This window comes from Pseudomonas sp. NPDC089407 (assembly GCF_044900445.1).
Taxonomy (GTDB): Bacteria; Pseudomonadota; Gammaproteobacteria; order Pseudomonadales; family Pseudomonadaceae; genus Aquipseudomonas.
The window spans coordinates 229,499-284,697 of record NZ_JBJDNB010000003.1 but is presented as its reverse complement, the minus strand read 5'-3'; the positions used below and the strand labels follow the sequence as shown (position 1 = coordinate 284,697).

38 protein-coding genes (1 of these 38 cut by a window edge) are annotated in these 55,199 nt (G+C 64.0%); 13 read left to right on the top strand and 25 right to left on the bottom strand.

Annotation, left to right across the window (positions count from 1 at the left end):
* Positions 1 to 125: 125 nt before the first annotated feature.
* Genes ACI2KG_RS04515 through ACI2KG_RS04500 form a run of 4 tightly spaced genes read right to left on the bottom strand, consistent with a single transcriptional unit; the run spans position 126 to position 5,685 of the window.
* On the bottom strand, positions 126 to 2,078 hold the full coding sequence (locus ACI2KG_RS04515; RefSeq protein ID WP_404660956.1) for an acetyl/propionyl/methylcrotonyl-CoA carboxylase subunit alpha: 1,953 nt from the start codon (positions 2,076 to 2,078) through the stop codon (positions 126 to 128).
* A complete protein-coding gene (locus ACI2KG_RS04510; RefSeq protein WP_404660954.1) occupies positions 2,075 to 2,890 on the bottom strand; it encodes a gamma-carboxygeranoyl-CoA hydratase in 816 nt (271 codons plus the stop codon). Before ACI2KG_RS04510 ends, ACI2KG_RS04515 begins: the two co-directional genes overlap by 4 nt.
* A 3-nt stretch (positions 2,891 to 2,893) precedes the next feature.
* Complete coding sequence (locus ACI2KG_RS04505) at positions 2,894 to 4,501, bottom strand: carboxyl transferase domain-containing protein (RefSeq protein ID WP_404660953.1); 1,608 nt, start codon at positions 4,499 to 4,501, stop codon at positions 2,894 to 2,896.
* 20 nt (positions 4,502 to 4,521) lie between these two features.
* Positions 4,522 to 5,685, bottom strand: a complete 1,164-nt coding sequence (locus ACI2KG_RS04500) for an isovaleryl-CoA dehydrogenase (protein ID WP_404660952.1) — start codon at positions 5,683 to 5,685, stop codon at positions 4,522 to 4,524.
* Between the two features lie 347 nt (positions 5,686 to 6,032).
* Between ACI2KG_RS04500 and ACI2KG_RS04495 the strand changes: the two genes are divergently transcribed.
* A complete protein-coding gene (locus tag ACI2KG_RS04495; protein WP_404660951.1) occupies positions 6,033 to 7,715 on the top strand; it encodes an AMP-binding protein in 1,683 nt (560 codons plus the stop codon).
* A gap of 94 nt (positions 7,716 to 7,809) precedes the next feature.
* On the opposite strand, the gene ACI2KG_RS04490 is transcribed toward ACI2KG_RS04495, so the two are convergent.
* The gene (locus ACI2KG_RS04490) at positions 7,810 to 7,971 is read right to left on the bottom strand and encodes a hypothetical protein (RefSeq protein ID WP_400620347.1); all 162 of its coding nucleotides are present in this window, start codon (positions 7,969 to 7,971) and stop codon (positions 7,810 to 7,812) included.
* A 141-nt stretch (positions 7,972 to 8,112) separates the two neighbouring features.
* On the opposite strand from ACI2KG_RS04490, the gene ACI2KG_RS04485 reads away from it, so the two are divergent.
* The 3 genes from ACI2KG_RS04485 (at position 8,113) to glgB (ending at position 15,838) form a co-directional block, all read left to right on the top strand.
* Positions 8,113 to 10,131 (top strand): alpha-1,4-glucan--maltose-1-phosphate maltosyltransferase, encoded by a 2,019-nt coding sequence (locus tag ACI2KG_RS04485; protein ID WP_404660950.1) that lies wholly within the window; start codon positions 8,113 to 8,115, stop codon positions 10,129 to 10,131.
* Between the two features lie 179 nt (positions 10,132 to 10,310).
* Positions 10,311 to 13,631, top strand: coding sequence for a maltose alpha-D-glucosyltransferase (treS, locus tag ACI2KG_RS04480; protein ID WP_404660949.1), 3,321 nt, complete (start codon positions 10,311 to 10,313; stop codon positions 13,629 to 13,631).
* On the top strand, positions 13,628 to 15,838 hold the full coding sequence (gene glgB / locus ACI2KG_RS04475; protein WP_404660948.1) for a 1,4-alpha-glucan branching protein GlgB: 2,211 nt from the start codon (positions 13,628 to 13,630) through the stop codon (positions 15,836 to 15,838). The genes treS and glgB overlap by 4 nt, the downstream gene beginning before the upstream one ends.
* Before the next feature lie 117 nt (positions 15,839 to 15,955).
* On the opposite strand, the gene ACI2KG_RS04470 is transcribed toward glgB, so the two are convergent.
* The 9 genes from ACI2KG_RS04470 to ACI2KG_RS04430 all read right to left on the bottom strand — a co-directional run bounded on the left by ACI2KG_RS04470 (position 15,956) and on the right by ACI2KG_RS04430 (position 30,101).
* Positions 15,956 to 17,032, bottom strand: coding sequence for an autotransporter domain-containing protein (locus ACI2KG_RS04470; protein ID WP_404660947.1), 1,077 nt, complete (start codon positions 17,030 to 17,032; stop codon positions 15,956 to 15,958).
* A gap of 316 nt (positions 17,033 to 17,348) precedes the next feature.
* The gene (locus ACI2KG_RS04465; protein WP_404660946.1) at positions 17,349 to 18,143 is read right to left on the bottom strand and encodes an endonuclease/exonuclease/phosphatase family protein; all 795 of its coding nucleotides are present in this window, start codon (positions 18,141 to 18,143) and stop codon (positions 17,349 to 17,351) included.
* A 183-nt stretch (positions 18,144 to 18,326) separates the two neighbouring features.
* The gene (glgX, locus tag ACI2KG_RS04460) at positions 18,327 to 20,480 is read right to left on the bottom strand and encodes a glycogen debranching protein GlgX (protein WP_404660945.1); all 2,154 of its coding nucleotides are present in this window, start codon (positions 20,478 to 20,480) and stop codon (positions 18,327 to 18,329) included.
* Between the two features lie 154 nt (positions 20,481 to 20,634).
* On the bottom strand, positions 20,635 to 20,949 hold the full coding sequence (locus tag ACI2KG_RS04455; protein ID WP_400620365.1) for a DUF2934 domain-containing protein: 315 nt from the start codon (positions 20,947 to 20,949) through the stop codon (positions 20,635 to 20,637).
* Between the two features lie 14 nt (positions 20,950 to 20,963).
* A complete protein-coding gene (locus ACI2KG_RS04450; RefSeq protein ID WP_404660944.1) occupies positions 20,964 to 23,738 on the bottom strand; it encodes a malto-oligosyltrehalose synthase in 2,775 nt (924 codons plus the stop codon).
* The gene (malQ, locus tag ACI2KG_RS04445; RefSeq protein ID WP_404660943.1) at positions 23,735 to 25,804 is read right to left on the bottom strand and encodes a 4-alpha-glucanotransferase; all 2,070 of its coding nucleotides are present in this window, start codon (positions 25,802 to 25,804) and stop codon (positions 23,735 to 23,737) included. The genes ACI2KG_RS04450 and malQ overlap by 4 nt, the downstream gene beginning before the upstream one ends.
* Complete coding sequence (gene treZ / locus ACI2KG_RS04440; protein WP_404660942.1) at positions 25,801 to 27,543, bottom strand: malto-oligosyltrehalose trehalohydrolase; 1,743 nt, start codon at positions 27,541 to 27,543, stop codon at positions 25,801 to 25,803. The genes malQ and treZ overlap by 4 nt, the downstream gene beginning before the upstream one ends.
* Positions 27,544 to 27,557: 14 nt before the next feature.
* Positions 27,558 to 29,117, bottom strand: coding sequence for a glycogen synthase GlgA (gene glgA / locus ACI2KG_RS04435; RefSeq protein ID WP_404660941.1), 1,560 nt, complete (start codon positions 29,115 to 29,117; stop codon positions 27,558 to 27,560).
* Between the two features lie 816 nt (positions 29,118 to 29,933).
* Positions 29,934 to 30,101 (bottom strand): DUF6026 family protein, encoded by a 168-nt coding sequence (locus ACI2KG_RS04430; protein WP_404660940.1) that lies wholly within the window; start codon positions 30,099 to 30,101, stop codon positions 29,934 to 29,936.
* Between the two features lie 204 nt (positions 30,102 to 30,305).
* Here ACI2KG_RS04430 and gnd point away from each other — a divergent pair, with 204 nt between their 5' ends.
* The 5 genes from gnd to ACI2KG_RS04405 all read left to right on the top strand — a co-directional run bounded on the left by gnd (position 30,306) and on the right by ACI2KG_RS04405 (position 35,887).
* A complete protein-coding gene (gnd, locus tag ACI2KG_RS04425) occupies positions 30,306 to 31,289 on the top strand; it encodes a phosphogluconate dehydrogenase (NAD(+)-dependent, decarboxylating) (protein ID WP_404660939.1) in 984 nt (327 codons plus the stop codon).
* Complete coding sequence (gene zwf / locus ACI2KG_RS04420; RefSeq protein WP_404660938.1) at positions 31,286 to 32,791, top strand: glucose-6-phosphate dehydrogenase; 1,506 nt, start codon at positions 31,286 to 31,288, stop codon at positions 32,789 to 32,791. Before gnd ends, zwf begins: the two co-directional genes overlap by 4 nt.
* A gap of 124 nt (positions 32,792 to 32,915) precedes the next feature.
* Positions 32,916 to 34,712: a glycoside hydrolase family 15 protein gene (locus ACI2KG_RS04415; RefSeq protein ID WP_404660937.1), complete on the top strand. Its 1,797-nt coding sequence runs from the start codon at positions 32,916 to 32,918 to the stop codon at positions 34,710 to 34,712.
* Between the two features lie 198 nt (positions 34,713 to 34,910).
* Positions 34,911 to 35,267 (top strand): VOC family protein, encoded by a 357-nt coding sequence (locus ACI2KG_RS04410; RefSeq protein ID WP_404660936.1) that lies wholly within the window; start codon positions 34,911 to 34,913, stop codon positions 35,265 to 35,267.
* Positions 35,267 to 35,887 carry a TetR/AcrR family transcriptional regulator gene (locus ACI2KG_RS04405; RefSeq protein WP_404660935.1) on the top strand — a complete coding sequence of 207 codons (621 nt, stop codon included), beginning with the start codon at positions 35,267 to 35,269 and terminating at the stop codon, positions 35,885 to 35,887. The genes ACI2KG_RS04410 and ACI2KG_RS04405 overlap by 1 nt, the downstream gene beginning before the upstream one ends.
* A gap of 164 nt (positions 35,888 to 36,051) precedes the next feature.
* Here ACI2KG_RS04405 and preA read toward each other — a convergent pair whose 3' ends face one another.
* The 3 genes from preA to hydA all read right to left on the bottom strand — a co-directional run bounded on the left by preA (position 36,052) and on the right by hydA (position 40,297).
* Positions 36,052 to 37,326, bottom strand: coding sequence for an NAD-dependent dihydropyrimidine dehydrogenase subunit PreA (preA, locus tag ACI2KG_RS04400; protein WP_404660934.1), 1,275 nt, complete (start codon positions 37,324 to 37,326; stop codon positions 36,052 to 36,054).
* Positions 37,327 to 38,694, bottom strand: a complete 1,368-nt coding sequence (locus ACI2KG_RS04395) for an NAD(P)-dependent oxidoreductase (RefSeq protein WP_404660933.1) — start codon at positions 38,692 to 38,694, stop codon at positions 37,327 to 37,329.
* A gap of 163 nt (positions 38,695 to 38,857) precedes the next feature.
* Positions 38,858 to 40,297, bottom strand: coding sequence for a dihydropyrimidinase (gene hydA / locus ACI2KG_RS04390; RefSeq protein WP_404660932.1), 1,440 nt, complete (start codon positions 40,295 to 40,297; stop codon positions 38,858 to 38,860).
* Positions 40,298 to 40,642: 345 nt separating this feature from the next.
* Between hydA and ACI2KG_RS04385 the strand changes: the two genes are divergently transcribed.
* Complete coding sequence (locus tag ACI2KG_RS04385; RefSeq protein WP_400620396.1) at positions 40,643 to 42,133, top strand: NCS1 family nucleobase:cation symporter-1; 1,491 nt, start codon at positions 40,643 to 40,645, stop codon at positions 42,131 to 42,133.
* A 128-nt stretch (positions 42,134 to 42,261) separates the two neighbouring features.
* Positions 42,262 to 43,545 (top strand): Zn-dependent hydrolase, encoded by a 1,284-nt coding sequence (locus tag ACI2KG_RS04380; protein WP_404660931.1) that lies wholly within the window; start codon positions 42,262 to 42,264, stop codon positions 43,543 to 43,545.
* A gap of 372 nt (positions 43,546 to 43,917) precedes the next feature.
* Here ACI2KG_RS04380 and ACI2KG_RS04375 read toward each other — a convergent pair whose 3' ends face one another.
* The 3 genes from ACI2KG_RS04375 to nhaB form a co-directional block, all read right to left on the bottom strand.
* Positions 43,918 to 44,877, bottom strand: a complete 960-nt coding sequence (locus ACI2KG_RS04375; RefSeq protein WP_404660930.1) for a ribonuclease Z — start codon at positions 44,875 to 44,877, stop codon at positions 43,918 to 43,920.
* Positions 44,878 to 45,080: 203 nt separating this feature from the next.
* Positions 45,081 to 45,626 (bottom strand): lipocalin family protein, encoded by a 546-nt coding sequence (locus ACI2KG_RS04370; RefSeq protein WP_404660929.1) that lies wholly within the window; start codon positions 45,624 to 45,626, stop codon positions 45,081 to 45,083.
* Between the two features lie 284 nt (positions 45,627 to 45,910).
* Positions 45,911 to 47,413, bottom strand: a complete 1,503-nt coding sequence (nhaB, locus tag ACI2KG_RS04365) for a sodium/proton antiporter NhaB (RefSeq protein WP_404660927.1) — start codon at positions 47,411 to 47,413, stop codon at positions 45,911 to 45,913.
* 150 nt (positions 47,414 to 47,563) lie between these two features.
* Between nhaB and ACI2KG_RS04360 the strand changes: the two genes are divergently transcribed.
* Positions 47,564 to 48,376, top strand: a complete 813-nt coding sequence (locus tag ACI2KG_RS04360) for a crotonase/enoyl-CoA hydratase family protein (protein WP_400620409.1) — start codon at positions 47,564 to 47,566, stop codon at positions 48,374 to 48,376.
* A 36-nt stretch (positions 48,377 to 48,412) separates the two neighbouring features.
* The gene (nudC, locus tag ACI2KG_RS04355; protein ID WP_404660926.1) at positions 48,413 to 49,243 is read left to right on the top strand and encodes an NAD(+) diphosphatase; all 831 of its coding nucleotides are present in this window, start codon (positions 48,413 to 48,415) and stop codon (positions 49,241 to 49,243) included.
* Here the strand turns inward: nudC and ACI2KG_RS04350 are convergent.
* The 5 genes from ACI2KG_RS04350 to ACI2KG_RS04330 form a co-directional block, all read right to left on the bottom strand.
* On the bottom strand, positions 49,211 to 49,990 hold the full coding sequence (locus tag ACI2KG_RS04350; protein ID WP_404660925.1) for a TSUP family transporter: 780 nt from the start codon (positions 49,988 to 49,990) through the stop codon (positions 49,211 to 49,213). The genes nudC and ACI2KG_RS04350 overlap by 33 nt on opposite strands.
* A 182-nt stretch (positions 49,991 to 50,172) precedes the next feature.
* Entirely contained in the window at positions 50,173 to 51,003 is an 831-nt protein-coding gene (locus tag ACI2KG_RS04345; protein WP_404660924.1) for an alpha/beta fold hydrolase, read from the bottom strand.
* Positions 51,004 to 51,239: 236 nt separating this feature from the next.
* Positions 51,240 to 52,529: an NAD(P)/FAD-dependent oxidoreductase gene (locus ACI2KG_RS04340; protein ID WP_404660923.1), complete on the bottom strand. Its 1,290-nt coding sequence runs from the start codon at positions 52,527 to 52,529 to the stop codon at positions 51,240 to 51,242.
* Positions 52,530 to 52,825: 296 nt separating this feature from the next.
* Positions 52,826 to 54,781 (bottom strand): DNA topoisomerase III, encoded by a 1,956-nt coding sequence (locus ACI2KG_RS04335; RefSeq protein ID WP_404660922.1) that lies wholly within the window; start codon positions 54,779 to 54,781, stop codon positions 52,826 to 52,828.
* A 229-nt stretch (positions 54,782 to 55,010) separates the two neighbouring features.
* Positions 55,011 to 55,199 carry the end of a GNAT family N-acetyltransferase gene (locus tag ACI2KG_RS04330; protein WP_404660921.1) on the bottom strand. Its footprint extends 240 nt past the window's final position, so the window shows 189 of its 429 coding nt (coding positions 241-429); its start codon lies beyond the right edge, outside the window; it ends in the stop codon at positions 55,011 to 55,013.

The following is a 55,199-nucleotide window of genomic DNA, read 5'->3' as shown; positions in this document are numbered from 1 at the left end:
TACGGAGATCGGTTCATCAGGCCAACCTGGTGAAAATCAGGGCCTGCCTGGCGGCAGGCCGTTACCGGCCCGCACACAAAAAATCTGACAGTTCCGCGATGGGCCGCAAAGCGGCCCTAACGGCCTTACTCCACCAGTTCGACCAGCACCGTCCCTTCGCTGACCATGTCCCCTTCCAGGCAGAACAACGCCTTCACCGTCCCGGCATGCGGCGCGCGAATGCTGTGTTCCATCTTCATCGCCTCAAGCACCACCAGCGCCGTGCCTGTTTCAACCACCTGCCCAGGTTCGACCAGCACCCGCACGATGCTGCCGTTCATGGGCGCGCCCAGGCCGCCTTGATGGCTGTGGCTGGCCTCCGCCTTGGCAATCGGGTCGAAGGCTTCGATCGCATGCATCTCGCCGTCCCACTGCAGGTACAGCGTGCCACCCCGGCGAATTGCCAAGTGCTGGGTGCGCACCCCATCCTGGTCATGCACCAACTGCTCGCCGAGCAATTGCCAGGTAGAAGCAGCGCTGCGCTCCAGGGCAACCGCCTGATCCTGACCACCACTCACCAAATGCAGGCTTGCGCGTGGGGGCAAGCCCAGGCGCAGGCCGTTGCGCTCCCCCCATGGCGAATCACGGTCATCATCCCGCTGCTGCCCGGCCTGGCCTTGCAGCCACACCTCGGCTGCCGCCTCCCAGAAGGCTGCCGGCAACGCCTGTGGCGCTGGCAGCAAAACGTTCTGGTGACGTGGAATAAAGCCAGTATCCAGCTCCGCCGCCGCAAACGCCGGGTGCGCCAGAATGCGCCGCAGGAAGGCAATGTTGGTCTTCAACCCGCCAATGGCAAACTCATCAAGCATGGCCAGCAAACGCAGGCGCGCCTGCTCGCGGTCTTCGCCCCAGGCAATCAGCTTGCCCAGCATCGGGTCGTAGAAGGGCGACACCACATCGCCTTCGCTGACCCCACTGTCCACTCGACGGCCTTCGCCGGCAGCGGACTCACGGTACAACGTCAGCCTGCCGGTCGCCGGCAGGAATTCGTTGGCCGGGTCTTCGGCATACAAACGCACCTCAATGGCATGGCCCTTCAGCGGCACCTGCTCTTGGGTGATCGGCAGCGCTTCACCACAGGCCACGCGAATCTGCCAGGCCACCAGGTCAAGGCCGGTAATGGCTTCGGTGACCGGGTGCTCCACTTGCAAGCGGGTGTTCATCTCCATGAAGAAGAACTCGCCGCGCGCATCGAGCAGGAATTCCACGGTGCCGGCGCCCACATAACCGATGGCCTGGGCCGCGCGTACCGCCGCCTCACCCATGGCCCGGCGCAGTTCTGGTGACAGGCCAGGGGCAGGCGCCTCTTCGACCACTTTTTGATGGCGACGCTGGATCGAGCAGTCGCGCTCGTTGAGGTACAGGCAATTGCCGTGCTGGTCGGCAAACACCTGGATCTCCACGTGCCGCGGCTTGAGCACGTACTTTTCCACCAGCATGCGCGCATCGCCGAACGACGACTGCGCTTCACGCTGGGCCGAGGCGAGGGCGTCGGCCAGTTGGCTTTCTTCCTCGACCACTTTCATGCCCTTGCCGCCGCCGCCGGCGCTGGCCTTGAGCAGCACCGGGTAGCCGATGCGTTCGGCGGCGGCGCGGAAGGTGTCCAGGTCCTGGGCTTCGCCGTGGTAGCCCGGCACCAGTGGCACCCCGGCAGCTTCCATCAGTGCCTTGGCCGCCGACTTGCTGCCCATGGCGTCGATGGCGCTGGCTGGCGGGCCAAGGAAGATCAGCCCGGCCTGTTCGATGGCGCGGGCAAAGCCGGCGTTCTCGGACAGGAAGCCATAGCCCGGGTGGATGGCCTGGGCGCCGCTGGCCTTGGCGGCGGCCAGCAACTTGTCGACCAGCAGGTAGCTGTCGGCAGCCTTGGTGCCGCCGAGGTCAACGCGGATATCGGCTTCGCGGCTGTGCCGGGCGTCACGGTCGGTGGCGCTGTGCACGGCAACGGTGGTCAGGCCCATGGCCTTGGCGGTGCGCATCACCCGGCAGGCGATTTCGCCACGGTTGGCGACCAGCAGGGTGGTCAAAGTGGGGCGGCTCATGGGCGCGGCTCCTTCTTGTCATCGGTTTGCCAGGCAGGGCGGCGTTTTTCCAGAAAGGCGCGCAGGCCTTCTTGGCCTTCGGCGCTGACGCGGATACGGGCGATGGTGTTTTCGCAGTAGCGGCGCAGGGCCGGGCTGAGTTCGCCATCGTCCACTTCGCGCAGCAGGTCTTTGGTGGCACGCAGCGCCTGCGGGCTGTTGTGCAGCAGGTTGCTTACCCAGGCTTCGACCTGGGCGTCCAGTTCGCTGGCCGGGTACACCTCGGCCAGCAGGCCCAGCTCTCGCGCCCGCACGCCGCTGAAGCGCTCGGCGGTGAGGGCATAGCGGCGCGCTGCACGCTCGCCAATGGCCTTGACCACGAACGGACTGATGACGGCCGGCGCCAGGCCGATGCGCACTTCTGACAGGCACAGCTGGGCGTCTTCGGCGCCTATGGCCATATCGCAGCAACTGATCAGGCCCAGCGCACCGCCAAAGGCCGCACCTTGCACCACGGCCAGGGTGGGCGCCTTGAGGCGGTGCAGGGCGTACATCAGCTCGCCCAGCTCGTGGGCGTCATCCAGGTTGGTGTTGAAGTCCAGCTGCGCCGACTGCTGCATCCAGGCCAGGTCGGCGCCGGCGCTGAAGTGCCGGCCACGGCCACGCAGCAGCACAAAACGCAGGCCTGAATCTTCGGCCAACTGGTCGATGGCGACGATCAGCTCGCGGATCATCAGTGCGTTGAAAGCGTTGTTCTTGTCCTCGCGGCTTAGCCACAGGGTGGCGAAGCCGCGTGGGTCGCGGATCACTTCGAGGGTGCTGAAATCGCTCATGGGTCACATCCGGAAAATGCCGAAGCGGCTCTGTTCGATCGGGGCGTTCAGCGCAGCGGACAACGCCAGGCCGAGCACGTCGCGGGTCTGCGCCGGGTCGATGACGCCGTCGTCCCACAGGCGGGCGCTGGAGTAGTAGGGGTGCCCCTGGTGCTCGTACTGGTCGAGGATCGGCTGCTTGAGCCTGGCTTCGTCCTCGGCACTGAAGGCCTGACCGCTGCGTTCGCTCTGCTCGCGCTTGACCTGGGCCAGCACGCCGGCCGCTTGTTCAGCCCCCATCACGCCAATGCGTGCGTTGGGCCACATCCACAGGAAGCGTGGGTCGTAGGCGCGGCCACACATCCCATAGTTGCCGGCACCAAAGCTGCCGCCGATGATCACCGTGAACTTCGGCACTTGGGCACAGGCCACGGCGGTCACCAGTTTGGCGCCGTGCTTGGCGATGCCGCCTTCTTCGTACTTTTTACCGACCATGAAGCCGGTAATATTCTGTAGGAACAGCAGCGGGATGCCACGCTGGCAGGCCAGCTCGATAAAGTGCGCGCCCTTTTGCGCCGCTTCGGCGAACAGGATGCCGTTGTTGGCCAAAATCGCCACCGGGTACCCGTGCAGGTGGGCGAAGCCACACACCAGGGTGGTGCCGAACAGCGCCTTGAACTCATCGAACACCGAGCCGTCGACCAAGCGCGCGATCACCTCGCGCACATCGAACGGTTGCTTGGCATCGGCAGGCACCACGCCGTACAGCTCGTCGGCGGCATACAGCGGCGCCACCGGGGCCAGGCGCTGCAGCTTGCCCAGCTTGTGCCAGTTGAGGTTGGCCACGCTGCGCCGGGCGATGGCCAGGGCGTGTTCGTCGTTGTCGGCATAGTGGTCGGCCACGCCGCTGGTGCGGCAGTGCACGTCGGCGCCGCCGAGGTCCTCGGCGCTCACCACTTCACCGGTGGCGGCTTTTACCAAGGGCGGGCCGGCGAGGAAGATGGTGGCCTGCTGGCGCACCATGATCGCTTCGTCTGCCATCGCCGGCACGTAGGCGCCGCCAGCGGTGCACGACCCCATTACCACGGCAATCTGTGGTATGCCTTGCGCGCTCATGTTGGCCTGGTTGAAGAAGATCCGCCCGAAGTGCTCGCGGTCGGGGAACACTTCGTCCTGGCGCGGCAGGTTGGCGCCGCCCGAGTCCACCAGGTAGATGCACGGCAAGCGGTTCTGCAGGGCGATGGTTTGCGCACGCAGGTGCTTCTTCACCGTCAGCGGGTAGTACGAACCGCCCTTTACCGTGGCGTCGTTGGCCACGATCATGCATTCCACGCCTTCGACGCGGCCGATGCCGGCGATCACGCCCGCAGCCGGCACGTCTTCGCCGTATACCTCATGGGCGGCCAGCTGGCCGATCTCAAGGAATGGCGAGCCCGGGTCCAGCAGGCGGTCGATGCGCTCGCGCGGCAACAGCTTGCCCCGCGAGGTGTGCCGCTCCTGGGCCTTGGGCCCGCCGCCCTGGGCGACCTGGGCGAGCAGGCCACGCAGGGCCTGGACCTGTTCGAGCATGGCCGCGCTGTTGCCGGCGAACTCCGCCGAACGCGGGTTGATCTGGGTGTGCAAGGTAGCCATGTGCGCCCGTCCCCTTATGCTCAGCGGGTTTCGTTGAACAGTTCGCGGCCAATCAGCATCCGGCGGATTTCGCTGGTGCCGGCACCGATTTCGTACAGCTTGGCGTCGCGCAGCAGGCGGCCAGCCGGGAATTCGTTGATATAGCCGTTGCCACCGAGAATCTGGATCGCCTCCAGGGCCATTTGCGTGGCGCGTTCGGCGGTGTACAGGATCACCCCGGCGGCGTCCTTGCGGGTGGTTTCTGCACGGTCGCAGGCCTGGGCCACGGCATACAAGTAGGCACGGCTGGCGTTGAGCTGGGTGTACATGTCGGCGATCTTGCCCTGGATCAGCTGGAACTCGCCGATGCTCTGGCCAAACTGCTTGCGGTCGTGGATGTACGGCACCACCAGGTCCATGCAGCTTTGCATGATGCCGGTCGGGCCGCCGGACAGCACCACCCGTTCGTAGTCCAGGCCGCTCATCAGTACGCGCACGCCGCCGTTGAGCTGGCCGAGGATGTTTTCCTCCGGCACCTCGACGTCATCGAAGAACAGCTCGCAGGTGTTGGAGCCGCGCATGCCCAGCTTGTCGAACTTGTTGCTGCGGCTGAAGCCTTTCCAGTCACGCTCGACGATGAACGCGGTAATGCCGTGGGCGCCCTTGTCCAGGTCGGTCTTGGCGTAGATGACGTAGGTGTTGGCATCGGGGCCGTTGGTGATCCAGGTCTTGCTGCCGTTGAGCACGTAGCGGTCGCCGCGCTTTTCGGCGCGCAGTTTCATCGACACCACGTCGGAGCCGGCGTTGGGTTCGCTCATGGCCAGGGCGCCAATGTGTTCGCCACTGATCAGCTTGGGCAGGTACTTGAGCTTCTGCTCGTGGTTACCGTTGCGGTTGATCTGGTTGACGCAGAGGTTGGAGTGGGCGCCGTAGGAGAGGGCCACCGAGGCCGAGCCACGGCTGATTTCTTCCATCGACACCACGTGGGCCAGGTAGCCCAGGCCGGCGCCGCCGTATTCTTCCGATACGGTGATGCCCAGCAGGCCCATGTCACCGAACTTGCGCCACATGTCGGCGGGGAACAGGTTGTCATGGTCGATTTGCGCGGCGCGCGGGGCCAGTTCGGCGGTGACGAAGGTACGGACTTGGTCGCGGAGCATGTCGATGGTTTCGCCCAGGGCGAAGTTCAGGGTGGGGTAATGCATGCTGGGGCACCTTGTTGTTCTTGAAATTGGGTTACACCGTAGCTCAAGGGTTTCTCTGGGGAGTGGCCTGGCTTTTGTGGGAGCGGGCTTGTCCCGCGAATGCGTAAGCAGGGTCACCGTCATTGCCTGACAAATCGCATTCGCGGGGCAAGCCCGCTCCCACAAAAAACCGCCCCTCACACCGGCTTCCACAAATAGCATGGGTGTCGTTCATCACCTTTACGTTAACGTAAACCTGCGCGCGATCACTGTCAACGAACTCGTCACCTTTACGTAAACGTAAATCTGCGCCAGAGTATTCCCGCTTGCTTCAGTCGTGCCCAGAACAACCACAAGAAGGGACACCCATGAGTCAACCGAGCTATACCCGCGGTCGCCAGGACCAACCCCTACTGACCCAGACCATCGGCCAGGCCTTCGACGCCACCGTGGCCCGCTGTGCCGAGGGCGAGGCCCTCGTATCGCGCCACCAAGGCCTGCGCTACAGTTGGCGGCAGCTGGCCGAACAGGTTGAAGTGCATGCCCGCGCGCTGATGGCGCTGGGTGTGAATACTGGCGACCGGGTCGGCATCTGGTCACCCAACTGCGCCCAGTGGTGCATCCTGCAGCTGGCCAGCGCCAAGGTCGGCGCGATTCTGGTCAACATCAACCCGGCCTACCGCGTGGGCGAACTGGAGTACGTGCTGCGCCAGTCCGGCTGCCGTTGGCTGGTGTGTGCCGATGCCTTCAAAACGTCCGATTACCACGCTATGGTCCAGGAACTGGTACCGGAGCTGGCCGGTGCCACTGTGGGTGAACTTGCCAGCCAAAGCCTGCCGGACCTGCGCGGCGTGGTCAGCCTGTCTGCCAACCCGCCGGCCGGCTTCCTGCCCTGGCAAGCGCTGGCTGAGCGGGCAGGGCAGACCACCACCGAGGCCTACCTTGTCCGCCAGCGTAGCCTGCAGTTCGACCAGCCGGTGAACATCCAGTACACCTCCGGCACCACCGGCGCGCCCAAGGGCGCCACGCTCAGCCACTACAACATCCTCAATAACGGCTTCATGGTCGGCGAAAGCCTGGGCCTTAGCGAGCGCGACCGCATGGTGATCCCGGTGCCGCTGTACCATTGCTTCGGCATGGTCATGGCCAACCTCGGCTGCATCACCCACGGCAGCACCATGGTCTACCCCAACGACGCCTTCGACGCAGAACTCACCCTGCGCGCCGTGGCCGAAGAGCGCGCCAGCATCCTCTATGGCGTGCCGACCATGTTCATCGCCATGCTCGACCACCCGTCGCGTGCGCACATGGACCTGTCGACCCTGCGCAGCGGTATCATGGCCGGAGCCACCTGCCCGATCGAGGTCATGCGCCGGGTCATCGACCAGATGCACATGGCCGAAGTGCAGATTGCCTACGGCATGACCGAAACCAGCCCCGTGTCGCTGCAAACCGGCCCCGACGACGACTTGGAGCTACGCGTGACCACCGTCGGCCGTACCCAGCCGCAGCTGGAGAACAAGCTGGTGGACGCCGACGGCTGCATCGTCCCGCGCGGCGAAATTGGCGAGCTGTGCACCCGCGGCTACAGCGTGATGCTCGGCTACTGGGACAACCCGCTGGCTACGGCGCAAGCCCTCGATCCGGCTGGCTGGATGCATTCAGGCGACCTGGCGGTGATGAACGAGCACGGCCATGTGCGCATTGTCGGGCGCAACAAGGACATGATCATTCGCGGCGGCGAGAACATTTACCCGCGTGAACTGGAAGAGTTCTTCTACACCCACCCGGCGGTGGCCGATGCGCAGGTGATCGGCATTCCCTGCAGCCGTTATGGCGAGGAAATCGTCGCCTGGATCAAGCTGCACCCGGGACATAGCGCCACGGCTGAAGAACTTCAGGGCTGGTGCAAGGCACGCATTGCGCACTTCAAGGTGCCGCGGCATATCCGCTTTGTCGATGAGTACCCAATGACCGTGACTGGGAAGGTGCAGAAGTTTCGCATGCGGGAGATCAGTGTGGCGGAGATTTCGGCTGTAGCTGCGGGTTGATGTGCTGGGGGCATCCTGCCCTTTCGCGGCGGTTCGACGCCTCGATATACCCGCGAAGAGGCCAGCCCTGCCAGCACACAATCCTGGTCTACCCTTACCCCTTCACCGGCGGCTCCTGACTCGGCGGGTCGCCCACCGTGGGCGGCATGGTCGGCTTGATTGGCAGCTCGTCCGGCTCTTCTTCCGGGACCGGCGGCGGCAAGCTCGGGTCGTCGATGTTCGGATCGGGGGTTTCCGGTGGGATAGGAATGTTCATGGCCAGACCTCGCGTGGGTAAATGAAGAGGCGCTGCAGGCTTCGACCGCCGGTACCTGCAATTCGCTCAAATTTTTTGAACCCCCACGCGCGCGCGCGGCTCTGAACCCTTACCGCCACCAGCCCAAGGGAGCAAGGCCTGATGTCTCTTAACGAGCCCTTCGAAAGCGTGCCCATGGCCAATGACCACCCGGATCAGGCCATCAGCCTGGCGCAAGCCTTGCTGGCCCCGCGTATCGCAATCGAGGCCACCCAGCCGGTGCTCGACGGTGGGGCCTTTGCCGCCAAGGCCATCAGCAACCAGCCGGTGGCCGTCAGCAGCAAAGTGTTCACCGACGGCCATGATCGCATGGCGGTGGTGCTGAACTGGCGTCAGGCCGGCAGCCGGCGCGTCCACTGCGTGCCCATGACCTCGCCCGGTAACGACCTCTGGCTTGGCGAATTCACGCCGACCGAAATCGGCCCCCACCTGTTCAGCATCGAGGCCTGGATCGACCCGTATGCCACCTACTGCTATGACTTGGAAAAGAAATTCCAGGCTGGGGTGGAGATCAAGCTGGAGCTTGAGGAGGGCCGTTTGCTGTTGGGCAAAGGCATCCAGCTCAGCGATGGCCCATTGCGCGAACAGTTGCAGGCGCTCGCGGATCGCTTGCCGTCGCTGTCGGCAGCGGATCAGGTTGCCTTGCTGCTCGGCGCCGAGGCCACGCGCCTGATGAGCGAGGCCGAGCACCGCAGCTACCTGACCCGCAGTATCGAATACCCGTTGGATGTAGACCGCCCCGAGGCGCAGTTCGCCAGCTGGTACGAGCTCTTTCCGCGCTCCATCACCGACGACCCCGAACGCCATGGCACCTTCAGCGACGTGCACCAACGGCTGCCGATGATCCGTGACATGGGCTTCGATGTGCTGTATTTCCCGCCCATCCACCCGATCGGCAAACAGCACCGAAAAGGCCGCAATAACGCCCTGCAAGCCCAGCCCGGTGACCCAGGCAGCCCCTACGCGATCGGTAGCGCAGAAGGTGGCCACGACGCCATCCACCCGCAACTGGGCAGCCGCGAAGATTTTCGCCGGCTGGTCTCTGCTGCCGCCCAGCACGGCCTCGAAATCGCCCTGGATTTCGCCATCCAGTGTTCGCAAGACCACCCCTGGTTGACCGAGCACCCGGGCTGGTTCAGCTGGCGCCCCGACGGCACCATCCGCTATGCGGAGAACCCGCCCAAAAAATACCAGGACATCGTCAACGTCGATTTCTACGCGCCCGAGGCAGTGCCGAGCCTGTGGCTGGCCCTACGCGACGTGATCATCGGCTGGGTCGAGGAGGGCGTGAAAACCTTCCGCGTCGACAACCCGCACACCAAGCCACTGCCGTTCTGGCAATGGCTGATTGCCAATGTGCGTAGCCAGTACCCTGACGTGCTGTTCCTTGCTGAAGCCTTCACCAAACCGGCAATGATGGCGCGGCTGGGCAAGGTCGGTTATGCGCAGAGCTACACCTACTTCACCTGGCGCAATACCAAGCAGGAACTGCGCGAGTATTTCGAACAGCTCAACCAGCCGCCATGGAGCCAATGCTACCGGCCGAATTTCTTTGTTAATACACCCGACATCAACCCCTTCTTCCTGCAACATTCCGGCCGCGCCGGCTTTTTGATCCGTGCCGCGCTGGCCACCATGGGGTCGGGCCTGTGGGGCATGTATTCCGGTTTCGAGCTGTGCGAGGCAGCGAGCTTGCCGGGCAAGGAAGAGTACCTGGATTCAGAAAAGTACGAGATTCGCCCGCGAGACTTCACCCAGCCGGGCAACATCATTGCCGAGATCGCGCAGCTCAACCGCATCCGCCGGCAGAACCCGGCGCTACAGACGCACCTGGGCGTGGCGTTCTTCAACTGCTGGAACGACAACATCCTGTACTTCGCCAAGCGCACACCCGAGCGCGACAACTACATCCTCATCGCCGTCAGCCTTGACCCACACAATGCGCAGGAAGCGCATTTCGAGTTGCCGCTGTGGGAGTTAGGCCTGGATGACGACGCCGAGACCCATGGTGAGGACCTGATGAACGGCCACCGCTGGTCGTGGTACGGCAAGACCCAATTCATGCGCATCGAGCCCTGGCACCAGCCGTTCGGTATCTGGCGAATAGAAAAGGCCCGTTAGCACGGCGTACATCATTCCCTGTGGGAGCGGGTTTACCCGCGAAACAGACACTGCGGTCTATGGCACCGGCTTTGCCGGTGTTCGCGGGTGAACCCGCTCCCACAGGGATGCGGCAATTTGGGCAAGTCAGCCGCATTCACAAGTGGCCTAGGCAAACCTGAAAATGAAAGGAGTCGCACATGGCCAAGCGTTCCCGCCCGGCAGCCTTCATCGACGACCCACTGTGGTACAAGGACGCCGTTATCTACCAGCTGCACATCAAGTCGTTCTTCGATTCGAACAATGACGGCATCGGCGACTTCGCCGGCCTGATCAGCAAGCTCGACTACATCGCCGAGCTGGGCGTCAACACCTTGTGGCTGCTGCCGTTCTACCCTTCGCCACGCCGCGACGACGGCTACGACATCGCCGAATACAAGGCCGTGCACCCCGACTACGGCAGCATGGCCGATGCCCGCCGTTTCATCACCGAGGCGCACAAGCGCGGCCTGCGGGTAATCACCGAGCTGGTCATCAACCACACCAGCGACCAGCACCCCTGGTTCCAGCGCGCCCGCCACGCCAAACGCGGCAGCAAGGCCCGCGACTTTTACGTGTGGTCGGATGATGACCAGAAGTACGACGGCACACGCATCATCTTCCTCGACACCGAAAAGTCCAACTGGACCTGGGACCCCGTCGCCGGCCAGTACTTCTGGCACCGTTTCTACTCGCACCAGCCCGACCTCAACTTCGACAACCCGCAGGTACTCAAGGCGGTAATCGGGGTGATGCGCTTCTGGCTCGACCTGGGTGTCGACGGCCTGCGCCTGGATGCCATTCCTTACCTGATAGAGCGCGACGGCACCAACAACGAAAACCTCGCCGAAACCCACGACGTGCTCAAGGCGATCCGCGCCGAAATCGACGCCAACTACCCCGACCGCATGCTGCTGGCCGAAGCCAACCAATGGCCTGAAGACACCCGCCCGTACTTCGGCGAAGGTGCCGGCGACGAATGCCACATGGCCTTCCACTTCCCGCTGATGCCGCGCATGTACATGGCCCTGGCCATGGAGGACCGTTTCCCGATCACCGATATCCTGCGCCAGACCCCGGAAATCCCTGCCAATTGCCAGTGGGCGATCTTCCTGCGTAACCACGATGAGCTGACCCTGGAAATGGTCACCGACCGCGAGCGCGACTACCTGTGGAATTACTACGCCGAAGACCGCCGCGCGCGCATCAACCTGGGGATTCGCCGGCGCCTGGCACCCCTGTTGCAGCGTGACCGCAGGCGTATCGAACTGCTCACCAGCCTGCTGCTGTCGATGCCTGGCACACCCACTCTGTACTACGGCGACGAACTGGGCATGGGCGACAACATCTACCTCGGCGACCGCGATGGCGTGCGCACCCCCATGCAGTGGTCGCCGGACCGCAACGGCGGTTTCTCCCGCGCCGACCCGCAGCGCCTGGTACTGCCGCCGATCATGGACCCGCTGTACGGCTACCAGACGGTCAACGTCGAAGCACAAAGCCACGACCCGCACTCATTGCTGAACTGGACCCGGCGCATGCTGGCGGTGCGCAAGCAGCAGAAGGCCTTTGGCCGCGGCACTTTGCGCACCCTCACACCCAGCAACCGACGCATCCTCGCCTACATCCGCGAGTACACCGATACCGACGGCAATACCGAGGTCATCCTGTGCGTGGCCAACGTCTCCCGCGCCGCCCAGGCTGCCGAACTGGAATTGTCACAATTCGCCGACAAAGTACCGGTGGAGATGCTCGGCGGCAGCGCCTTTCCGCCCATCGGCCAGCTGCCGTTCCTGCTGACCTTGCCACCCTATGCTTTCTACTGGTTCCTGCTGGCCAGCCGCGACCGCATGCCCAGCTGGCACATCCAGGCCACCGAGGGGTTACCCGAATTGACTACGCTAGTACTGCGCAAGCGCATGGAAGAACTGTTGCAAGCCCCGGCAAGCGATACCCTGCAAGGCACCATCCTGCCGCAGTACCTGCCCAAGCGCCGCTGGTTTGCCGGCAAGGAAGCGCCGATCGACGCCGTGCGGCTTTGCTACGGTGTGCGTTTCGGCACCGCTACCACGCCGGTATTGCTGGGCGAAATCGAAGTGCTCAGCGACGGCACGGCCAGCCGTTACCAGTTGCCGTTCGGCCTGCTGCCCGAAGAGCAGATCAACACCGCGTTGCCACAGCAACTGGCCCTGTCGCGGGTGCGCCGTGCCCATCAGGTTGGCCTGATAACCGACGCTTTCGTGCTGGAGCCCTTCATCCGCGCCGTGCTGCGCGCCTGCCAGGATGGCCTGCGCCTGCCGTGTGGCAATGGCGAGGGTGAGCTGCACTTCGAAAGCACGCAGGCGCTGGCCAGCCTGGGGCTGAACGAAGAAAGCGAAGTGCGCTACCTCAGCGCCGAGCAGTCCAACAGCTCGGTGGTGATTGGCGACCGCGTGGTGCTCAAGCTGATCCGCCGGGTCAACCCAGGTATTCACCCGGAACTGGAAATGAGCGCCTACCTGACCGCTGCGGGGTTTGCCAATATTTCGCCACTGCTGGCCTGGGTCAGCCGGGTGGACGAGCAGGCGGCACCGCATTTGTTGATGATCGCCCAGGGTTACCTGAGCAACCAGGGCGATGCCTGGGCCTGGACCCAGAACACGCTGGAACGGGCCATTCGCGACCAGATGGAGCCGTCCAGCCAGGAGGGCGAGGCACACACCGACGCCCTGGCCGAACTCACCGGCTTTGCTGCCTTGCTCGGCCAGCGCCTGGGCGAGATGCACCTGCTGCTGGCTGCGCCAACCGATGACGAGGCTTTCCAGCCACGCCCAAGCGACGCACAGGACAGCCAGCGCTGGCATGCACAGATCAGCGCCGAGCTGACCCATGCCCTCGACCTGCTGGCCCAGCACCGTGACAGCCTCGACCGTGACAGCCAGGCGCTGGTCGACGACCTGCAACAACAGCGTGATGGCCTGGCCCAGCACATCAGCCAACTGACCGAGCAGGCCCAGGGCGGTTTGTTGATGCGCGTGCATGGCGACCTGCACCTGGGCCAGGTGCTGGTGGTGCAGGGCGATGCCTACCTGATCGATTTCGAAGGCGAACCGTCCCGGCCGCTGCAAGAGCGCCGGGCAAAACACAGCCCGTACAAGGATGTCAGCGGCGTGCTGCGATCCTTCGACTATGCTGCTGCGATGATCTTGCGCAGCGCGTCTGCGGTGGACCTTTCCGACCCGGCGCGGCAAGCCCGGCAACGGGTCGCCCGGCAGTACCTGCACCAGTCGCGGCATGCCTTTGTCGAAGCCTATGGCCTGGCCACCGCCGCCATGCCCCACGCCTGGCAGCAGGTCGAAGGCGAGCGTGCCGCACTGGAGTTGTTCTGCCTGGAAAAGGCCGCCTACGAAATTACATACGAAGCCGAAAACCGTCCGAGTTGGCTGGCCGTGCCTTTGCATGGCCTGCATGGACTGATCAGTACTTGGGGAGAGTCAGAATGAACGTTACAACGCGTGAAAACGGCGGCCTTCGGCAACGGGACCTTGACGCCCTGGCCCGCGCCGAGCACGCCGACCCATTTGCGGTGCTGGGCCCCCATGGCGATGGCGCAGGCGGCCAGGTCGTCCGCGCCTTCCTGCCCAATGCCCTGAATGTGCGCATTCTGGCGCGGCATGACGGGCGCGTCCTCGCCGAAATGGAGCAGGGCAGCCTGCCCGGTTTGTTCAGCGCGCACCTTGATGAGTCACACCCCTACCAGTTGCAGATCGGCTGGGCCGGTGGTGAGCAGATCACTGAAGACCCCTACAGCTTTGGCCCGCAACTGGGCGACATGGACCTGTACCTGTTCGCCGAAGGCAACCACCGTGACCTGTCCGGGCGCTTTGGTGCGCAGCCGATGCAGGTCGATGGCGTCGACGGCGTGTGTTTCTCGGTGTGGGCACCGAACGCCAAGCGGGTCTCGGTGGTGGGCGACTTCAACAACTGGGACGGCCGCCGCCACCCAATGCGCCTGCGCCACAGCGCCGGGGTATGGGAGCTGTTCATTCCGCGGCTGGGCGTGGGTGAAACCTACAAGTACGAAGTGCTCGGCAAGGACGGCATTTTGCCCCTGAAGGCCGACCCGCTGGCCCGTGCCACCGAGCTGCCACCAAGCACCGCGTCCAAGGTCGCCGGTGAGCTCAGCCATGCCTGGCAAGACCACGACTGGATGGCGCAACGCGCGCAGCGCCATGCCTACAGCGCGCCACTGTCGATCTACGAGCTGCACCCCGGTTCGTGGCGTTGCGAGCTGGATGAAGCGGGCGAAGTCGGGCGCTACTACAACTGGCGCGAGCTGGCCGAACGCCTGGTGCCCTATGTGCAGGAACTGGGCTTTACGCATATCGAACTGCTGCCGATCATGGAGCACCCGTTCGGTGGCTCCTGGGGCTACCAGCCGCTGTCGATGTTCGCCCCCACCTCGCGCTACGGCAGTGCCGAGGACTTCGCCGCTTTCATCGATGCCTGCCACCAGGGCGGCATTGGCGTGCTGCTGGACTGGGTACCGGCGCATTTCCCCACTGACGAACATGGCCTGGCTCGCTTCGACGGCACGGCACTGTACGAATACGACAACCCCCTGGAAGGCTACCACCAGGACTGGAACACGCTGATCTACAACCTCGGCCGCAACGAGGTGCGCGGCTTCATGATGGCCTCGGCATTGCACTGGCTTAAGCACTTCCACATCGACGGCCTGCGTGTTGATGCGGTGGCTTCAATGTTGTACCGCGACTATTCGCGCAAGGCCGGCGAATGGGTGCCTAACCGCCACGGCGGGCGCGAAAACCTCGAAGCCATCGATTTCATCCGCCACCTCAATGGCGTGGCTGCCGTCGAGGCTCCCGGGGCGCTGATCATCGCCGAAGAATCCACCGCCTGGCCCGGCGTCAGCCAGCCAACCCAGCAAGGCGGGCTGGGCTTTGCCTACAAGTGGAACATGGGCTGGATGCACGACACCCTGCACTACATCCAGAACGACCCGGTGCACCGCACCTTCCACCATAACGAGATGAGCTTCGGGCTGATTTATGCCTACTCCGAGCATTTCATCCTGCCCATCTCCCACGACGAAGTGGTGCACGGCAAGCACTCGCTGATCGACAAGATGCCCGGTGACCGCTGGCAGAAGTTCGCCAACCTGCGCGCCTACCTCACGTTCATGTGGGCGCACCCAGGCAAGAAGCTGCTGTTCATGGGCTGTGAGTTCGGCCAATGGCGTGAGTGGAACCACGACAGCGAGCTGGACTGGTACCTGCTGCAGTACCCCGAGCACCAGGGCGTGCAGCGCCTGGTCGGCGACCTCAACCGCCTGTACCGCGAAGTGCCGGCGCTGCACGAGCAAGACTGCCAGCCGCAGGGCTTCCAGTGGCTGATCGGGGACGATGCGCAAAACAGCGTGTATGCCTGGCTGCGCTGGAGCAGCGGTGGCGAGCCGGTGCTGGTGGTGGCCAACTTCACCCCGGTACCGCGCGAGGGCTATCGCATTGGTGTGCCGTTTGGTGAGCGCTGGCAGGAGCTGTTGAACAGCGATGCCGAACTGTATGCCGGGTCGAATGTCGGCAACCTTGGGGTGGTGGAGAGTGACCAGGAGGCCAGCCATGGCCAGCCACTGTCGCTGGCGCTGAACTTGCCGCCGCTTGGGGTGTTGATCATGAAACCAGCCTGATCTTTTGCCTGTACCGGCCCTATCGCCGGCAAGCCAGCTCCCACAGCTAGCACACAGTACTGAAGGGCTGTGCAGGACTTGTGGGAGCTGACTTGCCGGCGATAGGGCCGGGGCAGGCTACCACCGCATCCGCACCCCCAGGCTACCAATCAGCCCATTCAAATCATTGTCATCCACGTCACTGCTGTAATCGGCACTCACAAACAAGGCCACCGCAGGTGTCACCCGCGCCACCAGCCCCAGGCCCAGTTCCACCGTGGTCGAATACCGCGAGCTGGAGATCTTGTCGACCTGGTCGAGCTTCACCTCATCGGCATTACTAAAGTCATACCACACGTTGGTTCGCACATACGGTTCGATCGGCATGCCGCGCACCTCATAGCGCCCGGACAACTTGGCGCCGACCCGGCCACTCCAGCTCGGCTGGCTGTCAAACGCTTGCAAGGTTTCTTCCTGGACCCGGCTGCCAGGGAAGAACTGCTGGTTGATCAATTGCGCCTGTGGCTCGATCACCCAGCTGCCACCCAGCTTGATGGGAATGCCACCTTCGAGGGAGAAGGTCATTGCGTGACCGCTGTCGTCCAGCCGCTGGCCGCTCTCGCCGCGGCCATTGACGTCGATGCGCGAGCCCATGGCCACGGCATCCAGGTGCCAACCCTGTTCATGGGTCATGCTCCAGTACACCCCCAGGCTTTCACCACTCAGGTTCACCGCATTGCGCTGCTTGTCGCCCAGCAGCGGGCGCATGCCGTTGAAGCTGCTTTGCAGGTTGTTGTGCCCGACGAAAATCCCCGCACGGTGCACGTTGCCCGCAGCGGTTTCACGCACGAACAGGTCCGGGCCGATCATCAATTGCTGGCTGGGTGCTTCAAGCTGGTCTGGCGGCTGTGCACCGTTGCGTGTGCCGGCAGGAAAGAACTGCGCCCACTGGCTGGCAGTCAGGTCGGGTACCGCCTGCCCGTGGCGCTCGCTCATCCTTTGCGAAAAGGCATCCAGGGTGGCGATGTTCAAAGCACTGGCACTGACCGGGTCCAGCGATAGCTGTGGCACTACCGTCTGCTGCAGAAAGCCCGGCGAAGCGGGGTCGCCCTGCAGTTCGAACGCGAAAGTTTCCACCGGGGTTGCCAGAAGCAGCGACGTGGAAACCGCGTGGAAAAGACGGTCGAAGCGCAGTGGGCCCGAGGTGTTTTTCATGGCGGATCTCCTTTGTTTTGTGGGGTACAGCCCATGGACTGGCCTGTTGTCACGAGCTGTACGGCAAAAACAGAGGGCGACGCAAACCAGCACGCCGGCTTTCGCAAACGCGCACAAAAGCGCGAGCTAGGGGCCCGGCACGAGATCTTTACGACTAGGTAATGTTCAGCTAAGGAGAGGTAGCCGCTTGCGTCAAGAAAGCGTGAAGGAACTGTTCATGTTCCGTGGTCTGGGTCAATCCGTTGATTTTCCTAGTAAACAAGTAGGGTATATCGGGGTTCGCTATTTGCCGCGCTGCGGCTATGAAGAATGATTGCTAGAGCCGCACTTCAACCGCCAGTGGCAGGTGATCTGAAAGGTGCGACCAAGGTTTGTGCCCCAGAATCCGCGGCCCATGGCTTTCGGCATTGCGCAGGTAGATGCGGTCCAGGCGCAGCAGCGGCAGGCGGGCAGGGTAGGTGCGGGCAAGGTGGCCGTGGTGGCTTTCGAAGGCCTCGTGCAAGTCACTCTGCAAACCGAGCGTACGGTTGCCGTGAGCCTTCCAGTCGTTGAAGTCACCGGCAATGATCACCGGGGCATCGGGGGGGAGGGAATCGAGCAGTTTGCGCAGCAGTTGCAGCTGTTGCTGGCGGTGGCTTTCCAGCAGTGACAGGTGCACACACACCGCATGCACCGGACCTTGCCCGGGTACATCGAGAATGCAGTGCAGCAGGCCGCGGCGCTCCGGCCCGGTGATCGACACATCGAGGTTGCGGTGCTCGATGATCGGGTACTTGGACAGCAGCGCGTTGCCGTGATGGCCGTCGGGGTAGACCGCGTTGCGCCCGTAGGCGAAATCGCTCCACATGCTGTCGGCAAGAAATTCGTACTGCGAGGTCTGCGGCCAGCCGGGGTAGCGTGCGGCGTGGCGGTCGTGGCTGCCGAGCACCTCCTGGAGGAAGACGATGTCGGCCTGGGTACTGCGCACCGCCTCGCGCAGCTCCGGCAGGATGAAGCGCCGGTTGAAGGCGGTGAAGCCCTTGTGGGTATTCACCGTCAGTACCCGCAGCCGCTCCACGGCCGGGGCCTGGTTGACGCTGGCGAAACCTTTACTGCCGGCTTCGGGGTCCACAAATCCTCCTCGATCGCAGGTGCTTGTGCGTTATATCTACTGGCCCTATCGCCGGCAAGCCGGCTCCCACAAGTACAGCGCAGGCCTATCAGCCGGTGGAGATCCTGTGGGAGCTGGCTTGCCGGCGATAGGGCCAGTACAGCTAACCAATACCTGATGGGACAAACACGGTCATCCCAGGGTTCACTCTTCGTCCCGCTGCAACACCATCAGCAACATCGACCGCCCCTTCACCTCGAAGGTACTGTCGAACTGCAGGTGCTGACCCTTGCGCAGCTCCGGCCGGTCGGTATCCACCAGGCAACTCCAGTAATCGCCTGCAGGCACGCTTGGCAACTTGAACGGCACGATGTCGTGGTGCGCGTTGACGATCAGCAGTACCGTGGCCTCGGCGCCCGGACGGGCGATACCGCTTTCCTGCGCGCGGCCGTCGATCAGCATGCCCAGGCAGCGCCCATGGGGGTCTTCCCATTGCTCCACGCTCATTTCGTTACCGTCGGGCGCCAGCCAGGTCACGTCCTTGACCCCTATCGCCTCATTGTAGTCGCCCACCAAAAAGCGCGAACGGCGCAGCACCGGGTAGGTCAGGCGCAGGCGGGTCAGGCGCTTGACGAACTTCAGCAGCTCCTGGCCTTCGTCGTCGAGCTCCCAGTTCACCCAGCCAATTTCGCTGTCCTGGCAATAGGCATTGTTGTTGCCATGCTGGGTGCGGCTGAACTCGTCACCGGCAACGATCATCGGGGTACCCTGGGCAAACAACAGCGTAGCGAAGTAGTTGCGCATCTGCCGCATGCGCAGGGCATTGATCCCGGGGTCCTCGGTCGGGCCTTCAACGCCGCAGTTCCACGACAGGTTGTTATCGGTACCGTCCTGGTTGTTCTCGTCATTGTCCTCGTTGTGCTTGTCGTTGTACGAAACCAGGTCGCGCAAGGTAAAGCCGTCGTGGGCCGTAATGAAGTTCACCGACGAGTAGGGCCGCCGGCCGCGGTTGTTGAACATATCGCCCGAGGCCGTCATGCGCGCAGCAAAGTCGGCCAGCTGGCCTTCGTCGCCTTTCCAGAATGCCCGCATCGTGTCTCGGAAACGGTCGTTCCACTCCGCCCAGCCTGGCGCGAAATTGCCGACCTGATAGCCGCCGGGGCCACAGTCCCAAGGCTCGGCGATCAGCTTGACCTGACGCAGCAGCGGGTCTTGCCGGCAGGCAACCAGGAAGCTGTGCCGCTCGCTGTAGCCTTCGTGGTAGCGCCCAAGAATGGTCGCCAGGTCGAAGCGGAAGCCGTCCACATGCATTTCCCCGGCCCAGTAGCGCAGCGAGTCGGTGACCAGTTGCAGGACGCAGGGGTGGCTGAGGTCGAGCGTGTTGCCAGTGCCTGAATCGTTGATGTAGTAGCGTTTTTCATCGGGCATCAGGCGGTAGTACGAGGCGTTGTCGATGCCGCGCATGGACAGCGTCGGGCCGCGCTCGTTGCCCTCGGCGGTGTGGTTGTAGACCACGTCAAGGATCACCTCCAGGCCCGCATCGTGCAGGTGCGCGACCATTTCCTTGAACTCGGCGATCTTGCCACTGGCCAGGTAGCGCGGGTGTGGGGCAAAGAACGCAATGCTGTTGTAGCCCCAGTAGTTATTCAAACCTTTGTCCAGCAGGTGCTGGTCGTTGACGAAGGCGTGGATCGGCAACAGCTCGATGCTGGACACGCCAAGGTCCTTGATGTGTTTGAGCAACTCGTCATTGGCCAGGCCGGCGAAGGTACCGCGCAGGTTCTCCGGTACGGCCGGGTGGCGCATGCTGATGCCCCGGGCATGGGCCTCGTAGATGATGGTCTGCTCCCATGGTATCTGTACCCGCTCATCGCGGCCCCAGGTGAACGCCGGGTCGATTACTTTGCACTTGGGCACAAACGGCGCGCTGTCGCGCTCGTCGAACGAAAGGTCGCCGTCGGGGTGGCCGATGGTGTAGCCAAACAAGGCTTCGGACCACTTCAGCTCGCCCACCAGTTGTTTGGCATAGGGGTCGATCAGCAATTTGTTGGGGTTGAAGCGGTGGCCGTTTTCCGGCTCGTACGGGCCGTATACGCGGTAGCCGTAAATCAGCCCGGGGTGCGCGTCCGGCAAGTAGCCGTGGTAGATCTCATCGGTGTATTCCGGCAGCTCGATGCGTTCCAGTTCCTTTTCACCGCTTGGGTCGAACAGGCACAGCTCGACCTTGGTGGCATTGGCCGAAAACAGGGCGAAGTTCACGCCCAGGCCGTCCCAGGTGGCGCCGAGGGGAAAGGGCAGGCCTTCGCGAATGCGCGATGGTGCTACAGAACGGGTTTTCTTTGGGGTGCGCGGGCTCATGACGATCCTCGAATGGCCGGGTGCAGGGAATGGAAATGGCGCTTGCATGTGCCGGCCTCTTCGCGGGTGAACCCGCTCCTACAAGCACGCACAGGCGCTAGGCTGACGCTTGGCCTGTAGGCGCGGGTTCACCCGCGAAAGGGCCCAGGCAGGCTCATCCAGCAGTAGGCTTCTTCACCGCCCGTGGCTTTTTCGCAGCAGCTGGCTTAACGCCCGGCAGTGCAGCCACCTTGGGCTCGGCTGGCGCTTTCGGCGCGGCTGCGGTTTTCGGCGCAGGCGCGGCTTTGGGCTTGGCCGCTGCCTTGGCCTTGCCTGCGGGCTTGGACTTGGCCTCTGGCGCCAGAGCCTCAGCCTCGGCTAGCTTGCGCGCCATGTCCCAATGGCGCTCTTCTTCACCCTCCGGCTTACCCTCCGACTCCCAGATCTGGTAGGCAAATTCGCGTACTCGTTTTTCATCGACACTCATCACGACGCTCCTGAATGCTAGGCATGTTCGATCAACAGGTTGACTGGGAACTCCGACAACACGGTGCTCAACATCAACTCTCTAACAGGGCTGACAACGGCCCCGCCAAAAAGTCCAGTCGAAGTGGCAGGCGACAAGGCAAACGGCAGGCTTACGCGGGTATCGTCCCAGTTCTGCGCCGGGATCAGGGGTGTCGCTGCGGTACCCAGCAGGGTACTGGCCAGGCGTGGCGCAATAATGACGGCACGCTCGCTGTCGCCCAGGCGGGCAAACGCCACAACCTTATCTGCGTGGCGACCCTGTACGCTCAGCGGCAGGTAAGCGCCGCGGCGGAACAGCTCGGCATGCGCCTGGCGGCAATCCAGCACGCGGGCGATCAAGGCTTGCTTGATGCGGCCGTCCGGCCAGTGAGCCAACAGCTCGGCCAGTGGCGTGGCGTCATCCAGCGTCCTTCGCCTGCAAGCGTAGTCGACAGCGCGGCGGTTGTCCGGGTCGACCAAGCTGAAGTCCCAGTATTCGTTACCCTGATACAAATCGGGCACCCCGGGCACGGTCATCCGCAGCAAGGCCTGCACCAGCCCGTTCAGTGCGCCAGGGCAGGCCAGCAGGTGCGCTGCCTCGCCTACCGACTTGCGCAGTTGCAGGTTTTCAGGGGCCAGCAGCAAGCCGCTCAGGTAGCTGGCACAGGACCTTTCATAAGCCTCGTTGGGCGCATTCCAGCTGCTGCGCAGCTTGGCTTCGCGCAGGGCCTTCTGTTGCCATTGTCCCAGCCGATCGGCGTACTGGCGCAAGCCCTGTTCATCGTGCACGTCCAACCCCAGTGGCCAGCTGCCCAGCAGCGTCTGCAACAGCATCAGTTCGTCGCCCGGGCTGGGCGCCTGGCCATCATCCAGATGCTCGCGCAGCGGTTCGGCCAGTTCGCGCCAGTGCTCCATGCGGCTGGCCAGCCACGGGCCGCGCTCACTGAGCACGGCCAGGCGCGCGCGCGTGTCTTCGCCACGCTTGTGGTCATGGGTAGCGGTGGCCAGCAAGTTGTCCGGGAAGTCACGCGCGCGCCGCTGCGCTTCGTTGTGGAACGCTTCCAGCGGGGCGCTGAAGCGCTCGGCCTCGAAGCCGACGTCATTGCGTGACAGCAAGCGGGCGCTGCGGTAGAAGGCGGTGTCCTCCACGGCCTTGGCCGCGCTGGGGGCGGTTAATTGTTGGAAGCGCACGCAGGCATGGCGCAATTGTTTGCGCGCCCGACCCGGCGGCAGGTGGCGCCAGGCGCGGCCACCCAGCCACTGTTCCATTTGTGCCAACAGCGGCCAGTCGGCCTCGGCGAGGTCTTGCCGTGCGTTGGTCAACGCCTGCTGGAAGAAGCGTTCGTCCTGCGCCGGGCGGCCGCAGGCGTTGAAGTAGGTGCGGTACACCGGGTAATGCGCGACCAGCGCCTGCAGCGCCCGGCGGATCGCGCCGAGCGTCAGGTCGCGGGTCATCAGGTCGTTGCGCGCCACCTGCAGCAGCGCCTGGGCCACCGACTCGCAGTCACCGGCCAGGCTGGCGTTGAGCACCAGATGCCGAGCCAGGCGCACTTCCTCGGGGAAGTCCGGGCGTTCGCTGATAGCGCCCCACAGCTCGGTGAGTGGCGCTTCACCGGCCGGGTCGTGCTGCAGCAGCGATACCTGGTTCATGAACTCGTAGCCGGTGGTGCCATCGGTCAGCCAGTCACGGTGCAGGTGCTCGTTGGCGCCGAGGATCTTTTCCACGTAGATCGGGAAGTGCTCCAGCGCAGTATTCAGCGGGCGCCGTGCCAACAGGCTGTCGACCCGACGATGCAGTTTGCGGCAGTAGCCGCGCGGGTCGGCCAGGCCATCGATATGGTCGATGCGCAGGCCATCCACCAGGCCACGTTCGATCAGCTCGAACAGCTTGGCATGGGTGGCTTCGAACACCACCGAACGTTCCACCCGCAGGCCACCCAGTTCATTGATATCGAAGAAGCGCCGCCAGTTGATATCGTCGGCGGCGGTACGCCAACTTGCCAAGCGGTAGGTTTGACGCTCCAGCAGCAAATGCAGGCGCTTGAAGCCGCTCTCGCTGCGGCTGTCGAAGGCCAGCAGGGCCGATTCGAGGTCGCCGCCTTCGCGCACCAGGCGGGCCAGTTCGGCGTGCAGTGGCGACGCGTCGGCCAGCGGCGAGGCTGAAGTGTTCAACGCGGTGAAATGTTCGGCCAGGGCCTGCAGGGCAGGTTCGGGGCTCAGGGCGAGTACCCAGCCGTAGTCGCCCGGGCAAATCGGGAAGCGGTGCTCGTAATGCGCCACCTGCAGCACGCCGTGTTGCGGGTCGAACTGCAGCGGCAGCTCGCCGTTTTTCAGGGCCACGCCGTAATCGCTACCGAGGAACGGCAGCAGCAACTGGCCCGCCAGCAGCGGGTCGCTGGAATGCCACTGAATATCGAAAAACTCCGCATAGGGGCTGCGCCGGCCCCAGGCCAGCAGGCTCTGCCACCACGGGTTGTCGGCGCCGCCCACGGCCATATGGTTGGAGACAGTATCGAGGATCAGCCCCATTCCGTGCTGGCGCAAGGCGGCGACCAGCCGTTCCAGTGCAGCCTCGCCGCCGAGTTCCGGGTTGACCTGGGTCGGGTCGACCACGTCGTAGCCATGCCGTGAACCGGCGCGGGCCTTGAGGATCGGCGAGGCATACAGGTGGCTGATGCCCAGCTGGGCAAAGTAAGGTACCAGCGGTACAGCCTGATCAAGGGTGAAGTCGCTGTGAAATTGCAGGCGCAGGGTAGAGGTCAGCGGTTTCATCGGTCACGCTCCCACGCTTGCTCGCGGGCCTGGGCCAGCACTTCCAGCCGGCGCGCGGCATCCGCGTCATCCAGCAGCTCGCGCACCGGCTGGGCAAAGCGCCGGCGCCAGTTGGGGTGGCCTTCAGTGGTGCCTGGCAGGTTGGGTTGTTCGTCCAGGCCAAGCAGGTCTTCCAGCGGGACCAGCACCAGCGGAGCGCGGGTGTGGCCTACATAGCGAATGGCGGCGTCAATCACGTCGTCGTTGTCCTTGAGAGCGCCATAGTTGGCGGCAAGTGTGCGGCGCAGGCCGGCATGTTCTTTTTGCCGGTCATGGCGCCAATGCAGTTCGGTGGCCGCGTCGATCAGTTGCAGGCGGTGGCTCCAGTCAATGTCGCGGTTTTCAAGCCAGCCGGCCAACGGCGCCAGGTCGTGGGTGCCGGTGGTGGCGAGGGCGTCGTCCGGCCAGTCCAGGATTGGCGTGAAATTGCCGGGTGACGCCTGCTCGAAGGGCAATACCCGCATGCCCAGCACATTTTTTTTGCCCAGGGCCTCACGCAAGCCTTCTGGTACGGTGCCCAGGTCCTCGCCGAGGATGATCGCGCCATGGCGTACCGACTCCAGCGCCAGCAGGCGCAGCAAGTCCTCCAGCGGGTAATACAGGTAGGCGCCTTCGCTGGGCTTGGCGCCCCGCGGGATCAGCCACAAGCGGCGCAGGCCCATCACATGGTCGATGCGCAGGCCGCCGGCGTGCGCCAGGTTGGCTCGCAGCATTTCGATGAAGGCGCGGTAACCATTGCGCTTGAGGCCTTCCGGCGAAAAACCGCAAATACCCCAGTCCTGGCCCGAGCGGTTGAGTATGTCGGGAGGAGCGCCTACGGTGAGGTTGGCCAGCAATTCATCCTGGCGGCTCCAGGCTTGGCTCCCGGCACCGTCGGCGCCCACTGCCAGGTCGGCGATCAGGCCTACCGCCATGCCACTGCCGTGCGCCGCCTCCTGGGCGCGTTGCAGGCTGCGTTCGGTCAGCCACTGGCAGAAGGCATGAAACTCCACACGCGCCGGGTAGCTGGCGGCGATGCTCTGCACTTCACCATGGTAGGGGTCGCGCCATGCCTCAGGCCAGCTGCGCCAGTCGGCGCCCAAGCCCCGATCGACCGCTTCAGCTTGCAAAACCTCAAAGCGGCAATGGTGCTCCAGTGCCTCGCCGGCGGCCTCGCGGAAACTCTCGAAGTCGCTGCGCAGCGGGTGCTCGCCCTGGCTGAAATCCTTGTACAGCGCCTGCAACAGTCGCTGACGGGCTTCGGCGGCGCGCGGCCAGTCCACCAGCGGCTCCTGCTCTAGCGCTTCCAATACCTGTTCCAGGCCGCAAGCCTCAACCGCCATGCGCACTGCGCGCTCACCGAGGATGGCAGCGGGGCTGGCGTACAGGGTATTGAGCAGCAGCCTGCTCGAGGGTGAATACGGGCTGTAGTGCTGCTGGTCGTAGGCCGAGAGCGCATGGATCGGGCTGATGGCCAGCGCATCGGCCCCACGTTCGGCGGCAGCACGGGCCAGCCCTTCAAGGGCCAGGCAGTCGCCATAGCCGCCATCGCCCGGTCGCCTCAGGCTGTAAAGCTGCGCAGCAATCCCCCAGCAACGTGCCGGTGCCTCGCTGACCAGGTCGTGCAGCGCCACGCAGCCAGCCGGTGCCACGGCCAGGGTGAATTCATGGTCTTGCACCTGCAGTCGGTGGTAGCCGACCGGCAACTGGCCTGGCAATCGTCCTTGCGCGTCCAGTTGCAGCTGCATCTGCGCGCCGTCTTCCAGCTGGCAGTCCACCCGGGCATGGCCTGCGAAGTAGTGACCGAGGGCAAGCGGCTGGCCTGCGTCCGCCGTCAGCAAAGGTGGAACATGCAGGGCGTCATCACTGTGCGCGAGGCTGGTCAGGCTATCGCGGACCTGGGCATCGTCCTCGGCAGCATGGCCGAGCGCCTGCAGCACCTGGCGCAGCACCTCATCGCTGACCTGCTGTGGCCGATTGTTGGCGTCGATCCAGTCGCGCGCCAACCCGGCCCGCTCGGCAAGCTGGTGTAGCAGGGCTTCGCTCATGGCGCCTCCTGGCGGGTGGGCAGCAAGCTGACCACGCAGCTATAGGGAGAAAGGGTCGAGTCGGGGTGGGCGTTGTCGCTGCTGTCGAACAGCCGCAGCGCCGGGTCAGGCAAGGCAACGGGCTGCGCCTGGTCGGCCAGGTTGAGGTCGATGCGCAGGGTGCTGCCATCGCCGAGGCGCCAGCGAGCGCTTAGCGCCTTGTCGCCGAGTACCTCGGCCCCCAGTGCGCGACTGCCGGGCAAGCGCGGGACCAACTGCTTGTGCCTGATTGCCAGCAGTTGTTGATACAGCCCGTGCCAGCCGGCCAGCACATCGTGCCCGTCCGGCCGGGAGGTGTCGAAAGTTTGCCGGGCGTTGGGGTCGGGTATGCGTTCGCGCTGGTCGGGGTCGGCAAACGCCGCGAAATGGGCGAACTCCCCTCGGCGGCCTTCGCGAACCGCATCGGCCAGTTCGTCATGGAAATCGGTAAAGAACAGGAACGGCGCGCGGCTGCCGTCGTCATCGCCCATGAACAGCAGTGGAATCATCGGGCTGAGTAACAGCAACCCGGTGGCTGCACGCAGTGCTGCGGGTGGGCACAGCCGAGACAGGCGTTCGCCAAGCGCCCGGTTACCGATCTGGTCATGGTTCTGCAGAAACAGTACGAACGCGCTGGGCGCAAGGTGCCCGCTGGGCTCGCCGCGAGGTTGGCCGTGTCGGTTGGCTTCGCCCTGGAACACGAAGCCTTCACCCAGGCAGCGGGCCAATTTGTCGATCGGCTTGTGCTTGTAGTCTTCGTAGTAGCCTTCGGTTTCGCCGGTCAGCAGCACGTGCAAGGCATTGTGGCCGTCATCGTTCCATTGGGCATCGAAGCCCTGTTCCAGCAAGAACGCCTGGTTGTGTTCGTTTTCCAGCACCAGCCACACCTGCCGGCCAGGTTCGACTGCGGCACGCACGCGTTGCGCCAGCTCGACCAGGAAATCGGGCTGGTCGATGGCGTGCACCGCGTCCAGGCGCAGGCCATCGAAGCGGTAGTCGCACACCCACATCAAGGCGTTCTGGATGAAGTATTCGCGAACCTCCGGGCGGCGGAAATCAATGGCCGCGCCCCAGGGCGTCTGGCGGTCTTCGCGGAAAAACGGGCTGGCGTACTGATGAAGGAAATTGCCGTCCGGGCCGAAGTGGTTGTATACCACGTCGAGCATCACCATCAGGCCACGGCCGTGGGCCTGGTCAATCAGGCTGCACAGTTGGTGTGGGCTGCCATAGGTATGCTGTGCAGCGAACGGCAGCACCCCGTCATAGCCCCAGTTGCGTTCGCCGGGGAACTGGCCGACCGGCATCAGCTCGATAGCGGTCACGCCGGTGCCGGATAGCCGCGACAACTGGTCGGCCACACCTTGGTAGCCACCTAGCACGCCAACGTGCATTTCCTGAATCACCGCCTCGTGCCAAGGTCGCCCCTGCCAGGGGTGCTGCCAGTGGTAGCCGGCAACATCCACGATTTGGCTCGGCCCGTGCACCCCTTCAGGTTGATAGCGCGACGCGGGGTCTGCCACCTGAAGCTGTCCGTCGATGCGGTAGTGGTAGTTGTCGCCTGCCTGCGCCGGGGCGATCCCGGTGAACCAGCCGTCTTTCTCCGGCAGCAGCTCGATGGCGGGCTGCTGCTCCAGTACCACGCTCACGCTGCGCGCATCCGGTGCCCAGAGGGCGAAGCGCGCCGACGTGGCGTCTATCAAATGTGCGCCATGCCTGTGCATCTTCGACCTCGCGTTCAGTAATGGGCCAGATGAGCCTGCTTCACCAGGTCCTCGTACAGGCGTGCATAGGGTTCCACTGCCTGGCACCAGTTGAATGGCTGGGTCATCGACAGGCAACGCATGGCGTTGAGCAGGTCCTTTTTCTGGTAGATGTAGAAGGCACGGCTCAGGGCTTCGCGGTAACTTTCGACGGTCGATTCATCGAACAGGAAGCCGGTAACACCGTTTTCGATGGTGTCGGCAAGCCCGCCGGTGTTACGCGCCACCGGCAGTGAGCCGAAGCGCTGGGCGTACATCTGGCTCAGCCCGCACGGCTCGTAGCGCGATGGCATCAGCAGGAAATCGCTGCCGGCGAACATGCGCCGAGCGTCAGTTTCGTTGAAGCCGATGCGCACGCCAATGCGGCCAGGGTAGCGCAGCGCCAGGTCGCGCATGGCCTGTTCTTCTTCCGGTTCGCCACGGCCAATGATGGCGATCTGGCCGCCTTGCTCGACAATGTAGTCGGCTACGCCAAGCGTCAGGTCCAGGCCTTTCTGGTAAACCAGGCGCGACACCACGGCAAGCAGCGGCCCTTCGCTTGGCTCGAGCTTGAACAGCTCGCGGACTTCGCTGGCGTTACGCGCCTTGCCTTCCCAGTCATTGATGCTGAAGTTGTGCTGCAGGTGTTTGTCGGTGGCCGAGTCCCAGCTTTCGTCGATGCCGTTGGGAATGCCGCCGAGCAGGCCTTGCTGAGCCTTGCTGGCCAGGAAACCGTCAAGGCCGCAACCGAATTCGGGGGTGGTGATTTCCTGGGCATAGGTGGCGCTGACGGTGGTGATGTGGCTGGAATAGGCAAGGCCGGCCTTGAGGAACGACAGTTTGCCGTAGAACTCCATGCCTTCCTGCTGCATGGCATGGTCCGGGATCGCCAGCTCTGGGCTGCAGCCGCGGCTGTACACCCCCTGGTAGGCCAGGTTGTGGATGGTGAACAGGGTCGGCGTACTCAGCCCGCGCCAGTGCATGTAGGCAGGCGCCAACCCGGCAGGCCAGTCATGGGCGTGCACCAGTTCAGGCTTCCAGTGAATCATGCCCTCACCGGCGGCGATTTCCGCAGCAGCGAGGCCCAGGCGGGCGAAGCGAATGTGGTTGTCGGGCCAGTCGCGGCCGTTGTCGGCGGCATAGGGGGTGCCGGGACGCTGATACAACTCGGGGCAGATCAGCACATAGATGACCAGGCCATCGGGCAAGTCCATGCGGCCGATCTTGCACGGTGGCAACGCAGCGTGCCCACCCAGCTCGCCAACGATGTGAATGGGGTTGTCGCTTTCCACCACCTGCGGGTAGCCCGGTATCAGCACGCGAACATCGTGCAAGTGCGCCAAGGCGCGGGGCAGGGCGGCAGACACGTCGCCCAGGCCGCCGGTTTTGACCAGGTCGGCGATTTCCGAGGTGACGAACAGGATCTTGCGCTTGTTGGGGTTGTGCTGGCGCTGCGCGCCGGGTGCCTTGCCTGCCGGGGCGAAATCCGGGGTAACCGGCTCGCGGGTGTCCGAGGTGAAGGTGTTAACGTGAGGCTCGACAGCGGCACTGATCATACTTCTCTCCGTCCCTATGCTTGCTTGGCCGGGTGCTGGCACCCGTGGCTCTATCTCGTGTGAGTTCTCTCTACTGCTGAATGTTGCTTAGTGCATTCCATGCCCCTGAGTCGTGCGCACAGGCACAGCGCGTTCGGCATTCCGGCCAAAGGCGATTGGACTGGTTGGGGTGGGTGGGCCTGGCAAAGGTCTGTCCCTTGCGTTTGGCCTACTTAGTTCCTGACCTGCCCGCTTTCCTGAAAGTTCGACTTATTTTCGTCACTCTTCCGATGAGCAAATGGCGGGCCGAAAACCGAGTGTAGGAGAGAAAGAGATAAAAAGGTGACCCACTGGTCACAATTGTTATGGCGCGGAATAGACGCAAACGTTGGCGTCTGTGACCGGATGTAAAAAGGCTTGGCGAGGGTGTTTTGCAGGTGCGCCAAAATGAGGCTGGAGAGAATTTGTGCACCCTATTGATGCGTGAGGGAGGGGTTTGCTTCTTCGCGGGCTCGCCCGCTCCCATAGAACAAACTCTAACTTATTGATTTGGTGAAACTTGTGGGAGCGGGCTTGTCCCGCGAACACCGGCAAAGCCGGTGCCAGACACCGCGTTGCCTGCTTCGCGGGACAAGCCCGCTCCCACAATGGCCATTGTTCTCTGCGAGACAGCGCAGCCCGCAAGGGCTGGGTAATCTCCCACAGGAACGGAGTAGGCCTCAGATGCGACACGGACGTTGTAGGAGCGGGTTCACCCGCGAATACGCCGGGCCTGAAAAAGCAGAACCAGAACATGAGCAAGGCGGGAGCCTTACAACTCCCACCGGGAAGGAAAAATCAGACGCCGAAAGCTTTCTCGCCATCACGCTGTTGCGCCAGCAACAGGTTCAACTGCGCAACCTGCTGACGCAGTTGGTCACGTTCGTCCTTCAGTTTACGCAGCTCATCACGGCGCACGGAGACATAGAGGGTCTGGGTTGGAGTTGCAGGCATCAAGGTACCCATAAGCACACCTCGCGGTATTGGCTGGTGACAAGTCAAAGCGTAGACGCTTCACGCGGGGCGCATTTTGAATTCTTTCACAGGCCTTGGGAACTTTTTTGTTTATCGTGGTCTTGCCGTTCGTCGCTGAACCCTCGGCCGGCATGCTGGACTAATCTGAAAAGCTGCACTGTGTTGTCATCCATTTCGAAAGGGGAGCATTGGCTCATGCAACTGGGAATCGTCGGGCTGGGCCGCATGGGCGGCAATATCGCAAGGCGCCTGATGCGCGCCGGCCATCGCACCGTGGTGCACGACCGCAACCGCGAGGCCATTACCGGCCTGGAAGGCGAGGGCGCCCAAGGCGCGCATGACCTCGGTGCATTGATTCAAAAGCTCAAAGCACCCCGCGCGGTGTGGGTGATGCTGCCGGCCGGTGAGGCCACCGAGCAGACCATCGCCCAGTTGGCCGAACTGCTGGAGCCGGGCGATGCGATCATCGACGGGGGCAACACCTTCTACAAGGACGACATGCGCCGTGCCGCCGACCTGGCCAAGCGCGGCCTGCACTACCTGGACGTTGGCACCTCCGGCGGCGTGTGGGGCCTGGACCGTGGCTACTGCATGATGATTGGTGGCGAAAAAGACGTGTTCGAACGCCTGGAGCCGCTGTTCAAGGCGCTGGCCCCCGGCGTGGGCGACATTCCGCGTACCCACGGGCTTAGCGGCGAGCACCAACGCGCCGAACATGGCTACATCCATGCCGGCCCGCCCGGTGCCGGGCACTACGTGAAAATGGTCCACAACGGCATCGAATACGGCCTGATGCAGGCCTACGCCGAAGGTTTCGACCTGCTGCGCAGCAAGGGCGGCAACGAGCTGCCGGAAGACCAGCGCTTCGACCTCAACGTGGCTGAAATTGCCGAAGTGTGGCGGCGTGGCAGTGTGGTTACCTCGTGGCTGCTCGACCTTACCGCCGACGCGCTGGCGGCCGACCCGCAGCTGACGCAGTTCAGCGGCTCGGTGTCCGACAGTGGCGAAGGCCGCTGGACCATCGACGCCGCCGTCGAGCAGGCGGTGCCGGTGCCGGTACTGTCCAGCGCACTGTTCGCGCGCTTCCGCTCGCGCCAGCAGCAAGGCACCTACGGTGACAAGATTCTCTCGGCCATGCGCCTGGGCTTTGGTGGCCATGTCGAGAAGAAAGCCGAATGAGTAAACAGACCATTCCTGCTGCCCCGCCGTGTACCCTGTTCCTGTTCGGCGCCAATGGCGACCTGGTCAAGCGCCTGCTGATGCCGGCGCTGTACAACCTCAGCCGTGACGGTTTGCTCGACCGTAACCTGCGGATCGTCGGCGTCGATCACAACCCGGCCAGTGCCGAGGATTTTGCCGAGCGCCTGCACGCGTTCATGGCCGAACGCGACAAGGGCGGCGAGGGCGCTGCCAAGTGCCTGGATGAAAAGCTATGGGCGCGCCTGGCCAAGCGCCTGGATTACCAGACTGGCGATTTCCTCGACCCGGCTACCTATGCAGCCATCGCCAAGCGCATCGACAAGACCAGCCATGGCAATGCCATCTTCTATCTGGCCACCTCACCGCGCTTCTTCCCGGAAGTGGCCCAGCGCCTGGGTGAAGCCGGCTTGCTGGACGAGTCCGCCGGCGGCTTTCGCCGGGTAGTGGTCGAAAAACCCTTCGGCACCGACCTGGCCAGCGCCGAGGCGCTCAACGCCTGCCTGCTGAAGGTGATGGGCGAGCGGCAGATCTACCGCATCGACCATTACCTGGGCAAGGAAACGGTGCAGAACATTCTGGTCAGCCGCTTCTCCAACGGGCTGTTCGAATCGTTCTGGAACAACCACTACATCGATCATGTGCAGATCACCGCTGCGGAAACCGTGGGCGTCGAGACCCGTGGCGGGTTCTACGACGGTACCGGCGCCCTGCGCGACATGGTGCCTAACCACTTGTTCCAGTTGCTGGCGATGGTGGCCATGGAGCCACCGGCGGCATTTGGTGCCGATGCCGTGCGGGGCGAAAAGGCCAAGGTAGTTGGCGCCATCCGCCCCTGGTCGGCCAAGATGGCCCTGAAAAACTCGGTGCGTGGCCAGTACAGCGCCGGCAAGCAGGGGCGCAAGCAGCTGCCGGGCTACCGCCAGGAGGCCAACGTCGCGGCGGACAGCCAGACTGAGACCTACGTGGCGCTGAAGGTGATGATCGACAACTGGCGCTGGGCCGGCGTGCCGTTCTACCTGCGTACCGGCAAGCGCATGAGCGTGCGCGACACCGAAATTGCCATCTGCTTCAAGCCCGCGCCGTATGCGCAGTTCCGCGAGTCGGAGCTGGAGCGGCCCAAGCCCAATTACCTGAAAATCCAGATCCAGCCCAACGAAGGCATGTGGTTCGACCTGCAGGCCAAGCGGCCCGGGCCGGAGCTGGTGATGGAGAATGTCGAGTTGGGCTTTGCCTACAAGGACTTCTTCAAGATGACCCCGGCGACTGGCTACGAGACGCTGATCTACGACTGCCTGACCGGTGACCAGACCCTGTTCCAGCGGGCTGACAACATCGAGAACGGCTGGCGTGCGGTGCAGCCGTTCCTTGATGCCTGGGCCCAGGGTGGAGAAGTGCATGAGTACCCGGCCGGTGAAGACGGGCCCGAGGCTGGCAACGAACTGCTGACCCGGGACAAGCGCGAGTGGCACCGGTTGGGGTGAGAGGTTTGTAAGCCTGTACCGGCCCTTTCGCGGCTAAACCCGCTCCTACAGGTGTTGGAGATCCCTGTAGGAGCGGGTTTAGCCGCGAAAGGGCCCGCCCAGGCAACCACACAAAGGAGACCCAATGCCCGCCCACATAGAAGACTACGCCCTGCTCGGCAACTGCCGCAGCGCCGCCTTGGTCGGCCGCGACGGCTCCCTCGACTGGCTGTGCCTGCCACGCTTCGACGCCCCCGCAGTTTTCGCTGCCCTGCTGGGTAACGAAGAAAACGGCCGCTGGCGCCTGGCCCCCTGCGACCCGGTCGAGCACTGCAGCCGCCAGTACCTAAGCGATACCCTGGTACTGGAAACCACCTGGGTTACCGCCACTGGCCGCGCCCGGGTGCTCGACTTCATGCCACTGGGCGAAGTCAACTCAGTGGTCCGCATCATCGAGGGCCTCGCTGGCGAAACCAATTTCGAAATGGACCTGGTCATGCGCTTCGATTACGGCCGCAGCGTGCCGTGGGTTGAACGCCTGGAGCCGCTGACTCTCAGCGCCGTGGCCGGCCCCGACCGGCTGATCCTCAGCAGCACGGTGGCCCTGCATGCCCGCGACCACCACAGCGTCGCGCGCTTTCGCGTCGCTGCTGGCCAGCGCCGGGTGTTCAGCCTGCGCCATCAGCCCTCGCACCTGCCAGTTCAGCCTGACAGTGATGTGGACGGCGCCTTGGCAAGCACCATCGACCAATGGCAAGCATTCGCGGCGCGCTGCCCCGAGGTTGGCCCGTACACGGCCTTGGTGCGTCGCTCGCTGCTTACCCTCAAGGCCATGACCTACGCCCCCACCGGGGGCATCGTCGCCGCCGTCACCACCTCGCTGCCCGAGCGTGTCGGTGGCGAACGCAACTGGGATTACCGCTTCTGCTGGCTGCGCGACGCCACCATGACCCTGCTGGCGTTCATGAACCTGGGCTACTTCGACGAAGCCCAGGCCTGGCGCGAATGGCTACTGCGCTCGGTGGCCGGCAACCCTGAACAGATGCAGATCATGTACGGCCTGGCCGGCGAGCGTGACCTGCAGGAATACACCCTGCCATGGTTGGCCGGTTACGAGCACTCGCAGCCGGTGCGGGTGGGCAATGCCGCGTCGGCGCAGACGCAGCTGGACATTTACGGCGAACTGGCCGACGCCATGGCCCAGGCGATCAAGGGCGGCTTGCCGCGCCACCCGCGCAGCGCAGCCATTTCCCGTTTGATCCTGCCCTACGTCGAGCGCATCTGGCGTGAGCCGGATGAAGGTATCTGGGAAGTGCGCGGCGGCCGCCAGCAGTTCGTGCATTCCAAGGTCATGGCCTGGGTGGCGTTCGACCGTGCCGCCGGGCTGGCCGACACCACCGAAGAAGGCCGCGAGCAGGGGCAGCACTATCGCCAGGTGGCTGACGAGATCCGCCGCGAAGTGTGCGAACACGGCCTGGACAGCAGCGGCCAGTTCTTCGTCCAGGCCTATGGCTCGCGTGAGATGGACGCCAGCCTGTTGCAGATCGCCCTGACCGGCTTCCTGCCAGCAGAGGACCCGCGCTTTTTGCGCACGCTGGAGCAGATCGAACAGCGCCTGCTGAAAAACGGTCTGCTGCTGCGCTACGACAGCGACAGTTGCAGCGACGGCCTCACGCCGGGCGAGGGCACCTTCCTGGTCTGTTCGTTCTGGCTGGCCGACGTTTATGTGTTACTGGGGCGCCAGGAAGAAGCGCAGGCCTTGTACGAACGCCTGACCGGCCTGTGCAACGACCTCGGCCTGCTGGCCGAGCAATACGACCCGGCCGGCCAGCGCATGCTCGGCAACTACCCCCAGGCGTTCAGCCATATCGGCATCATCAATACCGCGCTGAACCTGCACCGCGCCCAGTGCCCGGTGCGCGATCGGGCGAGTTGCGGATAAGGCAAGCGCGGCCCCCTGTAGGAGCGGCCTTGTGTCGCGATCGGGCCGCGGAGCGGCCCCAAATTTTCAGCTTCGCCGCTGAACTTGCTGGGGCCGCTCTGCGGCCCGATCGCGACACAAGGCCGCTCCTACAGGGATTGCACCCGCTTCGAGCAAGCGGAGTAGACTAGCCCAAACACCATTCGGCACGGAGCACACATGGGTATTCGCGGTACAGACCGGCAGATCGACAACATCGAGTTCAATGTCAGCGACATCGCACGCAGCAAGGCCTTCTATGGCAGTGTGTTCGGTTGGGCCTTCACCGACTATGGGCCAACCTATACCGAGTTCAGCGATGGCCGCCTGACGGGCGGTTTTACCACGGGCGAGCCGGTGCGCCCGGGCGGGCCACTGGTGATCCTGTACGCCGACGACCTTGAGGCCACGCAGCAGCGGGTCGAAGCGGCGGGGGCGAAGATCAGCCGGGCGACCTTTGCTTTCCCTGGCGGGCGACGCTTCCATTTCCTCGACCCGGACGGTTATGAACTGGCGGTGTGGACGGCCCAAGCCTGATGGCCAACCACAAGATCGAAATCCGCCGGCGCAATATCGAGAAGATTCTGCAGGCGGCAGAAAAGGTGTTCGCCGAGAAAGGCTACGGTGCCACCTCGATGGGCGATATCGCCGAGCAGGCCGAGTTACCGCGTTCCAACCTGCATTACTACTTCAGCACCAAGGACGACTTGTTCCGCGCGGTGCTGCAGGACCTGCTGGATGTGTGGAAGCAGGACGCACTGTGCTTCGAGAACTTCGACGACCCGCGCGTGGTGCTGACCAGCTATATCCGGGCGAAGATGGGCCATTCGCGTTCGCGGCCGCTGGGCTCGAAGATCTGGGCCGAAGAGATGCTGCACGGGGCGCCGGTGCTGGGGGTGAGCCTGGATGAAAGCCTGGTGCCCTGGGCCAAGTTGAAGGAAACCAAGATCCGCCGTTGGGTGGAGGAAGGGCGCATCTTGCCGGTGGAGCCGTCGGCGCTGCTGTACATGATCTGGGCCTCGACCCAGCACTATGCCGACTTTGGTTATCAGGTGCAGTTGCTCAACGGTGGTGAGGTGCTTTCGGACATGGCTTTTGAAAGTGCGGTGCAGACGGTGACCAGTGTGATCTTGCGGGGGATTGGGCTGGAGCCCTGACTGGCTTCTCCCGGTTACGCGGTCCGTGTAGGAGCGGCCTTGCGTCGCGATGGGCTGCGTAGCAGCCCCAAATTCTCAGCTTCGCAGCAGAGATTGCCGGGGCTGCTGCGCAGCCCATCGCGACGCAAGGCCGCTCCTACAGGGGACCGCGTCAAGCTGAGGGTTTAACTGGCCTCGCGATAGGGGTTGCGCGGATCCTGCGTCCAGTTCAAATAAGGCTTGCCGGTGTCCTGCGCCTGCATGTCGATACAGTTATCCACCGGGCAGGTGATCTGGCACAGGTTACAGCCCACGCATTCCTCCTCGATCACGCTGTACACATGCGTGCCATCCGCCTTCAGGGTGCTGGCAATGGCCTGGTGCGAGGTGTCCTCACAGGCAATGTGGCAGCGCCCGCAACCAATGCACGCCGCCTGGTCGATGTGCGCCACCGATTTGTAGTTGATGTCCAGGTACTTCCAGTCGGTGGTATGCCCCACCGCCTGCCCGCGGAACGCCTCGATGTTGCGGTGCCCGTGCTGGTCCATCCAGCGCGCCAGGCCGTCCTGCATGTCCTCGACTATGCGAAAGCCATGCAGCATCGCGGCTGTGCACACCTGCACCGCGCCGCTGCCCAGCGCCATGAACTCCGCCGCATCGCGCCAGTTGCCGATACCGCCAATGCCGCAAATTGGCAGGCCACGGGTTTCCGGGTCGCGGGCAATTTCCGCGACCATGTTTAGGGCAATCGGCTTTACCGCCGAGCCGCAATAACCGCCATGGGTGCTCTGGTCGCCAACGATGGGGTGGGCCACCATGCGGTCCAGGTCGACGCTGGTGATCGAGTTGATGGTGTTGATCAACGACACCGCATCAGCCCCGCCCCGATACGCGGCGCGCGCCGACTGGCGGATGTCGGTAATGTTCGGCGTCAGCTTGACGATCACCGGCAGCGAGCAATACGTCTTGCACCAGCGGGTGACCATTTCCACGTACTCCGGCACCTGGCCGACCGCCGCCCCCATGCCGCGCTCCGGCATGCCGTGCGGGCAGCCGAAGTTCAGCTCGATGCCATCGGCCCCGGTGGCTTCCACCAGCGGCAAGATGAACTTCCATGATTGCTCCTCGCACGGCACCATCAGCGACACGATCAAGGCGCGGTCAGGCCAATCCTTCTTCACTTGGGTGATTTCGCGCAGGTTGATTTCCAGCGAGCGGTCGGTGATCAGTTCGATGTTGTTGATGCCCTGTACCTGGCGGTTGGCGCCATAGTGCGCCGAGTAGCGCGACGACACGTTGACCGCCGCCGGGTCTTCGCCCAGGGTCTTCCAGACCACTCCACCCCAGCCGGCCTCGAAGGCGCGGACCACGTTGTAGGCTTTGTCGGTAGGCGGTGCGGAGGCCAGCCAGAACGGGTTGGGAGCCCTGATACCGGCGAACACGATAGACAAGTCGGCCATTTACGCTGCCTCCACGTTGAGCATGAGTTGGGCATGGATGGCTTCGGCAGCCAGCTTGCCGTGTTGCACGGCCTGGACGGTGAGGTCCTGGCCCAGCGCGGTGCAGTCGCCGCCGGCATACACACCGGGCAGGCTGGTTTGCAGGCTTGCATCGACGCGGATGCGTTCACCTTCGCGGGCCAGTTGTGCGGCCACCGGGTCGGCCAGGCTGGCATCATCGAAGCGCTGGCCGATGGCCTTGAAGATGGCGTTTGCGGCCAGCTCGAAGGTTTCGCCAGTGTCACGCAGGCGGCCGTCGGCCAGCTCGGTGCGGGCAAAGCGCATGCCGCGAACCTTGCCGGTGTCATCCAGCAGCACGGCATCGGGGCGCGCCCAGGTGTGCAGGCGTACCTGGTTGGCCTTGGCGATGTCCTGCTCGTGGCCGGTGGCGCCCATGTCGGCGTGACCACGGCGGTACACCAGGTTGACGTCGCGGGCACCCAGGCGGCTCATTTGCACGGCCATGTCGATGGCGGTATTGCCAGCGCCAATCACCAGGCAGCGGTCGGCCAGCGGCAGTTGGCTGAGGTCATCGGCCTGGCGCAGTTCGCGGATGTACTCGGTGGCGGCGAGCAGGCCGGGGGCTTCTTCATCCGGCAGGCCCAGCTGGCGCACGGCGTTCAGGCCAAGGCCGAGGAACACTGCGTCGTACTGGTCACGCAACTCGCCCAGGCTGAGGTTGCCAGCCAGGCGCTGGCCATGGCGAACCTCGATGCCGCCGATGCCGAGCAGGAATTCCACCTCACGCTGGGCATAATCGTCGACCAGCTTGTAGCGGGCGATGCCGTATTCATTGAGGCCGCCGGCTTTTTCGCTGGCCTCGAACACCACCACGTCATGCCCATGCATGGCCAGGCGGTGGGCGCAGGACAACCCGGCAGGGCCGGCGCCGACTACGGCAATGCGCTTGCCGGTAGCGGGTGAGCGCTTGAACGGGTGCTCGCTGAAGTGCGCGTTGTCCAGGGCGTAGCGCTGCAACTGGCCGATCAGCACCGGTGCGCATTCCTGCGCGTTGTTGCGCACGCAGGCTTGCTGGCAAAGGATTTCGGTGGGGCAGACGCGGGCGCAGCTGCCGCCGAGGATGTTGGCCGAGAGAATGCGTTCGGCGGCGCCTTGCAGGTTCTCGTCGCTGATGCGGTGGATGAATGACGGGATGTCGATTTCGCTGGGGCACGCGTTGACGCAGGGGGCGTCATAGCAATACAGGCAGCGTGCGCTTTCCACGGCGGCCTGGCGCGCGGTGAGGGGTGGGGCCAGGTCGCTGAAGCGCTCGGCCAACTGGTCGGCGCCGGCCCGGGGGCGCGGCAAGTGGTTCAGGGCGTCGATCACGGTTGTAGCCTCTCTTTCTTATATTTTTCTTGGAAGGTGGGGCGCTTTGCGCCCCAATCGCCGGCAAGCCAGCTCCCACAGGGACAGCGTCGTCCTTGAGAGCAGCACTATCCCTGTGGGAGCTGGCTTGCCGGCGATGGGCTGCGCAGCAGCCCCAATGGCTTCAGCGCTGAACGGGCGTCGGTCGCTGCAGGTCGGCCCGACGCCCCAGCACCTCATACACCGACGGATACGCCGGCCGCTCCACATAGCGCCCGGCGCCGGCCTCGGCGCGCAGGTCGCCATCGGCCCAGAGCACCTTGCCCTGGCTGATGGTGTGGCTAGGCACGCCACGCACGGTGCGGCCTTCGAAGATGTTGAAGTCCACCCGCTGGTGGTGGGTCTGGGCCGAAATAGTGCGCGTGCCCTGTGGGTCCCACAGCACCAGGTCGGCATCGGCGCCGACACGAATGGCGCCCTTGCGCGGGAACAGGTTGAAGATCTTCGCCGTGTTGGTCGACGTCAGCGCGACGAACTCGTGCATCGACAGGCGCCCGCTGTTCACCCCGGCATCCCACAGCACCGCCATGCGGTCCTCGATGCCGGCGGTGCCGTTGGGGATGCGGCTGAAGTCATCGCGCCCCATGGCTTTCTGTTCGGCGCAGAAGCAGCAGTGGTCGGTGGCGGTGGTGTGCAGGTTGCCCGACTGCAGGCCGCGCCACAACGCTTCCTGGTGCTCGCGCGGGCGGAACGGTGGGCTCATCACGTAACCGGCCGCGGTGGCCCAGTCCGGATCACGGTAGACGCTGTCGTCCAGCAGCAGGTGGCCTGGCAGGACTTCGCCGTACACCGGCTGGCCCTTGGCCCGCGCATAGGTGATTTCATCCAGTGCTTCACGGCTGGAAATGTGCACGACATACAGCGGCGTACCAATGGTTTCGGCGATGCGGATGGCGCGGCTGGCGGCTTCACCTTCCACTTGCGAAGGGCGCGAAAGGGGATGCGCCTCTGGCCCGGTCAGGCCCTGGGCCAGCAGTTTTTTCTGCAGGTGATACACCAGCTCGCCGTTCTCGGCATGCACGGTAGGCACTGCGCCCAGTTGCAGGCAGCGCTCGAAGCTGGCCACCAGGGTGTCGTCGGCAGCCATGATCGCGTTCTTGTAGGCCATGAAGTGCTTGAAGCTGTTCACCCCATGCTTGGCCACCAGCTCGCCCATCTCTTCGGCAACCTGCTCGCTCCACCAGGTGATGGCAACGTGAAAGCCGTAGTCGCTGGCGCTTTTCTGCGCCCAGCCACGCCAGGTATGAAACGCCTCCAGCAACGACTGCTGCGGGTTGGGGATGACGAAGTCGATGATCGACGTGGTGCCGCCAGCCAGGCCTGCCGCCGTGCCGCTGAAGAAGTCTTCGCTGGCCACGGTGCCCATGAATGGCAACTGCATATGGGTGTGCGGGTCGATGCCGCCGGGCATCAGGTACTGGCCGCTGCCGTCGAGGATCTCGCAGGCGGTAGGCGGTTCCATGTTTGGCCCAATGGCACGGATCAGGCCATCGGCACACAGGACATCGGCGGGGTAACTCTCTTCGTGGGTAACCACGGTGGCGCCACGGATCAACAGGGACATGCCGTTTTCCTCGCAGGCTGACCGGTCTCATGGCCGGTTCTTGGAATTGTCTGGTGTCAGGGCGGGCAGGGCGGTTAATCCTGTCATGCCTGACAAGATTCGAGGCTAGATGCTGATATGGAATTCAGCAAGAAAATTTCCTATTAATTTTGTGGCTTTTTAACCTATTGATTTTAAATGATTAATTTTTATGAACCCGTTGAATACGGGGCTTTCAGGATTTTTGACTAACTTGACAAGATAGAAATTTAGTCAAGATTTCTAAGCACCGTTACGCGTGTGTACTCCGGCCATCGAATTAGCCCGATGAGCAAACAACTACAAAAAAAGTCTGGAGAAAGGCCCATGCAACAGAGCAGATCGGAAGTGGTCGAGCAGGCTGGCCTGTTCGAGCTGGCCGAAGGCAGCGATGTCCTTGACAGCCCGCGCTACAACCACGACATCGCACCGACCAAGGTGCACCAGCGCACCTGGAACAAATGGCACATCACAGCCCTGTGGGTGGGCATGTCCATCTGCGTCCCCACCTACACCCTCGGCGGCGTGCTCACCGCCTACTTCGGCCTCAGCGTCGGCGAGGCGCTGCTGGCGATTCTGCTGGCCAACGTGATCGTGCTCATCCCGCTTACCCTCAACGCCTTCCCCGGCACCAAGTACGGCATCCCGTTCCCGGTGCTGCTGCGTTCGTCGTTCGGCATCCTCGGTTCCAACGTGCCGTGCCTGATCCGCGCGGTGGTCGCCTGTGGCTGGTTCGGTATCCAGACCCTGTTCGGTGGTTTGGCCATTCACCTGTTCCTGGGGTCGGTGTTCGATGGCTGGAAGGCCCTGGGCGGTACCGGCGAGGTGATCGGCTTTATGGTCTTCTGGTGCCTGAACCTGTGGGTGGTGTTGCGCGGTGCCGAGTCGATCAAGTGGCTGGAAACGCTGTCGGCCCCGCTGCTGGTGGCGGTGGGCGTGGGCCTGCTGTTCTGGGCCTTGCCGCACATGTCGATGACCGAGTTGCTGGCGCAGCCGCCCAAGCGACCGGAAGGCGCCAGCGTGGTCAGCTACTTCTGCGCCGGGCTCACGGCCATGGTCGGTTTCTGGGCCACGCTGTCGCTGAACATTCCCGACTTCAGCCGCTACGCGCGCAGCCAGAAGGACCAGATTCTCGGGCAGATCTTCGGCCTGCCACTGACCATGTTCCTGTTCGCCTCGCTGGGTGTGGTGCTGACCGCGGCCTCGGCCTCGCTGGTGGGCGAGACCGTGTCCGACCCGGTCAGCCTGATCGGCAGGATCCACAGCCCGTTCTGGGTGGCCCTGGCCATGGCGCTGATCGTGATCGCCACGCTGTCGACCAACACCGCGGCGAATATCGTGTCGCCCACCAACGACTTCCAGAACATCGCCCCACGCCTGATCGGGCGCAGCCGCGCGGTGTGGCTGACCGGCTTCATCGGCCTGGCGCTGATGGGCCATGAGTTGCTGAAGAAGCTGGGCTGGATCGTTTCCGACCTGAGCCTGGAAAGCGTGTATTCCAACTGGCTGCTGGGTTATTCCAGCCTGCTTGGGCCGATTGCCGGGATCATGGTGGTGGACTACTTCCTGATCCGCCGGCAACAGCTGGACCTGGCCGGCCTGTACCGCGACGACGTTTACCCGGCGTGGAACTGGCCTGGGTTCGCCGCCTTCGCCTTGCCGGTGGGCCTGACCGTGATGGCGATCGGCAACAGCAGTTTCAGTTGGTTCTACGACTACGGCTGGTTTACCGGCTCGCTGCTGGGTGGGGCGTTGTACTACGTGTTCGCCGGGTTTGCGGCACGCAGCCCGGCGCGGCTGGCCAAGCCTTTGCCCTGACACCGCGCTGGCTTCTTCGCGGGTAAACCCGCTTCTACAAAGATCGCGGGCTGCGCAGACCCTTGTAGGAGCGGGTTTACCCGCGAAGAGGCCCGCACAGACAACAAAAAAGCCTGAAGGAGAAACCCGTGACCCCAGTCCACGACATCCTGAAGACCACCGCTCACCACATCGACAGCGCCCGCCTGTGGCAATCGCTGATGGACCTGGCCCGCCTCGGCGCCACGGCCAAGGGCGGTGTCTGCCGCCTGGCCCTGACCGACCTCGACCGCCAGGCCCGCGACCTGTTCGTGCAGTGGTGCGAGGCTGCCGGCTGCACGGTCAGCATCGACACCGTCGGCAACACCTTCGCCCGCCGCCCCGGGCGCAACCCCAAGCTGCCACCGGTAATGACCGGCAGCCATATCGACACCCAGCCCACCGGCGGCAAGTTCGATGGCTGCTTCGGCGTAATGGCCGGGCTGGAGGTGATCCGTACCCTCAACGACCTGGGTGTGGAAACCGAGGCACCGTTGGAGGTGGTGGTGTGGACCAACGAAGAAGGCTCGCGCTTTGCCCCGTGCATGATGGGGTCGGGGGTGTTCGCCGGCAAATTCACCCTGGCAGAGACCCTGGCCAAACGCGATGCCCAGGGTGTCAGTGTTGGCGAGGCGCTGAACGCCATCGGCTACGCCGGCCCGCGTGCGGTGCTGGGCCACCCGGTGGGGGCGTATTTCGAAGCCCATATCGAGCAAGGGCCGATACTTGAAGACCAGGCCAAGACCATCGGCGTCGTCCTGGGTGCCCTCGGCCAGAAATGGTTCGACCTGACCTTGCGCGGCGTCGAAGCCCATGCCGGCCCGACGCCCATGCACCTGCGCAAGGATGCCCTGGTCGGCGCAGCCGCCGTGGTCGAGGCGGTCAACCGCACCGCCCTCGGCCACCAGCCACATGCCTGCGGTACGGTGGGTTGCCTGCAGGCGTACCCAGGCTCGCGCAACGTGATCCCGGGCGAAGTGCGCATGACCCTGGACTTTCGCCACCTTGAAGGCGAACAGTTGAATGCGATGATTGCCGATGTGCGCACGGTGATCGAAGCAACCTGTGCCAAGCATGGCCTGAGCCACGAACTGGTGCCCACCGCCGACTTCCCGGCGCTGTACTTTGACAAAGGCTGTGTCGATGCCGTGCGCGAGTCGGCCACGGCGCTGGGTTTGCCGCACATGGACATTGTCAGCGGGGCCGGGCATGACGCGATCTTTCTGGCCGAGTTGGGGCCGGCGGGGATGATTTTCGTGCCCTGCGAGAACGGCATCAGCCACAACGAGATCGAGAACGCCACGCCTGACGACCTGGCGGCGGGTTGTGCGGTGTTGCTGCGGGCGATGCTGGCCGCGTCGGAAGCGATCGCCAGCGGGCGCCTGGCAGCATAGTGGAAAGGAGGGGTGTGGAGCGCTTCGCGGGTGCTCGCCACTGCATCTTCATCGCCTGTGAAATCGAGCGCCGCCCGCGCGGCGCTTCGCGGGGCAAGTCGGATCGCCGCACCGCCGCTCCCACATCTGTTTCGGGCCAATCACTCCTGTGAGTTCGCCGCTGGCCGCCTTGTATGTTCCATTTGATATCGGCTGCGCCACTGCTCTTCATCAATCTCAAGCCATGCACCCAGGGGGCGCGCGCCAAAGGCACAGGAATAATTGGCCCGAAATAGATGTGGGAGCGGCCTTGTGCCGCGAAGCGCCGCGCGGGCGGCGCTCGATGTCACAGTCGATGAAGATGTTGTGGCGAGCACCCCGAAGCTCCACGAGTCATCCCGCCAGTTCAAGACAGCCATCACGCCCAATGTGATAGCGCTGCAGGTCCTGCGCCAGCACCAGCTGCCCGCTGTAGTGGGCCAGCGCTTCCGCGCGCACATCATTGATGCTCGGGCTGCGCCGTGGGTCGCTCTGGTAGCGGGCGCTGAAGTGTGTCAGCACCAGGTTGCGCACGCCAGCCGCCTCGGCAAAGCACGCCACCGCTGCGGCGGTGCTGTGGCCAAAGGTGACCCCGGTACGCTCGACCACCGCCTGGGTGAAGGTGGCTTCATGCACCAGTACATCGGCACCCTTGGCTGCGTCGGCCAACAGCTCGGGGTTGTCGTTGTCGCCGCACACGATCACGCGCCGTGGCGGGCGCGAAGCGCGCAGGTAGTCGTTGCCGTTCAGTAACTGCCCGTCGTGTTCTACGGTCAGGCCTTTGGCCAGCTCGCCCCACAGCGGGCCACGCGGGATGCCTTCGGCTTCCAGGCGCGGGATGTCCAGGCGCGGTTCCGGGTTGAGCTCGGTAAACACAAAGCCCACGCTGGGTACCCGGTGCGACAACTGCACCGCAGTCACTTGCAAGGCCTGATTGCGCCACTCGACCAGGTCTTCCAAGGCCAGCAAGCGCAGCTCGAACGGCAGGAACGTGTCGCTGGCCACCAGCCCTAGGCGTAGCCAGTCATGCAGCGCGGCGGGCAGGACAACGTCCAGCGGCTGTGTTCGCCCGCTCATGCCGGCGCTGGCCAGCAGGCCGGGCAGGCCGAAGCAATGGTCGCCGTGCACGTGGGTGATAAAGATCGCCTGCAGGTCGCGGATCGACAGGGGCGTGCGCAGCAATTGATGCTGGGTACCTTCGCCGCAATCGACCAGGTACCAGTGGCTGCCACTGGCTTCGATCAGCGCAGTGGCGCTGACGTTGCGTGCCTTGGTTGGCACCCCGGCGGAGGTGCCGAGGAACAGCAGGTCCATGTTCAGGCTCCTTGTTTCAGCCTAACAGCGCCAGGCCGCGCAACAATGCCTGCAGCCCTTGCGGCACCAGCGGGATGGAACACGCACAGGGCGAGAAAACGGATACGGGGGGCTTGCAGTGGCGCGGTACTCACGGTCTCGTTCCTTCGAGGCGATAAACGGCGCACACCTTAGCCTGAATGCCGCAAACCGTCGATGGCCCGCTACTCGGCCTGGCGCCAGATCAGCTTGCTGGTGTCATAGCCCTGTTCGCGGGCAATCGTCAGCAGCTGTTCGCGTTGCTGGTCGGTGACCGCAGGCGTGCGCGAAAGCAGCCACAGGTACTCGCGGTTGGGGTGGCCGACCAGCGCCACGCGGTAGTCCTTGTCGTGATAAAGCACCCAGTACTCGCCTTTGGTCAGGTCGGGGGCCAGGCGGCTGAACCAGTTGTCGAAGCGCACCCACAGCTTGTCGGTGCTGCCCGGTTGCTGGGCTTCTGCGATGCCTTTGGCTTCATTCCACTGACCGTCCTTTTCCTGGCAGCGGTTGGTCACGTCGATACGGCCATCCTCGCGCAGGCCATAGTGCGCCTCGGACTGCACACAGTTGCGCTGGAAGAACATCGGCAACCGCGCCAGTTCATACCAGGTGCCCTGGTAGCGTTGCAGGTCGACCTGCTGCGTGCGCGGCGGCGCCGGGTGATCGTTGCCTGCGCAGCCGAGCAGGGCCAGGGTCATGCAGGAAAGCAGCAGTGTGGTGCGCAGCGCCATGGTCGACCTCCTTGAAGCGGATGGGGGCTTGCCTGTGCTTTGATACCGGCGCGGGGCAAAAGTTGTATGCAATTGAACTCAATCGAACGAGCTGGTGGAAGCCGGGGTGGCTGTAGGCCTGGGATAGTCGAATGGCAGCGAGCATTATCGAGAGGGCATTTCGTTCTGTCTGCACTGGCCCTATCGCCGGCAAGCCAGCTCCCACAGGTTCTCCACAGCGCTCCAGGGCAATGCAGTACCTGTGGGAGCTGGCTTGCCGGCGATAGGGCCAGTGCAGGCCTACATCAAAGCCAGTAAGTCACCGCCCACCACCCCAACCCACCCATCACAACGGTATAAGGCAACGCCATCCACACCATCCGTCCATACGACAGCCGGATCAGCGGCGCAATCGCCGAGGTCAGCAGGAACAGGAACGCCGCCTGCCCATTCGGGGTCGCCACGCTAGGCAGGTTGGTACCGGTGTTGATCGCCACCGCCAGCGTCTCGAAGTGCTCGCGGCTCATGCCACCATTGAGAAACGCCTGTTTCACCTCGGTGATATAGATGGTGGCGACAAACACGTTGTCACTGATCGCCGACAGCAAGCCATTGGCCAGGTACAACATGCCCGGCTGTTGATCAGCCGGCAGCGTCAGCACCCAGCTGATCAACGGGCTGAACAGCTGCTGTTGGTGAATCACCGCCACAACGGCAAAGAACACCACCAGCAACGAGGTGAACGGCATGGCGTCCTGGAAAGCGCGACCCAGGCGGTGTTCGTCGGTGATGCCGGTAAACGCGGTGATCAGTACAATCACCATCAGGCCGATCAGGCCAACCTCGGCCACATGCAGCCCCAGGCATACGATCAGGATCAGTGCGGCCAAGCCTTGCACCCACAGCGCGACGCGCTGGGCCTGGGTACGCGCGGCGTCGTCCTCGGCGGCATAGGCAGCCAGTACCTGGCGCACCGGCTCAGGCATCAGCGTGCCGTAGCCAAACATGCGCAGCTTCTCCAGCAACACACAGGTCAGCAGGCCGGCGCCGAGCACCGGCAGCGATACCGGTGCCACCTTGAAGAAGAAGTCGGCGAAATGCCAACCCATCTCATGGCCAATCAACAGGTTCTGCGGCTCGCCCACCAGCGTACACACACCGCCCAGGGCAGTACCCACCGCGCCATGCATCAGCAGGCTGCGCAGGAAGGCGCGGAACTGGTCCAGGTCGTCACGGTGCAACGGGGCGATCTGCTGGTCGCTGTCCAGTGCGCTGTCCTCGCGTGGGTTGGCCCCGGACGCAACGCGGTGGTACACCGCATAGAAGCCGACCGCCGCACTGATGATTACCGCCGTCACGGTCAGCGCGTCAAGAAACGCCGAAAGAAACGCCGACAGCACGCAAAACAGCAGCGACAGCATGGCTTTCGAGCGCACGCCCAGCAAAATGCGCGAGAACAGGAACAGCAGCAGTTCCTTCATGAAATGGATGCCGGCCACCATGAACATCAGCAGCAAAAGCACCGGAAAGTTGTGCTGCAACTCTTCGTACAGCGCCTGTGGCGTGGTCATCTGCAACAACAGGGCTTCGACCAGCAACAGCCCACCGGGCATCAGCGGGTAGCACTTCAGTGCCATGCCCAGGGTGAAGATGAACTCGATCACCAGCGCCCAACCGGCCGCAACCGGGCCGACGGTTACCAGCAGCAGCGGGTTGAGTACCAGGAACAGGCAGATGACAGTCTTGTACCAAAGCGGCGACTGGCCCAGGAATCCGTGGGCGAGGGCGCCGGGCAGGGAGCGCGACATGAATATGTATCCTTATGATTCAGCGATGGCGCACGTTGCCGTATCGGCACGCCTTAGGCAAGGCGCGCAGTCCCGTTTTTGGCACAAGTACGGTCATTGGCCTGGGTTACCATCCGCGCTATGAACCCTTCACCCGCAGGAGTGCAGCCCGTGACCGAGTACAGCGCGTTCAAGGTCGAATTGACCGACAGCATCGCCCACGTTCAGATCAACCGCCCGGAGAAGGTCAACGCGATGAACGCGGCCTTCTGGGAAGAGATCGTCGACATCTTCCAGTGGATCGACGACACCGATGCCGTGCGTGCGGTGGTGATCAGCGGTGCCGGCAAGCACTTCTCTGCCGGCATCGACCTGATGATGCTGGCTTCGCTAGCCGGGCAAATGGGCAAGGATGTGGGCCGCAACGCGCGTTTTCTGCGCAAGACCATCCAGCGCCTGCAGGCCTCGTTCAATGCCGTCGACAACTGCCGCAAGCCGGTCCTGGCTGCGGTGCAGGGCTATTGCATCGGTGGCGCCATCGACCTGATCTCGGCGTGCGACATGCGCTACTGCAGCAGTGACGCGCAGTTCTCGATCAAGGAAATCGACATGGGCATGGCCGCCGATGTCGGCACACTGCAACGTTTGCCACGTATCATCGGCGACGGCATGATGCGTGAGCTGGCCTTCACCGGGCGCAATGCAGCGGCTGACGAGGCGTTGCGCATCGGCCTGGTCAACCGGGTCTATGATGATCAGGCTGCGCTGATGGATGGGGTCTTTGCCATTGCCCGCGAGATTGCGGCAAAATCGCCGATCGCCGTGGCCGGCACCAAGGAAATGCTCAGCTACATGCGCGACCATCGCATCGACGATGGCCTGGACTACATCGCCACCTGGAACGCCGCGATGCTGCAGTCCGAAGACCTGCGCGTGGCCGTGGCGGCGCACATGAGCAAACAGAAACCGTCGTTCGCCGACTGATCGGGCCGGGGGACGCGCAGTCAAGGAACCCCCGACATGTCAGCACGCTGGACTACCGCAGTACTCGACCCGCAGATCACCGGAGGGCTGGCCGTGGCGCGCAGCCCGGAAGGGTTCCTGGTGGACGCCAACGGCGCGCTGTTCCCCCGCGACTGGCTCAAGCGCCAGGACCTCGACGTGCTGTGTGAACACGGCATCGGCCACTTCGACGGCCAGCCGGTGTTCCTGCTGGAGCTGCGCAGCGCCACTGACGTGCCAGGCTGCAGCTGGCGCGGGTTACGCGCGTTCATGCTCGAAGGCGACTTCGACCTCTACAAGGTACTGGGCTACGCCGCGCAAATCGGCACCTGGGCCCGCGAGCACCGCTTTTGCGGTAGCTGCGGCCAGGCGATGACGCAAATCCGCTGGGAGCGGGCGATGTACTGCCAGCCCTGCGACCTGCGCAGCTACCCGCGCATCTCGCCGAGCATGATCGTGCTGGTGACCCGTGGCGACGAAATCCTGCTGGCACGCTCGCCGCGCTTCGTCACCGGGGTGTACAGCACCCTGGCAGGCTTTGCCGAGCCAGGCGAGTCGGCCGAGGACTGCCTGGTGCGCGAAGTGCGTGAAGAAGTGGCGGTGGAGGTGCAGAACATCCAGTACGTCGGCAGCCAGTGCTGGCCGTTCCCGCACTCGATGATGCTCGGCTTCCATGCCGAATACGCGGGCGGTGATATCGTCATGCAGCCGGACGAAATCGAGGACGCCAAATGGTTCAGCGTCCACGACCTGCCGCCGCTGCCGGCCGGGCGGTCGATTGCCCGGTATTTGATCGACCTGTATGTCGCAAGAAGATCAGGATTGCCCGAACCAGTGCTGCCACGCTAAGCGTACGGTCAGTGCCAGCACCACGGTGATGAACACCGGGCGGATGAACTTGCTGCCGCCGCTGATCGCCGTGCGTGCGCCGAAGAAGGCGCCGACCATTACCGACAGGCCCATGCACAGGCCGACGATGTAGTCCACCTGCCCGGAAATGATAAACACCGTCAGCGCCGCGATGTTGCTGACAAAGTTCATGCTGCGCGCCACGCCGCTGGCGCGGACCAGGTCGATGGGGTACAGCAGCAGGGTGCTGACCGTCCAGAACGCGCCGGTACCCGGGCCTGCCACGCCGTCATAGAAGCCCAGGGTGAAACCTTGCGGCACTTGCCACTTTTTCTTGATGGGCGCGTCGGCGTCCAGCGGTGCCTTTGGCGTACCGCCGAACAGCAGGTAGATGCCACAGGTGAAGACGATCACCGGCAGCATCTTGTTCAGCCATTCGGCGGGCATGTAGTGGGCAATGACTGCGCCGATCAAAGCCCCGGTCAAGGTGGCGAACAACGCCGGGCGCCATTGCGCCGGGTGGAACAGCTTGCGCTTGTAGTAGGTGAAACCGGCGGTGGCCGAGCCGAAGGTGGAGCTGAGTTTGTTGGTGCCCAGTACCAGGTGCGGCGGCATGCCGGCGGTGAGCAACGCCGGGGTGGTAAGCAGGCCGCCACCGCCGGCGATGGCATCGATGAAGCCGGCGACGAAGGCGACCAGCGCCAGGATCAGCAGGGTTAGGGGTTCTACGGTGAGTTCGAAGGGCATGGGGTTTTGACAGGCAGGGAGGCAAGGGGCGGCAAAGGGCCGCGCTAGAAGGGAGGTATGGTAATCCTGGGAGAGGTGTGTGGCCAGTGCCGGCCTATTCGCGGGTAAACCCGCTCCTACATGGGTAGCGTAATCCTGTGGGAGCGGGCGAGCCCGTGAAAGGGCCGGTACAGGCGATCACATCAGCTACGGATAAACGCCAGCAAATCCGCATTGATCACATCGGCATGGGTGGTCGGCATGCCATGCGGGTAGCCTTTGTAGGTCTTCAGCGTGCCATTGGGCAGCAGCTTGGCCGACAGCACCCCGGCGTTTTCATACGGCACAATCTGGTCATCGTCGCCATGCATCACCAGCACCGGTTGCTGGATGCCTTTCAGGTCCTCGGTAAAGTCGGTCTGGGAAAATGCCACGATGCCATCGTAATGGGCCTTGGCACTGCCGATCATGCCCTGGCGCCACCAGTTGCCGATGATGCCTTCGCTGGCTTCGACACCGGGGCGGTTGTAGCCGTAGAACGGCCCTGCCGGCACATCGCGATAGAACTGCGCGCGGTTGCTGGCAACCTGGGCCTGGAAACCGTCGAACACCGACTTGGGCAAGCCGCCGGGGTTGCCGGGTGTTTGCACCATCAGTGGCGGCACGGCAGCGATCAGTACTGCCTTGGCCACCTTGTCGCCAGGGTGCCGGGCCATGTAGCGCACCACCTCGCCACCGCCAGTCGAGTGGCCGACATGCACGGCGCCCTGGATACCCAGGTGTGCGACCACAGCGGCCACGTCGTCGGCGTAGTGGTCCATGTCGTGGCCGTCCCATACCTGGCTGGAGCGGCCATGGCCACGGCGGTCGTGGGCGACCACGCGGTAACCTTGGGCCAGGAAGAACAGCATCTGCGCGTCCCAGTCATCGGCACTGAGCGGCCAGCCGTGGTGGAAGTGGATCACCGGTGCATCGCGGGGGCCCCAGTCCTTGTAGAAGATCTGTACGCCGTCCTTCGTGGTTACATAGCTCATGGTGGTGTCTCCTGGGTGCAGGAAGCGAAGGGAGCTATTGAGAATAGGAGGGTTTTGGCTTGGCACTGGACATTGTGATGGCCCAGGCCTGCGCGGTCCCTTGTAGGAGCGGCCTTGTGTCGCGAAAGGGGTGCGTAGCGCCCCCAAGTTTTCAGCTTCGCCGCAGATATTGCCGGGGCCGCTCTGCAGCCCTTTCGCGACACAAGGCCGCTCCTACAAGGGACCGCGTCAACCGATCAGACGCGGTCGCGCATGCGGTACCAGGCTTTCGCGGCTGCCTCCAGCGGCGCGGCCAGCAGGTCGCCGCCGGGGAAGCGGCCGTTGTCGATGCCTTGATACAACGTCAGCAGGTCATCGTCTCCGAGAATGGCATCGCTCACCGCCCGCGCCGCCGCCAGGGTCGGCAGCACGCCGTGGCCGGAGAAACCCTGCAGCCAGTAGCGCTGGCCTTCACGGCCAACATCCGGGGTGCGCTGCAGGCTGCAGTCGATATGGCCGCCCCAGGCATAGTCGATTGCCACCCCGGCCAGTTGCGGGAACACGCGCTCCAGGAAGGGGCGGGTGGCGCTGGCGACGTCTTTGGGAATACCGCCCAGGTAGGTGCAGCCACCGCCAAACAGCAGGCGATGGTCCGGGGTCAGGCGGAAGTAGTCGGGTACGAACTGGTTGTCGATCACGCAACTGTTGCGCGGCAGCAGCGAACGGGCGAAATCGGCCTGCAGCGGCGCGGTGGCTACCTGGTAGGAGCCGACCGGCAACAGGCGCCGTGACAGGTTACGGTCGAGGCGGTCGATGTAGGCGTTGCAGGCCAGTACCAGCACCTGGCAGCGTACTTCGCCACGTTCAGTGCGGGCGATATAGCCGTCGCCAGCCTGATGATAGCTGAGTACCTGGCTCTGTTCGTGGATATGCCCGCCGGCTGCTTCGATGCTGCTGGCCAGCCCTTGGGCCAGTTTCAGCGGGTTGAGGTGAGCGCCTTTGGCGTCGTAAAGCGCCGCCTGGTAGCGCGGGCTGTCAATCCATTGTGGCAGCTCGTCACGGCCGATCAGGCGCAGGGCGTCGTAGCCCCATTTGTGTTGTGCTTCGTGCAGCGCCTGTTCAAGCAGTTTCACCCGGCGTGGCATGACCGCAGTCCACAGGCTGCCCAGCCGGTAGTCGATGTCGAAGCCGTGGCGCTGGGGCAGTTCGCGCATTTCGTCGGCGGCCCAGCACATGCTGGCCCACAGGCGCTGGGTACGTTCAACGCCCAGGGCCTTTTCCAGTGGCGGCATGTCGCACGACCAGCCCAGCAGCGCCTGGCCGCCATTGCGCCCGGATGCAGCCCAGGCTACCCGGCTGGCTTCCAGCAGGGTCACGCGCTTGCCAGCCTGGGTCAGGCGCAGGGCAGTGTGCAGGCCGCTGAAACCGGCGCCGATGATCAGCACCTCGGTGTCGTGGGTACCTAGCAGGGAAGGGCGTAGGGGGATGTTGGCGGGGTAGGTCTGGGCGTAGTAACTGGCGACGTGCTGGGCGGACTGCTTGAACATGCATGGGCCTCATGAAAATTATTGTGATTATTTTCATGAAAACTTAGCAGTTAAATTTCATGGTGCCAATGTGCCGGATAGGATTTGTGGTTTGCCTGAGTGTTATGTAATGCCTGATCTGGCCCTGTCGCCGGCAAGCCAGCTCCCACAAGATCGCTACAGGTCTCGAATTCTGTGTAATACCTGATCTGGCCCTATCGCCAGCTCTCACAGATCCCCACAGGTTTCGAATACTGCGCAGTACCCGTGGGAGCTGGCTTGCCGGCGATAGGGCCAGTAACGACAATGCAAAAGCTTCAGGTTGCCGCCTTTCTCCGGGTCTGCCGCGGCTTGCTGGCAGTCTTGGCACCTGCCGTCCTACCCTTCCCGCCACTACGCCGCTTCTTCTTCCACGGCGGCGCCGCTCCGGCCGCCGGCCCGCTGATGGTCATGCGCATGCCGCTGCAACGCTCCACCAGCTTGCCCATCCACGCCGACTGTCGGGCGACGAATTCTTCCAGGGCCATTTCACCGCTCTGCACCATGTCGAGCGCCTGTTCCCAGATTGCCGTGGTGCCCGGATCGGCAATGGCGCGCGGCACGGCGTCGATCAGGCTGAACGCCGCAGGCGTGGCCGACAGTGCCTTGCCGTTCTTCACCAGGTAGCCCCGGTCAAGCAGCCCCTGGATGATGCTGGCACGGGTGGCTTCGGTGCCGATGCCGGTGGTTTCCTTGAGCTTCTGCTTCAGCCGTGGGTCATCCACCAGTTTGGCGACGTTCTTCATCGCCTTGATCAGGTCGCCTTCGGTAAACGGTTTGGGCGGCTGGGTCCACTGGTCTTTCAGTTGCAGGCCCTGCACGCTGCAGTCCTGGCCTTCGCGCAAGGCCGGCAGTACCTGGGCGGGTGGTGCTTCGCGGCTCTTGGTTGGGGTCAGCGCCTCGGGCAGCGCGCGGCGCCAGCCCGGTTCGACTATCTGCTTGCCCACCGCGCGCAGGGCATGCCCGGCACAGTCGAAGTCGGCCTGGGTGCGGTCGTACTCGTGGTTGGGCAGGAACTGCGCCAGGTAGCGGGCGCGGATAAGGGTATATACGGCCTTGTGCTTGGCCGGCAGGCGCGACGGGTCGTTAGCCGCGGCGGTGGGGATGATGCCGTGGTGCGCACTGACCTTGGCGTCGTTCCAGGCCCGCGAGCGGCGCTGCGGTTCCAGGTAGGGCTGCAGGGGCGCCAGGCTGGCATCGGCACGTTGCAGGGCGGCGAGGATGCCCGGTGCCTCGGCGTGCTGGCTTTGCGGCAGGTAGCCGCAATCGCTGCGCGGGTAGGTGATCAGCTTGTGGGTTTCGTACAGCGCCTGGGCGATGTCGAGGGTTTCCTGGGCGCCCAGGCCGAACTTTTTCGAGCACAGCTCCTGTAGGGTGCCAAGGTCGAAGGGCAGCGGCGCCGCTTCGCGTACGCGTTCGGTGGCGACCTTGACGGCCCGGGCCGTGCCGGCCTGGTGCATGTCGGCGGCAGCCTGTCGTGCCAGTTCCTGCTTCAGGCAGCGGCCTTGATCGTCACAAGCGTCTTCGGGGGCGCGCCATTGGGCGTTGAAGCGCTGGCCGGCGTGTTCCAGTTGCACATCGATAGCCCAGAACGGCACCGGCACGAAGTCGGCGATGCTGCGATCACGGTCGACCACCAGGCGCAAGGTGGGCGTTTGCACCCGGCCCACCGGCAGCACGCCCTGGTAGCCGGACTGGCGGCCCAGCAGGGTGAACAGCCGGCTCATGTTCATGCCGATCAGCCAGTCGGCGCGCGAGCGGCCCAGCGCCGAGTGGTACAGGTTGAAGGTTTCGTGGCCGGGCAGCAGGCGCGCCAGGGCCTTGCGGATGGAGGCGTCGTCCAGTGCCGACAGCCACAGGCGCTGCACCGGGCCGCGGTAGCGGCAATGTTCGACCAGCTCGCGGGCGATCATTTCGCCTTCGCGGTCGGCGTCGGTGGCGATTACCAGTTCCCGTGCTTCGCCGAGCAGGCGCTTGACTGCCTTGAACTGGCTGGCGGTCTTGGGCTTGACCAGCATCTTCCACTTGTCCGGGATGATCGGCAGGTCGGCCAGGTTCCAGCGCTTGTAGCGCTCGTCGTAGCTGTCGGGCGGGGCGGTTTCCAGCAGGTGGCCGATGCACCAGGTGACGCAGACGTCAGTGCCTTGCCAGCAGCCGTCGCCCTTGCGGGTGGCGCCGAGCACTTTGGCAATGTCTTTTGCCTGGGAGGGTTTTTCGCAGAGGAACAGGCGCATGGCCGGGGACGCTTTATCGGGGGTGATGGGCACTAGGATGCGCAAGCGGGGGCGCGGAGGCAAGTTTTATCTGGATGGATGTACAGGTTTTTGTCAGCAGGGATGTCTTTGGCCTGTGCCGGCCTCTTCGCGGGCTTGCCCGCTCCCACAGGATCTCCACAGATTTCAGATGTTGTGGGGTCCCTGTGGGAGCGGGCAAGCACGCGAAGAGGCCAGTACAGCTTATGAATCAGGCGCGCGAGTCGCGCACCATGTCCACGTGCGGGATGCCGGCTTCAAGGAACTCTTCGCTGACTACGCGAAAGCCCAGCCGCTCGTAGAACGGCGTGGCATGCACCTGGGCGCTGAGCATCTGCTGCTTCAGGTCGCGGTTCTGCGCTTCGACGATTACCGCGTTCATCAGTGCATCACCCACCTT

What these genes read in the sequence shown, in the direction of transcription:
- ACI2KG_RS04470 (WP_404660947.1), bottom strand. Translation starts at nt 17,032, where the DNA reads ATGAAAAACACCTCGGGCCCACTGCGCTTCGACCGTCTTTTCCACGCG.
- treZ (WP_404660942.1), bottom strand. Translation starts at nt 27,543, where the DNA reads ATGCACAGGCATGGCGCACATTTGATAGACGCCACGTCGGCGCGCTTC.
- ACI2KG_RS04485 (WP_404660950.1), top strand. Translation starts at nt 8,113, where the DNA reads ATGTCTCTTAACGAGCCCTTCGAAAGCGTGCCCATGGCCAATGACCAC.
- ACI2KG_RS04500 (WP_404660952.1), bottom strand. Translation starts at nt 5,685, where the DNA reads ATGCATTACCCCACCCTGAACTTCGCCCTGGGCGAAACCATCGACATG.
- nhaB (WP_404660927.1), bottom strand. Translation starts at nt 47,413, where the DNA reads ATGTCGCGCTCCCTGCCCGGCGCCCTCGCCCACGGATTCCTGGGCCAG.
- ACI2KG_RS04515 (WP_404660956.1), bottom strand. Translation starts at nt 2,078, where the DNA reads ATGAGCCGCCCCACTTTGACCACCCTGCTGGTCGCCAACCGTGGCGAA.
- ACI2KG_RS04510 (WP_404660954.1), bottom strand. Translation starts at nt 2,890, where the DNA reads ATGAGCGATTTCAGCACCCTCGAAGTGATCCGCGACCCACGCGGCTTC.
- ACI2KG_RS04505 (WP_404660953.1), bottom strand. Translation starts at nt 4,501, where the DNA reads ATGGCTACCTTGCACACCCAGATCAACCCGCGTTCGGCGGAGTTCGCC.
- ACI2KG_RS04450 (WP_404660944.1), bottom strand. Translation starts at nt 23,738, where the DNA reads ATGAAACCGCTGACCTCTACCCTGCGCCTGCAATTTCACAGCGACTTC.
- ACI2KG_RS04340 (WP_404660923.1), bottom strand. Translation starts at nt 52,529, where the DNA reads ATGTTCAAGCAGTCCGCCCAGCACGTCGCCAGTTACTACGCCCAGACC.
- gnd (WP_404660939.1), top strand. Translation starts at nt 30,306, where the DNA reads ATGCAACTGGGAATCGTCGGGCTGGGCCGCATGGGCGGCAATATCGCA.
- ACI2KG_RS04490 (WP_400620347.1), bottom strand. Translation starts at nt 7,971, where the DNA reads ATGAACATTCCTATCCCACCGGAAACCCCCGATCCGAACATCGACGAC.
- ACI2KG_RS04370 (WP_404660929.1), bottom strand. Translation starts at nt 45,626, where the DNA reads ATGGCGCTGCGCACCACACTGCTGCTTTCCTGCATGACCCTGGCCCTG.
- nudC (WP_404660926.1), top strand. Translation starts at nt 48,413, where the DNA reads ATGTCAGCACGCTGGACTACCGCAGTACTCGACCCGCAGATCACCGGA.
- glgB (WP_404660948.1), top strand. Translation starts at nt 13,628, where the DNA reads ATGAACGTTACAACGCGTGAAAACGGCGGCCTTCGGCAACGGGACCTT.
- malQ (WP_404660943.1), bottom strand. Translation starts at nt 25,804, where the DNA reads ATGAGCGAAGCCCTGCTACACCAGCTTGCCGAGCGGGCCGGGTTGGCG.
- ACI2KG_RS04335 (WP_404660922.1), bottom strand. Translation starts at nt 54,781, where the DNA reads ATGCGCCTGTTCCTCTGCGAAAAACCCTCCCAGGCAAAAGACATTGCC.
- zwf (WP_404660938.1), top strand. Translation starts at nt 31,286, where the DNA reads ATGAGTAAACAGACCATTCCTGCTGCCCCGCCGTGTACCCTGTTCCTG.
- ACI2KG_RS04405 (WP_404660935.1), top strand. Translation starts at nt 35,267, where the DNA reads ATGGCCAACCACAAGATCGAAATCCGCCGGCGCAATATCGAGAAGATT.
- ACI2KG_RS04430 (WP_404660940.1), bottom strand. Translation starts at nt 30,101, where the DNA reads ATGGGTACCTTGATGCCTGCAACTCCAACCCAGACCCTCTATGTCTCC.
- glgA (WP_404660941.1), bottom strand. Translation starts at nt 29,117, where the DNA reads ATGATCAGTGCCGCTGTCGAGCCTCACGTTAACACCTTCACCTCGGAC.
- ACI2KG_RS04410 (WP_404660936.1), top strand. Translation starts at nt 34,911, where the DNA reads ATGGGTATTCGCGGTACAGACCGGCAGATCGACAACATCGAGTTCAAT.
- treS (WP_404660949.1), top strand. Translation starts at nt 10,311, where the DNA reads ATGGCCAAGCGTTCCCGCCCGGCAGCCTTCATCGACGACCCACTGTGG.
- ACI2KG_RS04495 (WP_404660951.1), top strand. Translation starts at nt 6,033, where the DNA reads ATGAGTCAACCGAGCTATACCCGCGGTCGCCAGGACCAACCCCTACTG.
- preA (WP_404660934.1), bottom strand. Translation starts at nt 37,326, where the DNA reads ATGGCCGACTTGTCTATCGTGTTCGCCGGTATCAGGGCTCCCAACCCG.
- ACI2KG_RS04385 (WP_400620396.1), top strand. Translation starts at nt 40,643, where the DNA reads ATGCAACAGAGCAGATCGGAAGTGGTCGAGCAGGCTGGCCTGTTCGAG.
- ACI2KG_RS04415 (WP_404660937.1), top strand. Translation starts at nt 32,916, where the DNA reads ATGCCCGCCCACATAGAAGACTACGCCCTGCTCGGCAACTGCCGCAGC.
- glgX (WP_404660945.1), bottom strand. Translation starts at nt 20,480, where the DNA reads ATGAGCCCGCGCACCCCAAAGAAAACCCGTTCTGTAGCACCATCGCGC.
- ACI2KG_RS04350 (WP_404660925.1), bottom strand. Translation starts at nt 49,990, where the DNA reads ATGCCCTTCGAACTCACCGTAGAACCCCTAACCCTGCTGATCCTGGCG.
- ACI2KG_RS04345 (WP_404660924.1), bottom strand. Translation starts at nt 51,003, where the DNA reads ATGAGCTATGTAACCACGAAGGACGGCGTACAGATCTTCTACAAGGAC.
- hydA (WP_404660932.1), bottom strand. Translation starts at nt 40,297, where the DNA reads ATGTCCCTGTTGATCCGTGGCGCCACCGTGGTTACCCACGAAGAGAGT.
- ACI2KG_RS04375 (WP_404660930.1), bottom strand. Translation starts at nt 44,877, where the DNA reads ATGGACCTGCTGTTCCTCGGCACCTCCGCCGGGGTGCCAACCAAGGCA.